We start from the raw sequence: 57,671 nt of genomic DNA on the forward strand, positions 1-57,671 counted from the left end.
GCCGTACGTGACGCCGGTGCTGGCGGACTGGAACGCGGCGAACAGCGAGCCGTGCGGGCCGAGGAGCGTGGCGAGCAGGGCGCTGAGCCCGGCGGCGAGCACGTACGCGCCCCAGCCGGAGAGGAACTGGCTGCCCGAGGACGCCACCCGGTCGACCTGCGGGCCGGGCAGCAGGTAGAGCAGCGCAGCGGCCAGCACGATCAGCAGGATCGCGCGCAGGTTGGTGGCGAACACGCCCTCGTCGGCGTGCCACCGCCAGGACGGCCAGGCCAGCAGCCGCAGGAACCAGCCCCCCGCCCCGGTCGGGTCGGTGGCGCGCTGCGCCCAGTCCACGTACATCGGACTGCCGCCGACGGCGACCAGCAGGAACGCGGCGAGGGTGCCGGTGCCGGCGGCCGTGCCGTACCGGGAGACGGCGCGGGGGCGGTTGCTCAGAGCCATGCGGCGGTCAGTTCCCGGCCGGTCGCGCCGGGCAAACCTGCGCAACCGTCCGGCCGTCGCCGGCCGGCGGGTCGTCATCGACGTCAGTGCTTCATCAGGTAGTCGATGAAGGCGGCGCGCAGCAACGGCGCGGACTCCTCGTAGCCGTGCCCGGTCAGCTCGCGCCAGAGCGCGTTCGCCTCGTCGATGGTCGGGCCGATCGAGTTCGGCGCGCCGTCCAGCGCGGCGGCCTCGTCGGCGTTGGGCAGGTGCCGCAGGACCGACCAGAAGAAGCCCACGTCGCGACGCTCGCGGGCCAGGTTGAACGCCTGCTCGCGCAACTCCTCGGTGGAGAGCTTGTCGAGCTCGTCGAAGGTGCGGCCGCCGGGGGCAGGAGTCTCGCTCATGCCGCCGAGCCTAACCGGCGAGATCAGCTCCGGCGCGCCGGACGCACGGCCGCGGTCGGGTCAGCGTTCGTCGGCGTCCCAGCGCCGGGGCTCGCTCTCCCAGCGCGGGGCCTCCCAGGCCTCCACCGGGGTGTCGTTCTGGCGTACCGGCAGCACCGACGGCCAGGTGTCGGCCGGCTCGGGCGCCGGGGTCATCCCCCAACCGCCGCTCGTCGCGCCGTCCCGCAGCGGGCGGACCGGAACCGGTCCCACAGTCGCCGGCGGCGCCGGGCGGGGCCGGCCGAACGTCTCCACCAGCCGGGTGACGAGCAGCCCCGCGCCGAGCGTGGCGCCGCCCAGCGCCCACCGGCCGACCGACCAGCCCTGCGGCACGGTCCAGGCCAGGAACACCACCACCAGGCATACCGCGAGCAGGGTGCCGAAGATGCCGCCGCGACGGCCGTACGCGCTGGTGCCGCCGAGCATCACCGTTCCGACCGCCAGCACGGTCCAGTCCAGGCCGGTGCCGGGCGCGACGGCGCCGTCCCCGTTCGCGGCGATCAGCACGCCGCCGAGCGCCGCCAGCACGGTGGACGCGACCAGCGCCAGCGCGGTCACCGTGGCGGCCACCGCGCCGCGCCGCCGGGCCGGGTCGGCGACCGGCCGGAACCGGCCGATCAGCCGGCGCACCGGCATCATCGCGGCGAACAGGCCACCGAGGACGGCCACCGCGGCGAAGCCCACGAAGAGGTACAGCGCGTTGCGGCGCGGGTCGTAGTCACTCTGCACCGCGACCGGCACGCTCCGGCGCTCCAGATAGACGATCACGCCGGCCGCCCCGGCCAGGCTCGCCGCCCAGCCGGGCACGTGCAGCACCACCACGGCCAGCGCGAGCGCCAGCCCGGCCGCCGCCGCCACCGCGAGCGCCGGCAGCAGCGCCTCCCGCATGCCGCGGTCACCCTGCTCGGCGAAGTGCAGCGCGGCGGCCAGCGCGACCGGGCCGACCGCCAGGTTCACCGCGCCGGCCCGCAGGCTCAGGCCCGCGGCCAGGGTGAGCAGGCCGAGCGCGGCCACGTCGACGAGCAGCGTCTTCAGGGAGCCGCCGCGCAACGCGTCCGCGTTCTCCCGCCAGAGCAGCCAGGTCACCGCCACCAGCGCGGCGAGCAGCACGAACTCCCAGAGCACGTGCACCGCGATGCGGTCCCGGCCGGGCTCGCCGTGCGCCGGGTCGTCGAAGACGTTCTCCAGTACGGCGGCGGGCACGCCGGACGATGTCTCCGGCGGCGCTGTCCGACCCGCGTCGTCGTACGCCATAGACCCGCGCCTCCCAGGTGGCCGCGTCCGGCCCACGGGCGGGCGGACCGTGGCGGCCGTCGCTCTCCGGTCGCCAGGGACGGTACCGCCGGGCCGGGGTGTGGGGAACCCCGGATCAGAGACGCCCGCGCGGCGTCTCGCGGTCGCCCGGCTCGCGGTCCTCGTCGTCCTCCTGCTCCGGCACCCGGCAGGAGCGTTCCAGCCAGAGCGCGGCGGCGACGAGCGCGAGCGACGCGATCAGACCGCCGAGCGCGGCGGGCCGATCGCCCTGGGCGGCATTGGTCCGTTCCACGAAGAGCCAGCCGGTCAGGCCGGCGTAGAAGCCGGCGAAGATGGCACCGGCCAGCGCGGACGCCTTGGCCAGCACCACGAACCGGGCGACCAGCAGCGGGTTCACCGGCTCGCGGCCGGGCCGCCGCTCGATCCGGCTGCGGGTGTTCACCGCCGCGTAGCCCTCCAACACGGCCAGGCCGGCCAGCGTGATCACCGGCAGCCAGGGCAGGTCGGGCGCGAAGTCGTAGTAGAAGCCGCTGATCAGCAGCCAGGCCACCGCGGCGGCGGCCAGGCCGGCCACCACGAGCGTGGAGGCCCGGGTCGGCCCCATCCGGAAGCGGTCGGGCCCCTGCGGGGAGCGGTCGGTGCTCACCGCGCCTCCTCAGCTCGCCACTGCCGGGCCACGCTCCTGCGGGTCATGTGTCCGACTCTAGCGTCAGATCGGGTCGTGGGCTCAGTTCCAGGGCGTCACCGGCCAGCGGCTCGGCGTTGAGCAGATCGGTCAGCCAGCCGTGCCCGGGCAGCCGGCCGTGCGGCTCGACGTCGATCCACGGGCGCAGCACGAACGCGCGCAGGTGGGCCCGGGGATGCGGCACCGTCAGCTCGGGGTCGTCGCGGAGCACCGGCTGGCCGGCGTCGTCCCAGACCGCGATCACGTCCACGTCGAGCGTGCGCGGCCCGTACCGCCGCTCCGGGTCGCGGGCCCGCCCGGCCGCCGCCTCCGCGGCCCGGGCGCGGGCCAGCCAGTCCTCCGGCGTCGCCGCCGGGTCCGCGACCATCACCACCGCGTTCAGGTACGCGGGCTGGTCCGCGTCCCCCCACGGTGGAGTCTCGTAGACACCGGAGACCAGCAGGACCCGGTCGCCGAGCGCGGCCACCGCGCCGCGCAGGTGGCCGAGGCGGTCGCCCAGGTTGCTGCCGATCGACAGCACGGCCCGGGTCACCGGGTACGCCTCATCGTGACGGCGACGTCCCGGAACGCGTGCGGGATCGGTGCCTCCGGCTTGTGCACGGTCACCGTCGCCGCGGCGACCAGCGGCTCGGCCAGGCAGACCGCGAGCAGCCGGTCGGCGAGTGTCTCGATGAGGTTCACCGGTTCGCCGGTGATCACCGCGACCAGCCGTTCGGCGAGTTCCCCGTAGTGCACGGTGTCGGTCACCTCGTCGGAGCGGGCGGCCGGGCCCAGGTCCAGTTCGAGCACCGCGTCGACCACGAACTCCTGCCCCTGGGCGCGCTCGAAGTCGTAGACGCCGTGCCGGCCGTGCGCGCGCAGGCCGGTCAGCTCGATCCGGTCGGTCACCTGTCGCCTCCACTCGCGCCGGTGGCCGCTTCCGCCTGACGGCTGCGGGTGACCGCTTCGGTCGGCGACGCGGTCGCGGGCCGCCTGCCGGTCGCGGTGGCGAGACGGGGGCTGCCGGTGGCCTGCCAGACGGCGAGCGCGTCGGCGGTGCCGCGGACGTCGTGCACGCGTACCCCCCAGGCGCCGGCCGCGACGGCGAGCACGCTCGTCGCGACGGTCGCGGCCTCCCGCCCGGCGGTGGGCCGCGGCTCGCCCGCCGCGTCGGCGAGCAACCGGCCCAGGTAGGACTTGCGGCTGGCCCCGAAGAGCACCGGAAAGCCCAGGTCGACCAGCTCGGGCAGGCGGGCGCTGAGCGCCCAGTTGTGCGCGGCGGTCTTCGCGAAGCCCAGACCCGGGTCGACGACGATCCGGTCGGCGGCCACCCCGGCGGCGAGCGCGGCGTCGACCCGCCGGCTCAGCTCGTCCCGGACCTCGGTCACCACGTCGGTGTACGTGGCCAGCTCGCGCATCTCCCGCGAGTGTCCCCGCCAGTGCATGAGCACCCACGGACAGCCGGCGTCGCGGACCACCCGGGCCATGTCCGGGTCGGCGAGGCCGCCGGAGACGTCGTTCACCAGGTACGCGCCGGCGGCGAGGACCGCCTCGGCGACCCGGGCCCGGCTGGTGTCGATGCTGACGACGATGCCGGCGGCGCTCAGCTCACGGACCACCGGCAGCACCCGGGCGGTCTCCGTCTCCGCGTCGACCCGCTCGGCGCCGGGCCGGGTGGACTCGCCGCCCACGTCGATCAGGTCGGCGCCGTCGGCGCGAAGTCGCACCCCGTGTGCGACTGCCGCGTCCAGATCGGCGTATCTGCCGCCGTCGGAGAAGGAGTCGGGCGTGACGTTGAGGACGCCCATCACCACCGGGGTCTCCGCCCGTACCAGATCGGTCACGGAGCCGACAGTACCGCTCGTGGGCGGGGCTTCCGGCGACCGGGCGAGCCGCCGACGCAGCAGCCCTGACATGCGGATTGGAACAGGTGTGCGATCGGTCTTCCGGGCGATTCACGGTCGACTCTTCGCGGCTTGTCGCAAAGGTGGCCGGGCCGTACGCTTTGGAATTGCCCAGCATCGAGATGGCGAAGCCTGGAGGGAGGGCCGAAGCGGGAAGAATCCGCCCAAAACTCACCACCCAGCGTGGTGGGTCACGGACACAGCGTTGACCACTTCCGTGTCCGCCGAGCACCATCCCGCCAGGCTTGCCTACTTGCACCAACGCGGCACCGCCGGCCGCGACCTTGGGGAGGTTTCCAGTGATCGCCATCGAGCTCATGGCAGCGGCGTTGAGCGCCGTCGACCACGCGCTCCACACCCTGGCGTCGACTCCACTCGCCGAGCCGGCTCCGAAGGGCATCGACACCGACAACGTCGTCACCTTCTTCGCCAGCAAGATCGCACCGATCCTGCTCGCCGTCCTCGGGGTGATCTTCATCGGCCGGGCCAGCCGGGGTGAGATCTCCAAGGTGCTGACCAGCTCGGCCATCGCCATCATCGGCCTGGCCTTCATCGCCGGCGCCGCCACACTCTTCTTCGTCGGCGACTACCTGATCAACCTGATCTTCGAGTAGGACGCTGGGCGACGATGCGGCTGCGCACCGACGACGACATCTACCGGGCACGCCTCGTCTACCTGGGGCCGCCCGGGTACACCCTTCCCGTTCACCTGCCGTACGCCCAGTACGGCCTGTTCATGCTGCTCGTACCCCTCTACATGTTCATCCACTGGCTGTTCACGCTCCAGGTCGAGCTCTTCCCCGCCTGGGAGATCTCGCTGGCGATCGTGACGACCTCGTTCATCTTCCGGTACGTCGACCCGGACCGGCCCGCGCGCATGGTGATCCGGACCGCGCTGACCGACTGGCGACGCACCCGGGAACCGGCCACCGAGCAGCGGGATCCGCGGCTCGTCGCGAGCCGGATCAGGATCCGGGAGGAACTGGCATGACCGGGCGTACGACAACCGTGCAGACGAACGACGCGGGTGAGGCGGTCGCATGAGTCGCTCTTCCACGCCGGGTTCCCCGGCCGGGCGTCCGGCCGGGCCGAATGGTAACCGTCAGCGATCGTTCGACTACCCACCGGACGAGGATCTGGACGAGGTCGTCCTGGACGGCGCGCTCGTCACCAGCCCGGGACACAGCCGGGTCGGTGTCTTCCAACCGCCGCGACCGATCACGCCCCGCGAGCCGGTACGCCCCGACGGCGACATCGACTCGCCCTTCCTCGACCTCTTCGGCGGCGCGCAGCCCCGGGTCCGGCGACCCGCCCCCACCCCGCCCCCGCCGGTCGAGCCGGTGGTGGCGCCGCCCCGCCGCGGCGTCGGCCGTGAGCCCCTGCCGATCCCGCACCAGCACGCCGCGCCGGTCGAGCCCGCGCCGCGGGCCGAGCCGGAACCCCCGGCCCGCGAGCAGACCCCTGGGGTACGCGCGGTCGGACGCCCCCGGCCCGAGCCCGCACGCGCCGCACCGCTGCCGGTCGAGCCGGCCCTGCCCGACCCGCCGGCCGCGCTCGCCTCGCCCCCGCCGTCCCGGAGCCGGGTGCCGCAGCAGGCCGGTGACCGGCTGCCCGCGCTCCGGCCCCCGGCCGAGCCGGAGCCGGCACTCCCACCGCCCCCGCAGATCGCCGCGCCCGGACCCGCGCCCGCCGAGTACCGGGAACCGGATCTCGCTCCGGCGGAACCGCTCGCGACCGGCGCCGCGCCGTCGCGGGAGGTCGGCCGTCCGGCGCACCGCGAGGTCGCGCCGCCCCGGCAGCGCACGCCGGAACGCCGCAACCGGCCGACCAAGCCGGTCCGGGTCCGCGCCCCGAAGATCAAGTTCGGTGACCGGGACCCGTCGGTCGAGCTGGCCATCACCGAGATCGCCGGCCACCTCACCTTCACCCCCAACACCGTCACCGCCTGGTACTGGCTGCCCGAGGTGCGGTGGGCGTTCCGGCCCGACGCCGAACGCGAGGCACTGCTCTCGGCGATCTCCGAGCAGTACGCCGGACTCGCCGGGTTCCGGCTGCACCTGCGCCGCACCACCCGGCCCTTCCCGGCCGACGAGTGGGCCCGCACCATCGACGCGCACACCGCCGCCCCGCTGCCCGACGTACCGGGCACCACCGGCTGGGCCGACCACCTGGTCGCCGCCCAGCGGCACCTGATGGCGGTCAACCACGCCGAGGGCCAGACCTACCTCGGCGTCACGTTCGCCCGCCGGTCGCTCGGCGACTCGCTCACCGAACGACTGCTCCGCACGTTCGGCCGGGGCACCGCCGACGGCGAGCGGCGCCGGCTGAGCCGTACCGTCGAGCAGTTCGACGAGGTCCTCGGCGCGTTCGGCATGCGCGGGCGGCGGGTCACCGCGCCCGAACTGGAATGGCTGCTCTACCGGTCGGTGGCGCTGTGCATGGCGCCGCCCGGCGTCCTGTCCCCGATCACCAACGGCCGGTGGGAACGCGGCGACCTGCTGGCCCTCACCGAGCAGGTGGAGCGCTACCGCACCCCGTACGGCTCGACGGTGAAGCTGGTCAACCGGATGACCGGCGAGGAACGCCACGTCGCGGTGCTCGCGGTCGGCCGGATGGAGCCGCTGGAGATCCCCGAGCGGCACGAGCCCTGGCTGCACTTCCACGAGCGGCTGCCCTGGCCGATGGAGCTGTCCACCCGGGTCGACATCCTCGGCCCCAACGACTCGTTCCGGAACCTCGAACACCGGCTGCGGATGATCCGCTCCCAGCAGCTCGACTACGCCGAGCACGGCATCGACGCGCCGCCCGAGCTGGAACGCCTGGCCAAGCGCGCGCTGGTGATCGGCGACGAGATGACCACCGGCCTGCCCGTCGACTCGGCCCGGGCACACGGCTGGCACCGCATCGCCGTCGGCGGCCGGACCCGGGAGGAGTGCCTGGAGCGGGCCCGGCGGCTCATCCAGCTCTACTCCCGTGAGCTGCGGATCTCGCTCCAGCACCCGAAGAACCAGGACTGGCTGGCCCGCGAGTTCATCCCCGGCGAGCCGATCGCCAACACCGGCTACGTCCGGCGGATGCCGGTCAACCTGCTCGCCGCCGCGCTGCCGCAGGCAGCGTCCACAGTCGGCGACCGGCGCGGCGACCTGATCGGGCGTACCGCCGGCACCTGCCGCCGTCCGGTCTTCCTCGACCTGCACTTCCCGATGGAGGTACGCGAACGCTCCGGCCTCGCCGTCTTCGTCGCCGAACCCGGTGGTGGCAAGTCGACGCTGCTCGGCGCGCTCGGCTACCTGGCAGCGCGCCGTGGCGCGCAGGTGACGCTGCTCGACCCGTCCGGCCCGCTGGCCCGGCTCTGCGCCATGCCCGAACTCGCCCCGTACTCCCGGGTTCTCAACCTGACCGGCTCGGAGCAGGGCACGCTGGCGCCGTACGCGCTGATCCCGACGCCGCTGCGCACCGAGTTCGGCGCCGGGGCGGCCGGTGACCGCGAGTTCGAGATCGCCGTGTCGAACGCCCGCGCCGAGCGCCGGATGCTCGTGCAGGACATCTGCATGATGCTGGTGCCGCCGCAGGTGGCCCGGGAGGCATCCACCGCCACGCTGTTCCGGCACGCCGTACGCCAGGTGCCCGCCGAGGAGACCTCCACGCTCGACGACGTGGTGACCTGCCTGCAAGGGCTCGACGACGACGCCGGCCGCGAGCTGGCCCACCTGCTGCTCGACACCGCCGAGATGCCGCTGGCCATGCTCTTCTTCGGCCGGCCACCGGAAGGGCTGCTCGGCGCCGACGCCGCGCTCACCGTCATCACCATGGCCGGCCTGCGGCTCCCCGACCTCAAGATCGAACGGGAGTACTGGTCGGCCGAGGAGGCGCTCGCGCTGCCGATGCTGCACACCGCGCACCGGCTGGCCGTACGCCGCTGCTACGGCGGCTCGATGTCCTCCCGGAAACTGGTCGGCCTCGACGAGGCCCACTTCATGGAGGGCTGGCGCTCCGGCCGGTCGTTCCTGGTCCGGCTCGCCCGCGACTCCCGCAAGTGGAACCTCGCCGCGCTCGTCGCCTCGCAGAACCCGAAGGACATCCTCGGCCTCGACGTGCAGAACCTCGTCTCCACCGTCTTCGTCGGCCGGATCGCCGAGGACAGCGAGATCGCCTCCGAGGCGCTGCGCCTGCTGCGGGTGCCCGTCGACGACGGTTACGAGGCCACACTCGCCTCGCTCTCCCAGGCCGACAGCGGATCGGCCAACCGGCTCGGCTTCCGCGAGTTCGTCATGCGCGACGTCGACGGGCGCGTGCAGAAGGTCCGGGTCGACGTGTCGTACGTCGACGGGCTGCTGGAGCACCTGGACACCACCCCCGCCGCGGTCGCCCAGGCCGCCGGGATACTGCCGACCGTCCTGGCTGACCTGGAGGCGTGACATGGCGAGGGCACGGATCGCGGCGCTCCTCCTCGCGCTCGGCGTACTCGCCGGGGCCACGATCTCCTGGCCGGTGATCGGTGCGGCCACACCCGCGTACGCCGCCGCGCCGGTCACCCAGGCGCGGGCCGAGTTGTGCAGCACCAAGGAGTGGCAGGCCGACTTCCGCGCCTGCGTGGGCCGCCTCAAGGCGGTCAGCGAGGACCAGGTCGAGTGCCGCAACGCGCCGGTGCCCGCCGCGCCGGACTCGGGCCTGGCCGGCTGGTTCGCGTCCCGGCCCGACTCGGCGAAGGAGCCCGGCCCGAAGGGCCTCTACAGCGACTACGGGTACGCCGGCTACAGCTACAACACGTACGACGTCGACGGGGGCTGCGCCTCCTCGGTTCTGCATCCGGACTACCGCTTCACCACGATGGTCGCCAACGGCGAGTTCATGTTCGCCAACGCGGTGATCGGCGCGTCCAACGCGCTGCGGGAGCGCGCCTGGGATCCGCGCACCATGTGGAGCTGGGCCGACCCGCTGGTGGAGCAGGCCACGAAGGCCGTCTACCAGAAGGTGTTCAGCGTCTTCGGCATCATCACGGTCTGCGTGGTCGGCCTCTACCTGCTCTGGCGGTCCCGCCAGTCGGACATGAGCAACGCGATGACCACTGCGGGCTGGGCGCTGCTGGTGATGGTGGCGGTGACCGCGCTGGCCGCCTGGCCGGTCAAGTCCGCGAACATCGCCGACAGCACGCTGATCACCACACTGGGCGTGGTGCACGACGCGGTCGGCCCGTCCGCCAAGACCGTTCCGCCGGACAAGTGCGCGCTGCCGAACCCGAGCGCCTGCGTCGACAAGCGTCCACCCGCCGTGCGCGCCAGCGACACGGCGACCGAGACGATGCTCTACCGGAACTGGCTGCGCGGTGTGCTCGGCTCGGCGGACAGCGAGACCGCCAAGAAGTACGGCCAGGCGCTATACGACGCGAAGGCGCTGACCTGGGATGAGGCGGAGTCAATCCGCTCCAACCCGGCCACCCGCGACGTTGTCATCAAGGCCAAGCAGCAGCAGTGGGCGAAGGTCGCCGAGCAGATCAAGACCGAGGACCCGGAGGCGTACGAGTACCTCAAGGGCACCAAGGACATGGACCGGATCGGTGCCGGGTTCATCGCGGTGCTGGCCTCGGTGCTGTTCGCCATGTTCGACCTCACCGCGTCGCTGCTGGTGCTGCTCGGCTTCCTGATCTTCCGCTGGGCGGTGATCGCCGCGCCGATCCTCGGCACGGTCGGCCTGATGCGCCCGGCCAGCGCCGGCCTCCGGCGGCTGGCGAACGCGGTGGTCGCCGCCGTCTTCAACATCGCTATCTTCGGCACCGGCGCGGCCATCTACCTCTTCGCCGTCGACCTGATCATGAACACCGCCACGCTGCCCGGCTGGCTCCAGGTGGTCCTGGTCTGGCTCTGCGGCGTGGTCGGCTGGCTGCTCCTGCGGCCGTACCGCCGCATCACCCAGCTCGGCGGCAAGGACAGCAGCGAGGCGGTCAGCTCGGCCGGCTCCTGGCACCGCCGGTTCTTCCGGGACATGCGGATCGCCGCCCGGCTGGACGTGGCCGAGCCCGGCGGCACCAACGAGCCGACCATCGGCAGACGCCGTACCGTCACCGCCGATCAGCGCAGCCTCCGGCCGGAGGCCCGCCACGAGGATCCGGCGCACAGCGCCACACCGGCCGAACGGGAGCGACCGGACGGACGGGAACGGCCGGAGGGGGCGCCCGCGAGCGGACGGCCGGGCGGGAGTCCGGCCGGTGCGCCCCGACCCCGGCGCGCGCCGTCGACCTGGACCGAGCCGGACGTGCCGGAGGAGGTCCCCTCCTACGCCGTCTACCGGCCGGACTCGGCGGGCCGCGGCACCGCCCCGGCCCGGCCGGCGCCGCGCATCCGCTCCGAGGCCCGGTGAGTCCGGTGCGGCGCGCGCTGGAGTTCCTCTTCACCCGGGTCCTCCGGTCGAGGCTCGGCATCGCCCTGGTGATCGCCGTGCTGGTCTTCGGTGTGATCGGCGCGGCCCGCCTGGTCGGCGGGCCCGGCGATTCGGGGCTCGGCCTGACCAGCCGGCCCAGCCAGCCGATCAGCACCGCGGACCCGGAGGCCGGTGACGACGGCGTGCTGGCCAGCCCGCCGACCGCTGTCGCCCCGAAGACCCGGCCGGGCGAGGCCACGCCGGAGCAGGTCGCCGGGCGGTTCACCACCGCGTGGCTGAGCGGCCCGGGCAGCACCGGCGACGCCTGGCAGGCCCGGCTCCGACCGCTCGCCACCCCCGCGCTGGCGGAGAAGATGACAGACGCCGACCCGGAGACAGTGCCGGCGCGGAAGACGACAGGCGCACCTACTCTCCGGCCCCGGACCGAGTCGTTCGTGGAGGCGCTCGTTCCGCTGGACAACGGCACGCTCCGGCTCGAACTCGTCGCGCCGGACGGCCCCTGGCTGGTGGACGCCGTCGACTGGGAGCGGTCGTGACCGCCGGCCCGGCCGTCGCCGGACAGGTCCGCCGGAAGTTGCGGGTCGGCGTGCTCGCCACCGCTGTCACGGCGGCACTCGCCCTGCTCTGCTGCGTTGGCGGCGCCGGAGCCTTCTTCCTCACCGAACTGGGCGGCGACGGGGACGACCCGAAGCTCGCCGCCCTGAGCTGCGACCCGACCTACCAGGTGAACCTGACCGGGGACATGCCGCGCTTCGCCGAGTACGGCGAGCGTCAGCTGCGCAACGCCGCGGTCATCATCAAGGTCGGCCAGGACATGAAGCTCCCCGCGCGCGGCTGGGTGATCGCGCTGGCCACCGCGATGCAGGAATCAGCGCTGCGCAACCTCGCCAACAGCACGGTGCCGGCATCGCTGGCGCTGCCGCACGAAGGGGTCGGCGCCGACCACGACTCGCTCGGCCTGTTCCAGCAGCGGCCCGGATGGGGCAGCGTCGAGCAGCGGATGACGCCCTCGTACGCGGCCCGCAAGTTCTACCAGAAGATGGAGAAGGTGCCGAACTGGCAGCAGCGCCCGCTCACCGTCGTGGCCCAGCAGGTCCAGGTGAGCGCCTACCCCGACGCGTACGCCAAACACGAGGAACTGGCCGGACGCATCGTCGACGCGCTGGCCGGCGGCGCCGCCCGGACCGTGGAGATCGCCGGCAAGGCCGTGTGCGACGCGGCGGCCGGAGACCGGATCGCCGCCTCCGGCTGGACCGCGCCGCTGCCCGGCGGCGTGGTCTCCGGCTTCCGGACCACCGCCCGTCCCAGCCACCACGGCGTGGACCTGGCTGCCTCGAAGGGCACGCCGATCCACGCCGCCTCGGCGGGCCGGGTGCTGGTGGCCCGTTGCGATCCCGACAGCGCCGGGCGGAAGGACTGCGACCGGGACGGCTGGCCGAACAAGGGCGGATGCGGATGGTTCGTGGACATCCTGCACGCCGGCGGATTCATCACCCGCTACTGCCACATGGTCGAGCGACCCCGCGTGGTGCCGGGTCAGTCGGTCGCGGCGGGCGAGGTCATCGGGCTCTCCGGCAGCAGCGGCAACTCGTCCGGCCCGCACCTGCACTTCGAGGTGCACCGCAATGGCGACCGGTCCAGCAACGGCGCGGAGAACCCGGTGCCCTTCATGCGCAAGCGGGGCGCGCCCCTCGGCGAGACCGGGTGAGGCCGGGCGGATGAGCAACCCCCTGCCCGACCCGTTCGCCGACCGGCCGGACTGGGCACCACTGCCGCCCCGGCCGGTCGAGACGGTGCCCGCCACGAGCGGAACCGAGCTGCGCGGCCGGCGGGTACTCGTCGGCCTTCCCGGCCTCGGCTGGCGCGGGGACCTGCGGGCTGACGAGCGCGTCGTGCAGGGCAGCCGCACCTACGTACCTGTGATCCCGGAACACGAGTGGTACCGGGCCGAATCCGAGCAGGTGGAGGTGTTCGCCCCGCTGGTGCCCGTGGAACGGGTCTGGGTGGAGACGATCGGCGAGCGACCCCCGCCGACCTCACCAGCCCCCTCGGGAATCCGGCTGGTCTCGCTGGACGCCCCGAACCGCCGGCCGCCCACCCCGGTGTTCGAGGCCGACGCGGTGACCGGCCGGCGCGTGGTGCACGTGGACAACGGCGTGGAACGGCGTGACCTGCGCGCCGTCACCGAGACCTACTCCGGGGCGGACGGCGACATCTGCGTGCGGGTCACGCCGGAACTGGAGTGGTACCGGTGGGCCTGGCGCGGTCAGGCACCGACCACGTTGGAGGTGCCGGTGCACCTGCTATGGCTGGAGTAGCCGGAAGTCAGTCGGCACGCTGCGCAGAGCAGACGCCCCAGCCATCGTCGCGCCGCGTCTCGAACCGCCACTTCTGCCGCTCACTCTGCGAAATGCCCTCGACTGAGGCGGAGATGATCAGCTCGACCTCGACCATGGCGACCTCGCCGGACTCCTGGATAGCCAGCGGGCCCCAGCTCACCGAGATCGTCGTGTTGAAGCGCTGTTCCCGGGATACGAGGTCGTCGCGAAGCGCTCGTAGTCCATCCAGCCCGGTCTGCCTTGCGCAGGTGAACTCTTGTGCCTTTGTGTCGTTCCGGTCATCCAGAAATGCCTGAATATAGTTGGCCACGACCACGTCGGGGGCGCTTCGGTCCGGCGCTGTCGCGCGGTCGTACAGCACGAATCCGGCCACCGCTCCACCCGTGCACAGCAGCGCCAGCACCCCCGCGACGACGCCGACGACCGTCCGCAGCGACCGCTTGGGGCGTACCGGCGCGGGAGCGGGCGCGGGAGGCGCCAACTGCTCCGGCGGGGTCCGCTGCGCCGGTACTCGGGACACCTGGGAACCGGCGGGGGGCTGCACTGATTCCACCTCCTGAGGCTATCGGCTGCGCGTCGCGTACCCAATGCCTGGAACCGGCGGATCGTGGCGAACCGCCGGGCGGAGGCCGCCCGGCGGCGGGGTGAGGCTGCTCACCGCCGACCAGCTCACCGCGCCGACCGACATCCCGGTGGACGGCCCCCGGCTGGGTTACCGTCACACCTCGGGGAGGACATGTCGGCCTCGGGAAGAGAGGTGGACGCGGTGGCGACTCCGAAGGCGCGCGCCGGCCGGGCCGCCGCGCTGCACCGCCGGGCCGAGGCCGCCGCGACGGCGGCGGCGGGCATCCTCGACGAGATCCGGCCCGCGCCGGCCGACCATCACCGGCAGTACGAGCTGGCCGAGCGCCTGCGGGCGGCTGCTGAACTGGCCGCGCCGGGCTGGGCCGGCGGTCCGTTGGAGACGCTGTGCGCGGCGACGCCACCCGGTGACGGCCCGCCGCCACTGGTCCGGATGGGCACCGCCGCGCCGCTCGACGACGCCCGGTTCCCCGCGCTCGCGCCCCTGTTCGGCAGTGGTCACGTGAGCCTCGACGCCGACGCCTCGGATCCTCGGGTGGCGGGGCTGCTCCGCGCGCTGCTGCTGCGCGTGTTCGCGGCGACGCCGGCGGGAGCGCTGCTGGCTCGCGCGGTGGACGGCAGTTCCGGTGAGACCTTCGCCGGGTACGCGCCGCTCGCCGACGCCGGCCTGCTGCCCCCGCCCGCCACCGACCTCGCGGGGATGCGCGCGGTGCTGGCCGAGGCGGAGCAGTGGGTGGCCGCCGGCACGGCCCGGCAGCGGGCGCACGACCGGACGCTGCTGCTCGTGGTGGCCGCGCTGCCGGAGGGTACTACCACTGCCGACCTGGACCGGCTCGCCGGCCTGGCCGAGGGCGGGCCCCGGGCCGGGCTGCATCTGGTGGTCGCCGGCTGGCCGGACGGCGGTCCGCTGCCGCGCGCCACGGCGACCACGGTCCGCACCGCGTACGCGCTCGTCGGCGACCCGCCCGGCGCCGGGTTCAGCAGTCCCGGCGCGGAGCCGCCGGGCGGGCTGAACTCGCCGGTGTTCCTGGACGACGACCCGCCCGCCGAACTGGTCGCCGCTGTGTGCGCGCGGCTGGTCCGGCAGATCGAGGACGGCTCCCGCCTCTCGCTGGGTGACCTGCTCCCGGCGGACGGTTTCTGGACGGACGGCTCGGCGGACGGGTTGAGCACCACCGTGGGTGACGCCGCCGGGCGCCCGGTCAGCCTCGGCTTCACCGAGCTGACCCCGCACTGGCTGGTCAGTGGCCGGGGCCAGGCCGGCCGGTCGGCGTTCCTGACCGACGCGCTGTTCGGGCTCGCCGCCCGGTACGGCCCGGACGAGCTGGCGCTCTACCTGGCCGACCTGGCCGACGGCGAGTCCTTCGTGGAGTTCCTGCAGACCGAGCGGGACCGTTCCTGGGTGCCGCAGGTGCGCGCCGCCGGGATGGCGGCCGACCGGGAGTACGTGGCCGACCTGTTCGGCGAGCTGGAGGCGGAGTTGCGCCGCCGCGAGGAGGCGTCCCGGCGGGCCGGCGGGCAGCGCTACGCCGAGCTGCGGCAGCACCAGCCGTTGCCCCGGATCGTCTGCGTGATCGACAACTTCCCGCTGGTGCTGCGCGAGCGGGACCGGCTCGCCGCCGACCTGCTGGCCCGGCTGGACGCGCTGGCCCGCGCCGGCCGGTCGTACGGCATCCACCTGGTCCTCGCGGGCGAGGGTGACCTGGGCATCGGCGGCCCGCGGGATCCGCTGCTCGGCCAGTTCCCGGTGCGGGTGGCACTGCCCGGCGGCTCGGCTGTGCTGGAGCCGGCGAACGACTCGGCGGCCGGGCTGCCGGTGGGCAGCGCGGTGGTGAACACGGCGGGCGGTCTGGGCGGTCCGCGCGGCGCGACCCGCGGGCATGAGCGGATGATCCGCTTCCCGGACCCGTACGAGGATCCGGAGGTCCTGGCCGGCCTGCGGCGACGCCTCTGGGAGGCGCGGGGCGAGTCGGCGACGCCGCCGGTGGTGTTCGCCGGGTACGCCCGCCCGCTGCTCGCCAACGACCCGCGGCACCGGGCCGCGCTGGCCGGCCGGGCCCACGCTCCCGCCGCCCTGCTGGGCCGGGCGGTGGACGTGCGGCGCTCCACAGTGACGGTGCCGCTCGGGCCGGGCGCCGGGCGCAACCTGGCCGTCCTGGGCCGGGACGAGGAGGCCGAGCGGCTGCTGGTGACGGCGGTCCGCAGCGCGGCGGCGGCGCATCCGGGCGCGGCCCGGTTCGTGCTGGCGCCGCTGGCGAACGGGTCGGCCGAGCCGGCCGGGGTGCTGGCCGCCGAACTGGCCGGGCGGCATCGGGTGGAGACCGTCGACGCGGCCGGGCTGCGGACCGCGATGGCGTCGGACGAGCCCGGCTACCTGGTGGTGTTCGGGGTGGACGTGCCGGACGCCACCGAGTTGCCGCCGGAGTTGCTGCGGTCGCTGCTGCTGGAGGGCCCGCCGGCCGGGCGGCACCTGCTCGGCTGGTGGCGGACGCCGGCGCCGCTGGCCGGGCTGCTCGGCCCGGAGGGCGAGTTGGACAAGCTCACCGCCGTGGCGGTCACCGACGTGCCGGGCGGGCGGCTGGAGCAGCTCTTCGACCGTCCGGTCTGGTGGCGGCCCCGGCCGGGCCGCGCGATGCTCTGGGACGGCCCGGACGAGCAGGGCACCGTTTTCGTGCCGTTCGGCGCCGGGGAGGGGCCGGCATGAGCGAGACCGGCACGACCGTGCCCGGGCCCCGCAACGGCGGACCGACAACCGTGGCGGAACCCGCCGAGTCGGCCTGGACGGAGTACGTCGCGGCCGCACGGGCGCTCGACGGCGTACGCCGGGCGGCGGCCACCGCCGCCGGGGAGCAGGCGCGGTCGGTGGCGGCGGCCCGCGAGGAGCTGACAGCGGTACGCGAACGGCTGGCGTCGCAGCAGTCCCGGCTGCGTGAGCTGGGCGTACCGGCGTTGTCGCTGGTACCGACGCCGCCGGAGGTGACCGAGGCGGCCCGGTCGATGGCGGGTGGGCCGTCGGCGGTGCTGGCGGCGTTGCGCGCCGCCGGGGACTGGGCGGACGCGGCGGACGACACGCTCGCCGCGCGGGGCCTGCCCCGGCTGGCGCGGTGGCCGTCCCGGCCGCGCAACCTGCTGGTGTACGGGCCGCTGGCGCTCGTGGTGCCGCTGCTGCAACTCGTGCTGTACGCGGTGGCCGGGCCGGGGGCGGTGACGGTGCTGGCGCTGCTGGTGGGGCTGCCGCTGCCGGCTGTCGCGTTCATGCTGGGGTGGCTCGCTGTGGGGCGGCTCTTCCGTCCGCGTCCGACCGACCGGGTGGACCGCACTCCCCGGTTCGGGGCTCTGGTCTGCCTGATCCCGGCGGTGCTCACCGCCGCCGGCCTGCTGCTGGCCATGCTGCCGAGCTGACGACGGCCGCGTCTCCCGGGCGGGAGTACGCGGCCGTCGGTGTCGGTCGAGGGTCAGCGGGCCATGATCAGTGCCATCGCCTCGGCCCGCGACTTCGCGTCGTTCTGCAGGCCGCCGCGCACCGCGGACGTGATCGTCTTCGCGCCGGACTTCTGGATGCCGCGCATCGCCATGCACATGTGCTCGCACTCCAGCACCACGATCACGCCGCGCGGGGCGAGGCTGGACATCAGCAGGTCGGCGATCTGCGAGGTGAGCCGCTCCTGCACCTGCGGCCGCCGGGCGAACACCTCGACCAGCCGGGCCAGCTTGGACAGGCCGGTGATGCGGCCGTCCGGGCCGGGGATGTAGCCGATGTGCGCGCTGCCCCGGAACGGCAGCAGGTGGTGTTCGCAGAGGCTCATCACGTCGATGTCCCGGACGAGCACCAGTTCCTCGTGGTTGGCCTCGAACGTGGTGCGCAGCACCTGCGCCGGGTCGACCCGCAGGCCGGCGAAGAGCTCGGCGTACGCGCGGGCGACCCGGGCCGGGGTCTGCTGCAGGCCGTCGCGGTCCGGGTCCTCGCCGACCGCGATGAGGATCTCGCGCACCGCCTTCTCGATCCGGGCGAGGTCGACGCTGTCCTCCACCGGACCACCTGTCAGCTTGCCGCTGATCAGGCGCGCGGCCACGTAGTCGAGCGCGTCGTCGCCGTCGGGCTCGGTCGCGGAGACGGCCGACTCCCTGTGCGGGGAGCCGGCCGTCGTCGGATCGCTGTTCAGTGCGTACCGTCCGAGTTGTTGCTGGAACCACCGATCGAGCTGGAACCACCGATCGAGGCGGCCGCGTCGGCGCGGGCCTGCGTCGCCAGCGCCTCCTTCTCGGCCGGGGTGAGCACCGGCGGCTCGGTGGAGGGCTGACGCTTGCCGAAGCCGTGGTACGGGGCCATCGGCGGGCGCTTGACCACCCGGGCGCAGATGCGGGCCATGTCGGCGGTGGAGAGGGTCTCCTTCTCCATCAGCTCCAGGACCATGTTGTCCAGGACGTCCCGGTATTCCACCAGGATCTCCCAGGCCTCGTCGTGGGCCAGCTCGATCAGCGCGCGCATCTCGCCGTCGATCTCGGCGGCCACCGCGTCGGAGTAGTCCCGCTCGTGGCCCATGTTGCGGCCGAGGAACGGCTCGTCGCCGCTGGTGCCGTACTTGATCGCACCGAGCTTGGAGCTCATGCCGTACTGCGTGATCATCGCGCGGGCCAGCTGGGTGGCCTTCTCGATGTCGTTGCCGGCGCCGGTGGTCGGCTCGTGGAAGACCAGCTCCTCCGCCGCCCGGCCACCGAGCGCGTACGCCAGGGTGTCGATCATCTCGGCCCGGGTCTGGGTGTACTTGTCCTCCGTCGGGAGCACGAGCGTGTGACCCAGCGAGCGACCCCGGGACAGGATGGTCACCTTGTGCACCGGCGCGGCGTGCGGCAGCGCCCAGGCGACCAGCGCGTGCCCACCCTCGTGGTACGCGGTGATCTTCTTCTCCTGGTCGCTCATCACCCGGGTCCGGCGCTGCGGGCCGGCGATCACCCGGTCGATCGACTCCTCCAGGGAGTCGTTGGTGATCGCCCGCTGCTCCTTACGGGCGGTGAGCAGCGCGGCCTCGTTGATCACGTTGGCCAGGTCGGCGCCGCTGAAGCCCGGGGTACGCCGGGCGACCGCGTCGAGGTCGACGTCGGGCGTGAACGGCTTGCCCTTGGCGTGCACCCGCAGGATGGCCTTGCGGCCCTCCATGTCGGGGGCGTCGACCGGGATCTGCCTGTCGAACCGGCCCGGGCGCAGCAGCGCCGGGTCGAGGATGTCCGGTCGGTTGGTGGCGGCGATCAGGATCACGCCGCCCTTGGTGTCGAAGCCGTCCATCTCGACCAGAAGCTGGTTGAGCGTCTGCTCCCGCTCGTCGTGGCCGCCGCCCATGCCGGCGCCACGGTGGCGGCCGACCGCGTCGATCTCGTCGACGAAGACGATCGCCGGGGCGTTCGACTTGGCCTGCTCGAACAGGTCGCGGACACGGCTGGCGCCGACGCCGACGAACATCTCGACGAAGTCGGAGCCGGAGATGGAGTAGAAGGGCACCCCGGCCTCGCCGGCGACCGCGCGGGCCAGCAGCGTCTTGCCGGTTCCGGGCGGGCCGAACAGCAGCACGCCCTTCGGGATCTTGGCGCCGAGGGCCTGGTACTTCGCCGGGTTCTGCAGGAAGTCCTTGATCTCGTGCAGTTCCTCGACGGCCTCCTCGGCCCCGGCCACGTCCGCGAAGGTGGTCTTCGGCGTGTCCTTGGTGATCATCTTCGCCTTGGACTTGCCGAAGTTGAGCACCCGCGAGCCGCCACCCTGCATCTGCGACATGAAGAACAGCAGCAGGAGCACGAGAAGCGCGATGGGAAGCAGGTTGACCAGCAGGCTGACCCAGATGCTGTCCGACGACACCTTGGTGTCGACCGGGCCGGTGATCCGGTCCGCCGCCTCGGCCTCGCGGACCTGGTTCCAGACCTGGCCGCCGACCTCGTACGGGAACTGCGCCTCGATCTTGTCGGTGGTGGTGTCGTCGCCGAACTTGGCCTTGTCCTTCAGGTCGAGCTGGAGCGTCTGCTCCTTGTCCTGGAAGACGACCTTCTCGATGCCGCCCTTGTTGAGCTGGTCGAGCGCGACGGACGTGTCCACCCGGTGGTAGCTGGGACCAGCGGTGAACAGTTGACTGAGCACAACGGCGCCGAGGATGACCAGGATGATCCAGACCACCGGTCGGCGGAAGAAACGCGTACGTTCCATGCTGTTGTCGGGTGCCGAGGCGCCCGCATCCTCCTGATCGACGTCCTGACCGTCTGAATGGTGTCGCCGCCTTGAGCGGCGGCCGGGGCCGCCGTGCGGGCCGGCCCGACCCCCGGGGCACGCAAACTGCCGCACCACGGTCATTCGACGGTACACCGTACGCGCGACGAGCGAGCTTGCGAGCCCGTCACTTACGCGCAGGGCGAACCCGGGTTTGGGCCGGCGTGGCGGGGAGCTCCGCACCCGGCCCACCCATACCGCACGGTCAGCGGTTCGAGGGGTCGGGCGTGGAGGGTGCCTCCACGTCACCGGCCCCTACCGTAGACCGGAAGGCTGAGAGCCCGCTGAATGTCCGCTGACGAAGGGCTCGGCGGAACTCACGCCCGGGCGTACACCTCGGGCTTGAGCACCCCGACGTAGGGCACCTCGCGGTAGCGCTCGCCGAAGTCGAGGCCGTAGCCCACGACGAACTCGGTGGGGATGTCGAATCCGACGTACTTGACCGGAACCTGCACCTTGACCGCGTCCGGCTTGCGGAACAGCGCGACCACCTCGACGCTGGCCGCGGAGCGCGACTCCAGGTAGCGCAGCAGCCAGGACAGGGTCAAACCGGAGTCGACGATGTCCTCGACCACCACCACGTGCCGGCCGGCGATGTCCCGGTCCAGGTCCTTGAGGATGCGGACCACGCCGGACGAGGTGGTGCCCTGGCCGTAGGAGGAGACGGCCATGAACTCCAGCTCGGCGGGCGGGCCCTGGCGGCCCAGCGCGCGGGCGAAGTCGGCCATGAACATGACCGCGCCCTTGAGCACGCAGACGAGCAGGAGGCCGTCCTCGACGTGCGCGTAGTCCGCCGAGACCTGCTTGGCCAGCTCCGCGGTCTTGTCGCGGATCTGGGCCTCCGAGATGATCACGTGGTCGATGTCGGCGTCGTACCAGGAGCCGTCAGCCATGCTCCTAGCCTGCCGTACGCCCCACGGCGGCCGTCGGCGGGGCCGCTCCTTTTGGCGCGGTCCCGCCGGGGATTTTCGGCGCGATCTGGATTAATCACCTCAGCAGGTACGGGAGCGCCAGCGCTGCCCGTCATCGCTCGGCTTCCAGTCGGCCGAGTCGCGGGTGTCGGCGGTGAGCCCGAAGGCGCTGGCCCCGATGAGGAGAAGCAGGAAGAGCAGGAACAACAGAACGGTCATGGCGGCGCTCGCTTTCGCATGGTTGAGACGGTTTTCGCCGCCGGTGCGCACCGGACACCATTGATTCTGCGAGCCACCGACCGATACGGACAGTGGCAGGAATGTCATTGGGCATCGATTTACTGCCACCGGTCGGGTTACCCTCGTCACATGCTCCGCTCGGTCGCCGTCATCGTCATGGACCAGGTCGCCGCGTTCGAGCTCGGCGTGCTCGCCGAGGTCTTCGGCACCGACCGCACCGCCGACGGCTTCCCCAGCTACCGGTTCGATGTCTGCACCGCCGACGGCGGCCCGGTCCGCAGCCGCTCCGGATTCCTGCTCGCCCCCACCGCCGACCTCACAGTGGTCGAGGACGCCGACCTGGTGGCGGTGCCCGCGCACGCCGACGGCGCCCCGGTGCCCGAACCGGTGCTCGCCGCGCTGCGCCGCGCCGCCGACCGCGGAGCCTGGCTGCTCAGCGTCTGCGCCGGCGCGTTCGTCCTCGGCGAAGCCGGCGTGCTCGACGGGCGTGCCTGCACCACCCACTGGCGCTACACCGACGAGCTCCAGCGACGCTTCCCGGCCGCCCAGGTGCAGTGCGACTCGCTCTACGTGCAGGACGACCGGCTGCTCACCAGCGCCGGCACCGCCGCCGGCATCGATGCCTGCCTGCACCTGGTACGCCAGGAGCACGGCTCCGCCGTGGCGACCCGGCTGGCCCGCCGGATGGTCGTCCCACCGCACCGCGACGGCGGCCAGTCCCAGTACGTCGAGGCGCCCATCCCGAAGGCCCCCGAGGCGCCCACCCTGGAACCGGTGCTGGAGTGGCTGATGGGGCACCTCCGCCACCCGGTGACAGTGGACGAGCTGGCCGCGCGCGCCGGCATGGCCCCGCGCACGTTCGCCCGCCGGTTCCGCGCCGAGACCGGCACCACCCCGCACGACTGGCTGACCAACCAGCGGGTGCTGCTGGCCCGGCACCTGCTGGAGGACACCACGCTGAGCGTGGAAGGCGTCGCCGAGCAGGCCGGCTTCGGCGACGCGGCGGCGCTGCGGCACCACTTCACCCGCCGCGTCGGCACCACCCCGCTCGCCTACCGCACCACCTTCCGCGAACGCACCACCGCCTGACGTTCCCCGCTCCACCCGGCCCACCCCGGCCCACCCCGGCGATCATGAAGTTGACCGTGGATTTCGTCCGTTTCCTCCCCGTCAACCTCATGATCACCGCCCCCGGGTGGGCCCGCTTCCCGCGCCGCACCCGTGATCAAGGAGTTTGCGGGCTGCCGGAGGCGTGAAGTGGACACAAAGTCCTTGATCACCGCCAGGCGAGGCGAGGCGGGAGGGGCGAGACGCCGCGGGGCGCCAGGCCGCCGGAGTGGCGGCGCGAACCCGGCTGGATCACCGGTCAGGGCAGGAGGTGACCGGCCTGGCGGCGTACCTGGTGGCCGCCGGGCAGGTGCACCGGGCCCTGGCCGCGCCAATCGGTGACCAGGGCGTCCAGCGCTGCCACGTGACTGTGGGACAGCGCGGCCGGCGCGGCGCCCAGCTCGCGGGCCCAGGTGTGCAGCACCCGGGTACGCACTGCGGCCGGCAACCCGGCCAGCCCGTCGACGGAGAGCGCACGGCCGTCGGCCCGGACGTCGGCCAGCGCGGCGTCCGCGAGCGCGTCGAGCGCGGCGTTGTCCGCGGCGAGCAGGCGGGCGGTACGGGCCAGGTTCGCCACCACCCCCGGCCCGAGCGCGTCGACGAGTGCCGGTAGCGCGTCGGACCGGACCCGGGCCCGGGCGTACGCGGGGTCGGCGTTGTGCGGGTCCGCCCACGGGTCGAGCCCGAGCGCGGCGCAGGCGTCCCGGGTGTCGACACGTGGGATGTCGAGCAGTGGGCGCAGCAGGGATACCCCGTCGAGATCACGACTTTCCGGCATCCCGGACAGCCCTCGTGGCCCGGCGCCCCGGGCCAGCGCGAGCAGGACCGTCTCGGCCTGGTCGTCCCGGGTGTGCCCGAGCAGCACCCCGGCCGCGTGGTGCCGGTGGGCCGCCGCGACCAACGCCTCGTACCGGGCCTCGCGGGCGGCCGCCTCGGGGCCGCCGGGCCGGCCGTCCACCCGTACCGGAAGCACCTCGACCGGGTCGAGCCCGGCCGAGCGGGCCCAGGCGGCGACCGCCTCGGCCCGCTCGGCGGAGCCGGGCTGCAAGCCGTGATCGACTGTCACCAGGCCCGCCGGGCGGCCGAGGCGGGGAGCCACGAACGCGGTGGCGGCGGCGAGCGCGAGCGAGTCGGCGCCGCCGGAGCACGCCACCAGCACCGGTCCGGCGCCGGGCAGGCCGGTCAGCGTCCGGCGTACGGCGAGCCGCACGGCGGCGACGGCGGGAGCGGGCGACGGAGAGCGGCGCGATCGCGCGCCGGAATCAGCCCGGCCGGGGCGATCCACCGAGCCAGCCGGATCCGCCGAGCCGGCGGGACCGCCCGGCACGACCGAGCCAGCCGAACTCAGCGCACCGACCGAACTGGGCGAACCACCCGGGCCGGGCGGGTCAGCCGAGGGGCGGGGTGGCACCGGCGGGCCCGTGTACGCGGTTCACCCAGGCGTCCGGGTCGCCCAGCTCGTCCAGGCGCGGCAGCGTCAGCGGCGACGAGAAGATCTTGTTGAAGCCCGGCATCCCCACCCGGTCGACCACGCCGTGCACGAACTTGCGACCCTCGGCGTACTGGCGCATCTTGACCTCGATGCCGAGCAGCCGCCGGATCGCCTTCTCCAGCGGGTTGCCGGACTCGCGGCGGCGGTTGAACGCCGCCCGGATCGACTCGACGCTGGGGATGACCTGCGGGCCGACGCCGTCCATCACGAACTCGGCGTGCCCCTCCAGCAGCGTCATCAGCGCGGTCAGCCGGTCCAGCACGGCGCGCTGGGCCGGGGTCTGCACGATGTCCAGCACGCTGGCCCGGCTCTCCGGGTCCTTGACCGCGTCGGAGAGCGTGGCCACGCCGCGGCGGAGCCGTTCCAGCAGGTGCTCGCCGCCCTGGGAGGCGTCCACGAACGCCTGCACCTCGCCGAGGAAGTACGCGCGCATCCACGGCACGGCGGTGAACTGGGTGCGGTGGGTGACCTCGTGCAGGCACACCCAGAGCCGGAAGTCGCGCGAGTTCGCGCCGAGCTTCCGCTCCACCTCGAGGATGTTCGGGGCCACCAGCAGCAGCTGGCCGGGGTCACCGGCGAACACCTCGTACTGGCCGAGCACGCGGCCGCTGAGGTACGCCAGCACGGTGCCGGCCTGCACACCCGTCACGCGGGAGCCGATCGCCTCGGTGAGCGCGCCCGGCCGCTTGTCGCCGGAGAGGCGCTCCACGAGCGGGGACACCACCTCACGCAGCCCGGCGATGTTCGCCGCGGCCCAGTCCCGGCGGTCGACCACGCGTACCGGCGGGTGGGCGACCTGCGGACGCAGGCCGGTGTAGTCGGCGACGTGCCCGGCCGCCTCCTCGGTCAGCCGGCGCAGGTCGCCGACCACGTCGGTGGCCTCGGCGTACGACACCCGGGGGCCCGACTTGCTCAGCGCCCCCGCTGTCGCGGCGGCCAGATCCCAGTCCACGAACTGCGCCATGAACCCACCGTACCCGCGCCGGAACACCCCCACCCGGGCTCGCGCCCGCCGATCGACGCCCGTCGGTCAGCGGCAGCCGCACCCGGCCAGCGCGGAGGTGATCCGGTCCAGGGCCGCCCGGGTCTCGTCCAGCGAGCCCTGCGTCCGGTCGGTGAGCACGGCGAACGTGAGCAGCCGGCCGTCGGCGGTGGTGACCGTGCCGGCGATGGCGTTGACCCCGCTGAGCGTGCCGGTCTTGGCGCGCACCACGCCCGCGCCGGCGCTCGTCGCCGCCGCGCGGTAGCGCTCGTCGAGCGTGCCGGACCAGCCACCGACCGGCAGGCCGCCGAAGATCGCGGCGAGTTCGGGGTGGCTGCCGTTGCCGGCGAGCGTGATCAGGTCGGTGAGCAGCGAGGGGCTGATCCGGTTGGTGCGGGACAGCCCGCTGCCGTCGGCCAGGCTGATCTCGCCGGCCGGCAGGCCCAGCTCGCCGAGCACCTGGCCGGTGGCCGCGGCGCCGCCGGCGAACGAGCCGGGTTTGCCCTTGGCGAGCGCCACCTGGCGGGCCATCGCCTCGGCGATCACGTTGTCGCTGTCGCTGATCATGATGTCGACCAGCCGGATCATCGGCAGGGACTCGACGGTGCCCAGTTCGGCGCCGGGGGCCGTACCGGTGGCGCCGGACGCGGCCGGCGCGGTGCCCCGGGTCACCTGGGCCGCGCCGCCGGTGAGCCCGAGCAGCTTGGCGAACTGCCGGCCGGCGGTCAGGTCGGGCTGGGGCACCCGTTCGGCGGCGTGGTTGGTCTGCTCGGCGGTGCGGCGCGCCTCCGCCGGGTTCTTCCGGGCGCCGTCGGTCATCAGCGCGGTGATCGCCGCGCCGAACCCGCCGGTGGGGATGTCGGAGTCCCAGCCGGGTTCGAAGACCGGGCCGGTGAACAGCGACGAGTCGACGATCACCTTGGTCGGCGCGGTGCCGCCGAGCGCGTTGCGCACCTGGGCGGCGAGGTCGTCCAGCCGGGCCGCGCCCGGGTAGAAGCCGTCCTTGTCCACGGCGAGCGTGGGGTCACCGCCGCCGACCAGGACCACCTCGCCCGGGTTCGGGCCGGCCACCGCCCTCGTCGGGATCCGGTAGGCCGGGCCGCGCGCCGCGAGCACCGCCACGCCGGTCGCCAGCTTGGTCACCGAGGCGGGCACCGTCGGGGTGTCCTGGCCGCTGCCGTAGAGCGCCTGGCCGGTGCTCACGTCGGCCACCGACAGGTGCACCCGGTCGCCGAGCGCGGCGGCGCGCACCAGCGGGTCCAGGGCGGCGCGGATTCCGGCCTCGGTGGGCAGCGGGGCGTTGCCGTCCGGCCCGGCCAGCACGGCCGGCGGGGTGGGCTCGGGCGGCGCGGCGACCGCCGTACCCGAAGAACTGTCGTCGCCCAGCCAGCCCGCGACCGGACCGGGCCGGAACACGGCCAGCCCGGCGACCGCCAGGGCCAGCACGAGTACGCACGCGAGCGCCGCGACCAGCCGGGAGCGGCGACGCGGCGCGGCCGGAGGCGGGGAGGGCGGGGGCGGCGCGGCGCCGGTCGGCGGGACCGGCGGGCTCACCGGGATCGGACCCGGAGCCGGACGGTGGGGGACGTTCGCACCCGGGACGGACACCCGGCCGGTGGCGCCACCGGAACCGGAACCCCCGGAAGCGGACCCGTCAACCCTCTCGGGGCGGTAGTGTGAATCTTCCCTCCCCACGGCCCCCTCCTCCCCGCTCGAAATCGCCTTGGGCGACACTACTTCGGTCCGAACACTATGCGGCGGCCGAGGCCGACGGGGGGCGTTCCCCCGCGCCGGGGGCGAACCGCTGGTTCCGTTAGCCAGCGTGGGCAAACGAGGGAGCGTGGGAGATGGATTTCGACGTCACGGTTGAGATCCCCAAGGGTCACCGCAACAAGTACGAGGTAGACCACGCGACCGGCCGCATCCGGCTGGACCGTACCCTCTTCACCTCCACGCAGTACCCGGCCGACTACGGCTTCATCGAGGGCACCCTCGGCGAGGACGGCGACCCGCTGGACGCGCTGGTGCTGGTGCCCGAGCCGACCTTCCCCGGCTGCCTGATCCGCTGCCGGACCATCGGCATGTTCCGGATGACGGACGAGAAGGGCGGCGACGACAAGGTCCTCTGCGTGCCCTACGAGGACCCGCGCCAGGAGCACCTGCGCGACATCCACCACCTGGGCGAGTTCGACCGGCTGGAGATCCAGCACTTCTTCGAGGTCTACAAGGACCTGGAGCCGGGCAAGTCGGTCGAGGGCGCGACCTGGGTCGGCCGGGTCGAGGCCGAGGCGGAGATCGCCGCCTCGTACCGGCGGGCCAAGGAGGCCGAGGAGCGCGGCGAGACGCTGCACTGACGCTCACGCTTTCGCCGGAGGCCCGGGTCGCGCTTCGCGACCCGGGCCTCCGCGTGTTCAGGCGAGCAGGTCGCGGGCCCGGTCGTAGAGGCCCAGCACCGCGCAGGCCACCGGCACGACCGCGACTACCAGCGCGGTGTCGGTCAGGTCGGCCAGCCGGCCGAGGTACGGGGAGACAGGTCGCCGGGCGTACGTGGCGCCCGCGGTGACCGCGACCAGGGCCAGCGCCAGCCCGCCCACGGCCAGCGCGAACCGGCCGGCCGGACCGGCGCGTTCGGCCAGCACCGCGCCGAGCAGGGCGTACCCGGCCAGCCCGGCGACGACGGCGGGCACCCGGTGGCGGACCGCCACGAACAGCCGGGAGCGCAGCAGCAGCACCCCGCAGGCGACGGCGGCGAGCAGCAGCCCGGCGGTCCGGCCGGTGGCGACGAGCACCGCGACCGCGCCGACCGCGAGCAGCGCGTGGCCGAGCAGCATCCCGGTCAGCACCTCCTCGGCGCGGGCCACCGCCGCGTGCACCCGGCCCCGGTCCGGCAGGTCCCGGGTGCCGGCCGGGCTGGGCAGGGTGAGCGGCGGCAACGGCAGCTTGCCGACCCGGATGGCCAGCAACGGCAGCCCGCCGAGCGCGAACACCAGCACGGCGAGCAGGACGGCCGCGGCGCCGGCCGGGTCGAGCAGCAGCCCGCCGAACGCGGACGCCACGCCGGTCACGCCCGCCGTCACCCCGGCCACGAAGACCCGGGACCGGCTGGCCACGCCGAGCAGCCCGAGCACCGCCACCAGCAGCAGCGCCACCGAGCCGACGAGCAGTTCCGGAGCGCCCACCCAGCGCAGGCCGGGAATCGGGCCGACCGGATCGCCGGAGGCGACGGCGAGCGCGCCGGCCGTCGCCGCCCAGGGCAGCGCGTACCCGCCGAGGGTGGCGCCGACGGCGCCGTCGCCGTACGCCCGGGAGGCCGCGGTGGCGGTGAGCACCAGGATCAGGGCGAGCGCGGCGGCCACCGGCCAGCCGCGCTCACCGGGACCGGCCGCGACCACGGCGACCAGCCCGACGGCCAGGGGTACGGCGGCGCCGCCGAGCGCGGCGGCCCTTGTGGCGCGGCCCGACCAGGCGGCGCCCCGGCGCCGGGCCCCGTCGACTATCGCCTCGACCACGTCGTCGTACTCCAGCTCGGGCCACTCGGCACGGGCCGGCACCAGGTGCAGCACCTCGCCGTCGCGGACGCCCTGCGGCAGGAGAGCCTGCGCGGTGGCGAGCACCCCGCCGTCGGTGCGGCGCAGCACCCAGCCGCCGTGCCGTTCCCCGTCGTCGGCCAGGCCTTCCCCGGCGTGCCGGAGCACCTCGGGCAGCAGCTCGGCCAGGGGGACCTGCTCCGGTAGGGCCACGTCGACCCGCCGCCGGGGCGCGCTGATGGTGACCCGGGCGAGCCCGCTTGTCATCGAGGCACCTCCATATCGAGCGGGAACAGTGGGCTGACGGACGAGAGGACTTTACCTACGATGAGCCAGGCTCGGGTTACCCAGAGCCACTTCCGGGGAGGGTGAGTGTCCACTGTCGTCATCAAGCGGCCGCCACGCCGCCCGGCGCCGGAGATCCCGGTCGGCGAGCTGCCGGTCGAGGCCCCGCCGGAGATCCCGGTGGCGACCGGCGGGCGCTGGCAGCAGGCGCTGATGGTGCTGCCGATGCTCGGCGGGACGGTGGCCATGGCGATGATGTTCGGCCGGGGCGGCGGTGCCTACTCGTACGTGGTGGGCGGCATGTTCGGCCTCTCCTCGCTGGCGATGCTGGTGACCACCTGGGGCAGCGCCGGGCCGAAGAAGTCCGAGCTGATGGCCGCCCGCCGGGAGTACCTGCGGCATCTGGCCACGCTGCGCCGCCGCGTACGGGAGACCGCCGGCGCGCAGCGGGCCGGCCTGTCCTACCGCCATCCCGATCCGGGGCGACTCTGGTCGACTGTCGACAGCCACCGGGTCTGGGAACGGCGGCCCGGCGACGGGGACTTCGCCGTGGTCCGGGTCGGTGTCGGGCCGCAGACGCTGGCCACCCCGCTGGTTCCGCCGGTCACCCGCCCGCTGGAGGAGCTGGAGCCGATGACGGCCGGGGCGCTGCGGCGCTTCCTGGACGCGTACTCGGTGGTGCCGGACCTGCCGGTGGCGCTGTCGCTGCGCAGTTTCGCCCGGGTCTTCGTGCGCGGGCCGGCCGGCCCGGTACGCGGCGCCGGATCGCCCGCCGCGCAGGCGCTGGCCCGGGCGGTGCTCACCCAGCTCGCCGTCTTCCACGCGCCGGACGAGCTGCTGATCGCGGTCTGCTCCGGGCCGGAACGCCGGGCCGCCTGGGAGTGGGTCAAGTGGCTGCCGCACGCCCACCACCCGAGCCGTACCGACGCGCTCGGCCCGGTGCGGCTGGTCACCAGTTCCGCCGCCGACCTGGAACGGCTGCTGCACGACGTGCTCGGCGCCCGGTCGCGGTTCAGTCCGCACGGCGTGGCAACGGACGGGCCGCACGTCGTGGTGGTGCTCGACGGCGGCGACCTGACCGGGGCCACCGACCTGGCCGGCGACGGCGGCATCGACGCGGTCACCGTGCTCGACCTGGACACCCCGCCGCCCCGGCTGCTCGACCGGTACGCCCTCCTGCTCGACCTGGTCGACGGCCGGCTGCACTCGCACTCCGCCGAGGGGCACGCCGAGGTGGGCGCCGCCGACGCGCTGGCGACCGCCGACGCCGAGGCGGTGGCCCGGCGGCTCGCGCCGCTGCGGCTCGCCGGCACGGTACGCGGGCCGGACGCGCCGCCCGGCGCCGAACCCGGCCTGCCCGAGCTGCTCGGGCTCGGTGACCCGGACGGCTTCACCGCAGAGCAGGGCTGGGCGCCCCGGGCCGCGCGGGACCGGCTGCGGGTGCCGATCGGGGTTGGCGCGGACGGCGGCGCGATCGACCTCGACCTGAAGGAGTCGGCGCAGGACGGCATGGGCCCGCACGGCCTGCTGATCGGCGCGACCGGCTCCGGCAAGTCGGAGCTGCTGCGCACGCTCGTGCTCGGGCTGGCCGCCACGCACAGCTCGGAGCAGCTCAACTTCGTCCTCGTCGACTTCAAGGGCGGCGCCACGTTCGCGCCGTTCGAGCGGCTGCCGCACACCGCCGCCGTGATCACCAACCTGGCTGACGCGCTGCCACTGGTGGACCGGATGGTGGACGCGATAAACGGTGAGCTGATGCGCCGGCAGGAACTGCTGCGCCGGGCGGGCAACTTCGCGAGCGTGCGCGACTACGAGCGCGCCCGGGCGGCCGGCTCGCCGCTGGCGCCGCTGCCGTCACTGCTGCTGATCTGCGACGAGTTCTCCGAGCTGCTGTCCGCCAAGCCCGACTTCATCGACCTGTTCGTGCAGATCGGCCGCCTGGGCCGGTCGCTCGGGGTGCACCTGCTGCTGGCCAGCCAGCGGCTGGAGGAGGGGCGGTTGCGCGGGCTGGACACGCACCTGTCGTACCGGATCGGGTTGCGGACGTTCTCGGCGCTGGAGTCGCGGACGGTGCTGGGCGTGCCGGACGCGCACGAACTGCCGCGCAGCCCGGGGCACGGCTACCTGCGTTCCGGCACCGACCCGCTGGTGCGGTTCAAGGCCGCGTACGTCTCCGGCGCGGTCCACCGGCGCGGCGGGCCGGCGGGCGCGCCCGACGCCGGTGAGTCGCGGGTGCTCGCCTTCTCCACCCATCTGGTGCCGGTGCCCGAGCCGGCCACGCCCGCCGCCCTCCCCGCCGAGGACGACAGCGGCGAGACGCTGCTGGACCTGCTGGTGGACCGGCTGTCCGGGCAGGGCCCGCCGGCGCACCAGGTGTGGCTGCCGCCGCTGGACGCCTCGCCCGCCCTGGACGAGCTGCTCGGCCCGGTCGGCGCCGACCCGGTACGCGGGCTCACCGTCGCCAACCCGGAGCTGCACGGGGCGCTGCAGGTGCCGGTGGCGGTGGTGGACAAGCCGTTCGAGCAGCGGCGTGACCTGCTCTGGCTGGCGCTGGACGGCGCGGCCGGGCACGTCGCGGTGGTCGGCACCACCCGCAGCGGCCGGTCCAGCCTGCTGCGCACCCTGGTCTGCGCGCTGGCGCTCACCCACACCCCGGCCGAGGTGCAGGTCTACTGCCTCGACTTCGGCAGCGGCACGCTGGGCACGTTGCGCGACCTGCCACACGTGGGCGGTGTCACCGGGCGCTCCGACGGCACCGCGGTGCGCCGTACCGTCGGCGAGGTCGCCGGCCTGCTCGCGGAGCGGGAGCGGCGCTTCGCCGAGGCGGGCGTGGAGTCGATGGCCGCGTGGCGACAGCGCCGGGCGGCGGGCGCGACCGACGCCTTCGGCGACGTGTTCCTGGTGGTGGACGGCTGGAACACCCTGCGCGGCGAGTACGAGGACCTGGAACCGCTGGTCACCGAACTGGCCACCCGCGGCCTGGCGTACGGGGTGCACGTGGTGGCGACCGCGCTGCGCTGGTCGGACTTCCGCCCGGCGATCCGCGACCTGTTCGGCTCCCGGCTGGAGCTGCGCCTGGGCGACCCGGCCGACTCGGTGGTGGTCAAGCGGGCGCTGGCGGCGACGGTGCCGGAGGAGCGGCCGGGGCGGGGCATCACCGCCGGCGGGTTGCACTTCCTCACCGCCGTGCCCCGGGTCGACGCGCTCGGCGGCGAGACCGCCGACCTGGTGAAGGCGGTCGCCGGGGCGTGGACCGGTCCGCCCGCGCCCCGGGTGCGGCTGCTGCCGCCGGTGCTGCCCTACGCCGAGCTGGACCAGAGCGCGACAACCGGGCTGGCGTTCCCGATCGGCGTGGCGGAGGCGGACCTCGCCCCGGTGGTGCTGGACTTCGCCACCGAGCCGAACTTCATGGTCTTCGGCGACGCCGAGTGCGGCAAGTCGTCGTTCCTGCGCGCGCTCGCCACGTCGATCGTCAACCGGTTCACCCCGGAGCAGGCCCGGGTGATGCTCGTGGACTACCGGCGCAGCCTGATGGGCGTGATCGACACTCCACACCTGATCGGGTACGGCACGGCGGCGCCGCACACCGCCGAGCTGATCGAGTCGGCCGCCGGCTACCTCGCGGGGCGGCAGCCCGGACCGGAGGTGACCCCGGCTCAACTGCGCAGCCGGTCCTGGTGGCAGGGGCCGGAGCTGTTCGTGTTGGTGGACGACTACGACCTGGTGGCCGGCGGCCCGACGAACCCGCTGCGCGCGCTGGAGGAGCACCTGCCGCACGCCCGGGACGTCGGGCTGCATCTGGTGCTGGCGCGGCGGACCGGCGGGGCGGGACGGACCGCGTACGAGCCGATCGTGCAGCGACTGCGGGAGTTGTCCACGGCCGGGCTGGTGATGTCGGGCGGCCCGGAGGAGGGCGCGCTCGTCGGTCAGGTGAAGGCCGGGCCGCTGCCGCCGGGCCGGGCCCGTCTGGTCACCCGTCGTGAGGGGGTGCGCCTGGTGCAGTTGGCGCATCTTCCGCCCGGGTGATCCGAAGTGCCGAGTTGGCCCGTGACGGCCGGGACAACCGGTAATCTCCGAGCGGCATGTGTCTGACGCGACGGAACGGCTGGGGAATGTGACCAGGGATCGGCAGGGCCTGCCCGGTGGGCCGCCCCGGCGCGCGTTGCTGGCCGTCGCGTCGGCGCTGGTCGTCGTCGCCGGTCCGCTGACGCCGCCGGCACAGGCCGCGCCGTCCGTCCCGGTCGCCGCCTCTCAGCGGCAGTTGGCGGCTCCCGACCGGGTGCTCCGCGGCGACCACGTCCGCGACGAGCAGTGGCAGTTGGAGAAGCTGCGGGCGAAGACCGCCTGGCGCACCTCGACCGGGCGCGGCGTGGTGGTCGCGGTGATCGATTCCGGTGTGGACGGATCGCATCCCGACCTGGCCGGCCAGGTCCTGCCCGGCCTCGACCTGGTGACTCCGGACGGCTCGGACGGGCCTGATCCGGTGGGGCACGGCACCACCGTGGCCGGGCTGATCGCCGGGCGGGCCGACGACGACCGGGGCGTGGTGGGGCTGGCGCCGGACGCCAAGATCCTCCCGGTCCGGGTGCTCGACGCCGAGAACCGCTACGACGACGCGCTCATCATCGCCAAGGCGGTGCGCTGGGCGGTGGACAACGGCGCCGGAGTGGTCAACCTGTCGCTGGGCGGCAGCAGCGACAGCGCGGCCCTGGCCGCAGCGCTCGACTACGCCTTCGCCCGGGACGTGGTGGTGGTCGCCTGCACCGGCAACCTGGCCACCTCGACGACCACCAAGGTCTGGTATCCGGCCCGGGAGCCCGGCGTGCTGGCCGTCGCCGGGCTGGAACGCTCCGGCGAGAACCTCTGGTCCGGCTCGATCACCGGCCACGAGACGGTCCTCAGCGCACCCGCCACCGCGCTCTACGGCGCGCGGCCGGAGGGGGGCTACTGGCGGGTGCAGGGGACGAGCTTCGCCGCGCCGCTGGTGGCCGCGACCGCCGCGCTGGTCCGCTCGCGGTATCCGAAGATGTCCGCCGGGGACGTGGTCAACCGGCTGATCAGCACGGCCCGGGACCTCGGCCCGACCGGACGCGACGACCGGTTCGGCTACGGCCTGGTGGACCCGGTGGCGGCGCTGACCGCCGACGTGCCGTCGGTGGGTCACAACCCGCTGGACGACAACGACTCTCCCGGCGTGGTGGGCTTCGGGCCGGCCCCGGAGGACGGGCGCGACACCCGGGCCGCGGCGGCGGGCCGCGGCGGCGACCCGCTGGGGCGCAGGCCGGAGGGCTGGTCGGCGCTGCCGGCGGGGCAGACCGTCGTGGGCGCCCCGGAGCGGCTCTGGAGCGGCCTGGCGCTGTTCGTGGCGTTGATCACCGGCAGCGCGCTGATGGTGCGCCGGTTCCGGCAGATCCGTCGCTGACCGACGCGGTGGTCTGACCGCGCCCGTTCCTGGGTAGGGAAGCCCCCATGGACACCACCGGGGCGACTGTCACGCGCCGCCGGTCGTGGCGGAGCCGCCGCCTCGACCGGGACCACTCACTGGGTCTGCGGCTCTCCCTGGCCACCGCCGCCGCGTTCCTGGTGCTGATCCCGTTCGCCCTGCTCGCGCTGCTGGTGCTCGGCGCCTGGTCGCCGCTGCTCCGGCTGGACGCCTCGATCACCGACGCGTTCCACGGGTACGCGCAGGACCATCCCGCCTGGGTCGCGGTGATGACGGTCTGGACGCATGTCTTCGGGCCCGGCCCGCTGCGGGTGGCCGCGGCAGCGGTGGCGGTGTGGCTGTTCCGGCGCGGCGCGTCCCGGCTCGCGGCCTGGGTGGTCGTCACCATGATCGCCGGTGGGCTGCTCGGCGCGCTGCTCAAGCTCCTGGTCGGGCGGGACCGGCCGGACCTGCTCGAACCGGTGGCCCGGGCGGCCGGTTACTCGTTCCCGTCCGGTCACGCGCTCAACGCGGCGCTGGCGGCCGGGGTGCTGTTGCTGGTGTTCCTGCCGTTCGCCCGGGACAGCCGCGCCGGCCGGATCATGCTGTGGGCCGCCGCGCTGCTGGTGACTGTGGTGACCGGGCTCAGCCGGATCGCGCTGGGCGTGCACTGGACCAGCGACGTGGTGGGTGGCTGGGTGCTCGGGGCGGCGGTGGTGGCCGCGACCTCGGCCGCGTTCGCCACCTGGCGCAGCGGATCCGGGCGCCCGTCCGCCCGTCCGCTCCGCGAGGGCGTCGAGCCGGAGCTGGCCGATCAGCGGCCGGAGGGCGGCCGGGCGTAGCCGGAGCCGCCACGGGGTACAGGCGAGCCCATGTCCGATGTCGTGATCCGAGTCACCCGGCGTGTCCTGCTGCCGCTGGCCCTGCTCTTCGCGCTGATGGTGGGTCTGGGCCTGCTGGTGACCCGGGTGCTGGCGCGTACCTGGCCGTTCACCGTGGAGGACACGGTCAACCGGGAGCTGGCCGGCGATCGCACGCCGGGCTGGAACGACGTCTCGCTGGTGTTCAGCACGCTCGCCAGCACCCAGATGATCGTCGTGGTCACGGTGCTGGCGGCGCTGGTGCTGCGGCTGGTGCTGCACCGCTGGCGGGAGCCGCTGTTCCTCTGCGCGGCGGTGACCGCGCAGGCACTGATCTTCCTGTTCACCACGATGGTGATCGACCGGAACCGTCCGGCCGTCGAGCACATGGACGCCTCCCCGCCGACTTCGAGCTTCCCGTCCGGGCACACGTCGGCGGCCACCGCGCTCTACGTGGGTCTCGCGGTGCTGCTGGCGCTGCGGGCGCGCAGCACCCCCGTGAAGGTGGGCTGGTGGGCGCTGCTGGTGCTGGTGCCGGTGGGCGTGGCGCTCACCCGGATGTACCGGGGCATGCATCACCCCAGCGACGTGGTCGCCTCGTTCCTCAACGGCGGCGCCTGCGTGGCGATCATGGCGCGGGCGGTGCTCGACCGCACGCTCACCTGGGGTCGCGCCCGGCTGCCGCTGTCCCGCTCCGGCGACGAGGCGACACCGGCGGGAGCGCCGGCGGGCGGCTGAGCGCCGCCGGCCGGCTCAGGTGCACTCGCCGGTGGCCACTCCCCGGGTACGCTCCGCGCCCGCCAGCGCCACCGGCCGCGCCTCGGCCGCTGTCACCGCGAAACCGGTGTTCGGGTCGTCCGCCGCCGCCGCGAAGATCACGCCGAGCACCAGCCCGTTCGAGGAGACCAGCGGGCCACCGGAGTTGCCGCTGCGGACCAGCGCCCGGATCGTGTAGATCTCCCGGGTGACGTCCCCGGCCGAGTAGATGTCCGGACCGGTGATCCGGTCGACGTCCCGGATCCGGGCCGGGCGGGCGTCGTACGGGCCGTCGAGCGGGAAGCCGAGCACGATCGCGTCCGCGCCGGTGGCGGCCTGACCGGCGGCGAAGCGCAGCGACGGGCCGGGCAGCCCGGGAACGTAGAGCACGGCGAGGTCCCGGTCCGGGTCGTAGACGACGACCTCGCCGTCGTACCGCTCGCCGCGCAGCTCCACCGCAACCGAGCGGGTGCCGGCGACCACGTGCGCGTTCGTCATCACCCGGTCGTCGGCGTACACGAAGCCGGAGCCCTCGATGCGGCGCGAGCAACTCGGCGCGGAGCCCAGCACCTTCACCACCGACCGCCTGCTGTTCTGCACCACCTGCGAGTTGGCCAGCGCCGGGTCGGGCGGGGCGACCTGCCGAGCCCGGGTCGGCGCGAGATCGCCGAACACGTCCGGGAAGCCGTTGGTGTCGACGGTGTCACGCAGCGCGGTGGACAGGTCCTGCGCCTTGTCCGGCAGCACCTGGTCGACGACTGTGAGCAGCGCGCTGTTACGGACCGAGGAGGCCAGCCACGGCACCGAGGAGGAGCCGAGCGGCACGGCGACCAGCCAGGCCACCAGCATGACCGCGATGACCGAGATGAACGCGCCGCCGACGTCGTCGACCTTCCGCCCGGCCGGCCCGGTGATGGCCGCCCGCAGGTTGGAGCCGAGCCAGCCGGCCAGCGCCTGCCCGAGCACCGCGAGCCCGAAGATCGCCACCAGGGAGACCAGCACGCGGGTGCCGCTCGCCGTGAACTGCTGGGCGATCAGCGGCCCGACCTGGAGGCCGAGCAGCGCGCCCAGGAAGAAGCCGGAGAACGACAGGGCCCCGATGACGAAACCCTGACGGTATCCGCTGATCGCGAACACGAGCATGAGCAGGAGAAGGACGAGATCCACGGCGGACACGCCCCAAGGGTACGGGCACCGGGCCCGTGCTCGGCTCAGCGCTCGCGGAACGTGACCCGAGGATGCGTACCGGTGATCAACGCACGGGTGTCTCGTCGGCCGGTTCGGTGCCCGCCGACGGCGCGGGTGTGGCGTCGACCGGCGGCAGCTCCACCACCCGTGAGCGCGGCCAGGGCCGGGACCAGCCGCCCATCTCCAGCAACCGGTCGATCACGCCGGCGGTGAAGCCCCAGACCAGCATGCCGCGCACCGAGAACGCCGGGCCGGTCCAGCCGCTCGGATGACGGACCCGCATCCGGTTCTCCGGGTCGACCAGCTCGGTGACCGGCAGCCGGGCCACGTGCGCGACCTCGGCCGGCTCGCGCGGGTGCACCGGGTGCGGGTCGTGCCACCAGGCGAGCACCGGCGTGACCACGAAGTCGCTGACCGGGATCCAGAGCCGGGGCAGCTCGGCCAGCACGGTGACGCTGCCGGGGTCGAGCCCGACCTCCTCGTTCGCCTCGCGCAGCGCGGTGGCGCGGGCGTCGGCGTCCTCCGGGTCGGCGGCGCCGCCGGGAAACGCCGGCTGACCGGCGTGGTTGCGCAGCGTCGCGGCGCGCTGGAGGACCAGCACGTCCGGCCCGGCGCCGGGCTCCTCACCGAGCAGCACCAGCACGGCGCTCTCCCGGCCACCGCGCTCCGGCGTGACGATGCGGGTGAAGTCTTCCGCGCGCGCGGTGCCGAGCCGGCCCAGCAGCGGGTCGAACCACCCCGGCGGCCGTCGGGTCATACCTTCACCCCGAGGTGGCGCTGGAGCAGCGCGGCGAGGCGGGCGTCGTCGAGCGCGCCGGTGGCGTCGGTGTGCCGGATCCGCCCGTCGGCGTCGACGAGCACTGTGAGCGGGAACGCGTTGCGTTCCAGCGCGCGCTGGAACGCGTCGCCCTGGTCGAGCAGCATCGGGAAGCCGACGCCGTAGTCCTCGCCGATGGACTGCGCGCCGCCGCGGCTGTCCCGGCTGTTCACGCCGATGACCTGGAACCGGCCGTCGGCCCGCTCGCTGAGCCGCTGGAACGCGGGCAGCTCCTTGCGGCACGGCGGGCACCAGGACGCCCACACGTTGATCACCGCCGGGCCCTTGACGTCGCGCAGGTTCACCGGCGCGCCGCCGGTGAAGCAGTTGAGCGTCAGGTCGGGGAGCTGGTCCCCGGCCTTACCGGCGGGCGTCGGAGCCGCGGCGGCGGGCACGACGGTCAGCGGAGCACAGTCGGCGAACGGCGAGGGGCGCTCGGCCCGGGTCGCCGGCGCCGGACGTTCCGGCTCGTCGGCCGTGGCGGTGCAGCCCGCCACCGCGAGCAGCAGCGGGACGAGCAGGTACGCGAGACGGCGCATCACGGCACGTCCGCCGCGGCGGCCTGCTGCGGCACCAGGTCGGGGTCGAGGCCGACGGCCACCGCCAGGTCACGGGCCCGGGGGCCCTTGAGCAGCTTGGCCGCGGCGGCCGGCTCGGTCGGCCCGGTGCCGTACGCGGGACACAGCTTCGCCAGCGTGCACGCGCCGCAGGCGGGCTTGCGGGCGTGGCAGACCCGGCGGCCGTGGAAGATCACCCGGTGCGACAGCATCGTCCAGTCGCGCTTCGGGTAGAGCGCGCCGATCGCGTGCTCGATCTTCACCGGGTCGGTCTCGGTGGTGAGCGCCCACCGCTGCACGAGCCGCTGGAAGTGCGTGTCGACGGTGATGCCGGGGACGCCGAAGGCGTTGCCGAGGATGACGTTGGCGGTCTTGCGGCCGATCCCCGGCAGCGTGACCAGGTCGTCGAGCCGCCCGGGCACCTCGCCGTCGTACCGCTCGCAGAGCGCCCGCCCGAGGTTGATCAGGGAGCTGGTCTTGTTGCGGTAGAACCCGGTGGGCCGGATCAGCTCCTCCAGCTCGGCGCGGTCCGCCCCGGCGTAGTCGGCGGCGGTGCGGTAGCGGGCGAACAGCTTCGGCGTGACCTCGTTGACCTTCTTGTCGGTGCACTGGGCGGACAGGATCGTCGCGACTGCCAGCTCCAGCGCGTTGGAGTGGTCGAGTTCACAGTGCGCGTCGGGGTGCGTCTCGGTCAGCACGCGGCCGATGCGCCGGGCGCGGCGCGTACGGCCGAGGTCGGTCTCGGGGGAGCGCGTGGTCACGTCGGCCAGCCTACGTCGCGGGGCCGACGCTCCGGCGGCTCGGCGCGGTGGTCGTGCGCTCAGCCACCCGCGGGCGCGGTGATCCTCCCGGTCGCGTCGAGCTTCGCGCCGGTGTCCGGGAAGTCGGCCCCGTTCAGCTCGCGGACCAGCCCGAGGCCACGGTTCTGCCGGTCGACCGACGGGCGTCCCACTCCGTTCATCACGGTGGAGGTGAACGTGCCGCCGACGAACTTCCCCTCGGCGGTGAGCGACACCTTGAGCACGCCGCCCCAGCCGAGTCGCCCGGAGCTGTTCAGCGACTTCCCGCCGCCGGCGAAGTTGCCCAGGCTGTACGCGATCAGCCGCCCCTTGTAGAACTCCATCCCGCGAAGCACGTGCGGACCGTGGCCGATGACCAGGTCCGCCCCGGCGTCGATGACGGTGCGGGAGAAGCGGATCGGGTCGCCACGGTTCTCGCCGAAGAACATCTCGGTGCCCGGCTTCACCCGGGTCTTGTCCGACCCCTCGGCGCCCATGTGCACCTGCACCACGACGATCTGGGCCGCCTCCTTGGCCATCTCGATCACCTGCTTGGCGGCGTTCAGGTCGACCAGGCTGTTGGACCAGGGGTACGACGAGAAGCCCACCACGGCGACCTTGACGCCCTTGACGTCCACCACGGTGATCTCACCGGGCGCGCCGGTGTGCTTGAGCCCGTGCGCCTCCAGCGCCGACTGGGTGTTCTCGTAGCCCTGCCGGCCGTAGTCGTAGCCGTGGTTGTTGGCCTGGTTGAGCAGCTGGAACCCGGCCGAGCGCAGGTGCGCGGCGTAGCCGGGCGGCGCCCGGAACTGGTAGCAGTTCTTCGGCTGCGGGCCGCACTTGCCGGCGCCGGTGTCGTCGGTGAGCGGCTCCTCCAGGTTGCCCATCACCAGGTCACCCTTGAGCGCCGACTTCACGTCGTCGAAGAAGCCCTTGCCACCGTTGGGCGGCAGCCGGTCCGGGGCGTTGCCCATGATCACGTCGCCGGTCGCGGTGAGCGAGATCGACGGCTCGTCGGGGGCGTTCGGCGCCGCGGGCTGGTCACCGGTGGCGGGTCCGGCCGCGCCGGTCGACCCGCCGCCCTGACCGGCCTGCCACCTCGCGTCGCCGCCCGATCCGCCGGCGTCACCGGCGCAGCCGGCGGCGAACAGGACGGCGGCGAGCGCGGCGAGCGCGGCCAGACGGGTCCGGATCGCGCCTCGACGAGGTCCGGGGAGGGCTGGGCGCGGCGCGGCGACGGCGGCGCGGCGGGCACGGGGCACAGAACGGGCGGGAGCGTACATCGTCGGCGACGCTACCGTCCCCGGAACGCCGCGACGAGGGCCGATCGGTCGGAAAACCCGGCGTGTCGCATGTGAGGGACGCACGTCAACCCGCCCGCCGGTCGGACCAGGGCACCACGGTCCCGGCGCCGCCCGAGCGGACGGCGGCGTGCACGGCCCGGGCCAGTGGCGCGCCCCAGGCCGACCGGGGCCCGCCGTACGGGGCCGGATCGCCGTCGGCCGGGCAGAGCACAGTCACCGCGTCGGTGGGGGTGCCGGTGGCGGGCAGTCCGAGTTCCCAGATCGCCTGCGCCTTCGCCTCGGTGGCGGTGGCCACCGCGTTGACGAGTGCCGCGTCGCCGAGCCGCTGCGGCACGTACGCGACGATGTTGACCGTGCCGACGCGCTGCGCGGGCTCGGGCACGGCGGGCCGCGCCGGCTCGGGCGCGGCGGCCCAGACCGGCGTGCCCAGGCCGACGGTCGCCCAGACCCGGACGCCGCCGTCGGCGTGGCTGACCACCTCGGTCACGTCCACGCCGGTCAGCAGCCCGACGCCGGGTCCGCCCAGGCCGAGGCCGTGCGCCAGTTCGGCCAGGTGCGCGGCGGGGTCGTCCCGGTCGTACGACATCGGCACCGTCGCGTTCAGCACCCACCCGCGGACGCCGATCCCGCCGCCCAGCGGAGCGGAGCCGACCGCCAGCAGCGGCGTCTCGGCCCGCCAGACCAGCAGGGGGATGTCCCACCCGGCTTCGGACCTGGTGGTCAGGAACGGCTCACACAGCACGCCGGTCACCCTACGATCACAGGAGGGAACGGGTGGCGCCGGCCCGGACCGGAGGCGGGATCTTAGCTGCTCACCGGGTCGGGCGGGTTACGCCCAACGATCAAGATTCCAGGGGTGCACCTCTGATTCCTACTCATGTGCGCCTAGACTGGCGGCGCGCGAGGGATCAGCGGACGGCGGACCCGGCCGACGGACGGCACGCGCAGGCGGAGGTGCGCGATGGACGAGGTACTGGCCCGCAGCGGGATCTTCCAGGGTGTCGACCCGGAGGCTGCCGAGGCGCTCGCCAAGGAGATGGAGACGATCGAGGTCCGCAAGGGCGAAATCGTCTTCAACGAGGGCGAACCCGGCGACAGTCTCTACATCCTCCTGTCCGGCAAGATCAAGGTGGGTCGCCGCGCGGCGGACGGCCGGCAGAACCTGATCGCCGTGATGGGCCCGTCGGACATGGTCGGTGAGCTGTCGCTCTTCGACCCCGGTCCGCGTACGGCGACCGCCACCGCGGTCACCGACACCCGGCTCGTACGCCTGCGTAAGCAGGCCCTGCGGCCGTGGCTGAACAACCGGCCCGAGATCGCCGAGCAGCTGCTGCGGGTGCTGGCCCGCCGGCTGCGCCGGACCAACGACTCGCTCGCCGACCTGATCTTCACGGACGTGCCGGGCCGGGTCGCCAAGAACCTGCTCCAGATGGCCGGCCGCTTCGGCACCCGCGACGGCGGCGTGCTGCGCGTGACGCACGACCTCACCCAGGAGGAGATCGCCCAGCTCGTCGGCGCCTCCCGGGAGACCGTCAACAAGGCGCTCGCCGACTTCGCCTCGCGCGGCTGGCTGCGACTGGACGGCAAGAGCATCATCATCCTCGACCCGGAGCGCCTGGCCCGCCGCGCGCGGGTCTGACCTCCGTACCGGCTTCTCCGGCCCGGCCCGCCATCGCGCGGAGCCGGGCCGGTGCCGTCTTGAGCGCATCGGGCCGGTGCCGCGTCTGAGCGGGCCGGTGCCGTCTCTGCCCGCCGCAGAATCGCTTGGTCCTGCCGGGCCGGTGTCGCCAGGCTGGGGCGATGCCCGATCGTGTCGCCGTTCTCTCCGACATCCACGGTGTGCTGCCCGCGCTGGAAGCAGTGCTGGCCGAGCCGGACGTGGCCGCCGCCGACCTGATCGTCCTCACCGGCGACCTGGCGGCCGGTCCGCAGCCGGTCGAGGTGCTGGACCGGTTGGCCGCGCTCGGTGACCGGGCCTGCTGGGTCGGCGGGAACGCCGACCGGGAGCTGGTGCAGGCGCGTGCCGGGGCGGCGTCCCCGATCGAGGTGTCGAACTGGGCCGCGGGGCAGCTCCGCGACGACCAGGTGGCCCGGCTGGCCGCGCTGCCGCCGTCCGTCACGCTGCCGGTCACCGGTCTGGGCGACGTGCTGTTCTGCCACGCCACCCCGCGCGACGACGAGGAGGTCGTGCTCGTCGACTCGCGGCTGGACCGCTGGGCGGAGGTCTTCGCCGGCCTGCCGCCCGAGGTCGGCACCGTGGTCTGCGGGCACACGCACATGCCGTTCACCCGGCTGGTCGACCGCCGCCTGGTGGTGAACCCGGGCAGCGTCGGCATGCCGTACGGGGGCGCGGGCGCCTGGTGGGCGCTGCTCGGTCCGGGCGTGCAACTGCGCCGTACGCGCTTCGACGTGGACGCCGCATGTGCCCGGATCGCCACCGAGTCCGCCTTTCCGGACGCGGCGGCCTGGGCCGACGAGTACGTCCGCTCCCGCCACTCCGACGCCGACGCGCTCACCGTCTTCGCTCCGCGCGACGGCCGCTGAGGCGTTAAAAAGGGGCCCTTCCGCTACCGCAGGCGTTAACAAGGGCCCCCTCCTTTCAAAAAAGTCAGGCTTGACTGTTTGTTTTGGGGGCGGCAGGCTGATGGCGTGTCCACCGCACCGAGCCGAGTTCCGCAGCAGGAGCGCAGCCGCGCCACCCAGGCCCGGCTGCTGGAGGCGACAGTCGACTGCCTGGTGGAGCACGGCTGGTCCGGCACCACCACGACTGTGGTGGCGGCCCGCGCCGGGGTCTCCCGGGGCGCCCAGCTGCACCACTACCCCACCAAGGCCGCGCTGGTCACCGCCGCCGTCGCGCACCTGACCGAGCGCCGGGCGGCCGAGCTGCGCGCCGAGGCGGCGGCCCTGCCGGTCGGCCCGCAGCGGCTCGACGGCGTGGTCGACCTGCTCGCCGCCTCCTTCACCGGCCCGCTGTTCGCGGCCGCGCTGGAGCTGTGGGTGGCCGCGCGTACCGACGCCGAGCTGCGCGCCGCGCTGGTGCCGCTGGAGGCGCGGATCGGCCGCGAGATGCACCGGCTCACCGTCGAGCTGCTCGGCGTGGACGAGCGCAAGCCGGGCGTACGCGAGTCGGTGCAGGCCACGCTCGACCTGCTCCGCGGCCTCGGCGTGGCCAACCTGCTCAGCGACGACTCGCCCCGCCGCGCCGCCCTGCTGCACACCTGGAAACGCCAGCTCGCCGCGCTGCTCACCCCCGAGAGCGAGCGGCACTGATCCCCTGACCCACCCCCGCCCGGAGGCACAATGGTCGACCTGACAGCCCTGCTCGCGGATCTGGCCGCCGAGTCCGAACAACTCGACGCGCTCGTCGCGGACCTGCCGCCGGACGGATGGGAGCGGCCGACACCGGCCCCGGGCTGGACCGTCGCACACCAGATCGCACACCTGGCCTGGACCGACCACGTCGCCTACCTGGCGGCCACCGACGAGTCCGCGTTCTTCGCCTCGGTGATGGCCGCGCCGGACCCGTCGCGCCTGGTCGAGGACGGCGCCGAGTCCTTCCTCGCGCCCCCGCCTGCGCTGCTGGCCCGCTGGCGTTCCGGCCGGTCGGCGCTCGCCGGCGCGCTCACCGCCGTCCCGGCCGGGCAGAAGATCCCCTGGTACGGCACCAGCATGTCGCCCACCTCGATGGTGACGGCCCGGCTGATGGAGACGTGGGCGCACGGCGAGGACGTGGCAGACGCGCTGGGCGTCAGCCGTACCCCGACGCAGCGCCTGCGCCACATCGCGCACCTCGGCTTCCGTACCCTCGGGCACGGCTTCGCCGCCCACGGCCGTGCGGTGCCCACGGCGCCGGTGCGGGTGGAGCTGACCGCGCCCGCGGGCGGTGACGTGTGGGAGTTCGGGCCGGCCGACGCGGCCGACCGGGTGACCGGCCCGGCGCTCGACTTCTGCCTGCTCGTCACGCAGCGCCGGCACCGCGCCGACCTGGCCCTGACCGCCACCGGGCCGGTGGCCGACGAGTGGCTGGACGTGGCCCAGGCGTTCGCCGGCCCGCCCGGTGACAAGCGGGAACCGGCGAGCGGAGTTCCCTCATGAGCGTGCTGCGGATCGGGAACGCGTCGGGCTTCTACGGCGACCGTTTCGCCGCCTGGCGGGAGATGCTCGACGGCGGCGAGCTGGACGTGCTGACCGGTGACTACCTGGCCGAGCTGACCATGCTCATCCTCGGCCGGGACCGGATGCGCGACCCGTCGCTGGGCTACGCGAAGACGTTCCTGCGTCAGGCGGAGGGCGTGCTCGGCACCGCGCTGGAGCGCGGCGTCACGCTGGTCACAAACGCGGGCGGCCTCAACCCGGCGGGGCTGGCCGACGCGATCCGGTCGCTCGGCGACCGGCTCGGCCTCCAGGTGCGGGTCGGGTACGTCGAGGGCGACGCGATCCAGCGGCCGGACGCGCTGACCGCCAACGCGTACCTGGGCGCGTTCGGGATCGCGGCCTGCCTGGACGCGGGCGCGGACGTGGTGGTCACCGGTCGGGTCACCGACGCCTCGCTGGCGGTCGGCCCGGCGATCGCCCGCTTCGGGTGGACCCGCGACGACCTCGACGCGCTGGCCGGGGCCACGGTGGCCGGGCACCTGATCGAGTGCGGCGCGCAGGTCACCGGCGGCAACTTCAGCTTCTTCACCGAACTTCCGGACGGCGGGCACCGGCCCGGATTCCCGATCGCCGAGCTGCACGCGGACGGCTCGTCGGTGCTCACCAAGCACGCGGGCACCGGCGGCGCGGTGACGGTCGAGACGGTCACCGCCCAGCTGCTGTACGAGGTGGGCGGCCCGGACTACCTCGGGCCGGACGTGGTGACCCGGCTCGACACGGTACGGCTGGAGCAGGAGGGCCCGGACCGGGTCCGGGTGTCCGGGGTGCGCGGCACGCCGCCGCCGGACACGCTCAAGGTGGGCGTCAACAACCTGGGCGGCTTCCGCAACTCGATGACGTTCGTGCTGTGCGGGCTGGACATCCCGGCCAAGGCGGCACTGGTCCGCGCCCAGATCGAGGAGTCGGTCGGCACGGAAGGGCTGGAGTTCACGCTGGCCCGTACCGACCACCCGGACACCGGCGACACCGAGGCGGCGAGCGCGCTGCTGCACGTACATCTGCGCGACGGCGACAAGTCGCGGGCCGGGCGGGCGTTCTCGGCGGCGGCGGTGGAGCTGGCGCTGGCCTCCTATCCGGGTTGCACGCTCACCACGCTGCCCGGTGACGCGACGCCGTACGGGGTGTTCACCGCCGACGCGATCGCGCAGGACGCGGTCGAGCACGTGGCGGTGCTGCCCTCCGGCGAGCGGGTGCCGATCCCGCCGCCGACGGTGACGAGCGGTTTGGAAGGGACCCTTGTACAACACGAGGCGTTAACAGGGGGCCCTTCCTTGCACGCCACCCGGCGGGGGCCGCTCGGTGAGCTGGTCGGCGCGCGCTCGGGCGACAAGGGCGGCGACGCCAACCTGGGCGTCTGGGCGCGTACCGACGCGACCTGGCCGTGGCTGCGCGACTGGCTGACCGTGGAACGGCTGGCCGAGCTGCTGCCGGAGACGGCGTCGCTCACCGTCGAGCGGTACGAGCTGCCGAACCTGCGCGCCGTCAACTTCGTGATCCGCGGGCTGCTCGGGCAGGGCGTGGCCGCGTCCACCCGGTTCGACCCCCAGGCCAAGGCGCTCGGCGAGCTGCTGCGCTCGCGAGTGGTCGACCTTCCGACGGAGGCTCCGGCATGACCATCGTGGACACGCCGGAACGTCGGCAACTGCGCGAGCTGACCCGCTCGTTCGTGGTCCGGGAGGTGCTGCCGCACCTGTCCGACTGGGAGCGGGCCGGCGAACTGCCCCGGTCGCTGCACGAGACCGCCGCGAAGGTCGGCCTGCTCGGCATCGGCTTCCCGGAGTCGGTCGGCGGCAGCGGCGGCGACCTGCTCGACTCGATGGTGGTCACCGAGGAGATCATCCGCTCGGGCGGGTCGTCGGGGCTGATCGCCGCGCTGTTCACGCACGGCATCGCGCTGCCGCACATGGTTCAGGCTCAGGACGAGACGCTGATCGAGAAGTACGTCCGGCCGACGCTCGCCGGGACGATGATCGGCGCGTTGGCGATCACCGAGCCGGACGGCGGCTCGGACGTGGCGGGCATCCGCACCTGCGCCGTACGCGACGGCGACCACTACGTCGTGAACGGCGCCAAGACGTACATCACCAGCGGGGTCCGGGCCGACTTCGTCACCACTGCGGTCTGCACCGACTTTCCCGGGTCGGGCTCGCTCAGCCTGCTCGTGATCGACAAGGGCACGCCGGGGTTCACAGTGGGCCGGCGGCTGGAGAAGCTGGGCTGGCACTGCTCCGACACGGCCGAACTGTCCTTCGTCGACGTCCGGGTGCCGGTGCGCAACCGGGTCGGCCCGGAGGACACCGGCTTCCTCGCCATCATGCAGCAGTTCGCCGCCGAGCGGCTGTCGCTCGCCACGCAGGCGTACGCGACCGCGCAGCGCTGCGTGGACCTGACGGTGCGGTGGTGCCGGGACCGTCAGACGTTCGGCCGGCCGCTCGTTTCGCGGCAGGTGGTGCGGCACCGGCTGGCCGAGATGCACTCCCGCACCGAGGCGGCCCGGGCGTACGTGCACGAGGTCGCCGAGCGGGTCGCCGCCGGGCAGCCGGTGGTGACCGAGGTGGCGATCGCGAAGAACGTGGCGGTGTCCGCGTGCGACTTCGTCGTCGACGCGGCGCTGCAACTGCACGGCGGTTTCGGCTACATGCGTGACGCCGAGGTGGAGCGGCACTACCGCGACGCCCGGCTGCTCGGCATCGGCGGCGGCGCCACCGAGATCATGAACGAGATCATCGCGAAGGGCATGGGCCTGTGAGCACGACAGTTCTGCAGAGCACGATCGACCCGTCCGCGCCCGCCTTCACCGCCAACCGGGAGGCGCTGCTGGAACGCCTCGCCGAACTGGAGGCGGCGCTCGACCAGGCGCGGGGCGGTGGCGGCGAGAAGTACGTGACCCGCCATCACGGTCGCGGCAAGCTGCTCCCGCGGGAGCGGATCGAGCTGCTGCTCGACCCGGACAGCCCGTTCCTGGAGCTGTCGTCGGTGGCCGCGTTCGGCACCGACTTCCCGGTCGGCGCCAGCACCGTGACCGGCATCGGCGTGGTCGAGGGCGTCGAGTGCCTGATCGTGGCGAACGACCCGACGGTACGCGGGGGCGCGATCAACCCGTGGTCGCTGGCGAAGACCCGGCGGGCGGGTGAGATCGCGGCGGCGAACCGGCTGCCGATGGTGAACCTGGTCGAGTCGGCCGGGGCGGACCTGCCCACCCAGGCGGAGATCTTCATTCCGGGCGGCCGGGTGTTCCGGGACCTGACCCGGCTGTCGGCGCAGCGGATCCCGACAGTGAGCGTGGTCTTCGGCAACGCCACCGCCGGTGGCGCGTACGTGCCCGGCATGTCGGACTTCACCATCATGATCCGGGACCGCTCGCAGGTCTACCTGGCCGGGCCGCCGCTGGTGAAGATGGCCACCGGCGAGGTCACCGACGACGAGTCGCTGGGCGGCGCGGCGATGCACGCCACCACGTCCGGCCTGGCCGACTTCCTCGCCGAGGACGAACGCGACGGGATCCGGCTGGCCCGGCAGTGCGTCCGCCGGCTCAACTGGCGCAAGCAGGGCCCGCCGCCCCGCAACCCGCACCCGCTGCCACCCCGGTACGACCCGGAGGAGCTGCTCGGCATCGCCAGCGCCGACCTGAAGGTGCCGTTCGACCCGCGGGAGGTGCTGGCCCGGGTACTCGACGACAGCGCGTTCGACGAGTTCAAGCCCGGCTACGGCACCGCGCTGGTGACCGGATGGGGTGAGCTGCACGGCTACCCGGTCGGTGTGCTGGCGAACGCCCGGGGCGTGCTGTTCAGCGAGGAGGCGCAGAAGGCGGCGCAGTTCATCCAGCTCGCCAACGCGGCGGACACACCGCTGGTGTTCCTGCAGAACACCACCGGCTACATGGTCGGCACCGAGTACGAGCAGCGCGGCATCATCAAGCACGGCGCCCTGATGATCAACGCGGTGTCGAACTCGAAGGTGCCGCACCTGACGGTCAACCTGGGCGCCTCCTACGGCGCCGGCAACTACGGCATGTGCGGCCGGGCGTACGAGCCGCGGTTCCTGTTCACCTGGCCGAACGCGAAGTCGGCGGTGATGGGCCCGGCGCAGCTCGCCGGGGTGCTGTCCATCGTGGCCCGGCAGGCCGCCGCCGCCCGGGGCCGCGAGTACGACGAGGACACCGACGCCGCCATGCGGATGATGGTCGAGCAGCAGATCGAGTCGCAGTCCGGCGCGCTGTTCCTGTCCGGGCGGCTCTACGACGACGGGGTGATCGACCCTCGGGACACCCGTACCGTCCTCGGGCTGTGCCTGTCGGCGATCCACAACGGACCGGTGAAGGGCGCCGACGGTTTCGGCGTCTTCCGGATGTAGGGGGCGTGCTCACAATGATCACCAAGCTTCTGGTCGCGAACCGGGGCGAGATCGCCCGCCGGGTCTTCGCCACCTGCCGCGCCCTCGGCGTGGCCACCGTCGCCGTGCACTCCGACGCGGACGCCGACGCGCCGTTCGTCGCCGACGCCGACCAGGCGGTACGGCTGCCGGGGAATACGCCGGCCGAGACGTACCTGCGCATCGACGCCATCCTCGACGCGGCCCGCCGGTCCGGCGCGGACGCCGTCCACCCCGGTTACGGCTTCCTGGCCGAGAACGCCGAGTTCGCGGCGGCGGTGACCGACGCGGGTCTGACCTGGGTCGGGCCGTCCGCGAAGGCGATCGCGGCGATGGGCGACAAGATGGCCGCCAAGGCGCTGCTCGCCGACGCGGGCGTGCCGATGCTGCCCACCTGGACCGACCCGGCCGAGGTCACCGCCTTCCCGGTGCTGGTCAAGGCCGCCGCGGGTGGCGGCGGCCGGGGCATGCGGATCGTCCACGACGCGGCCGGGCTGGCCGAGGCCGTCGCGGGCGCGCGCCGCGAGGCGGCGGCGGCGTTCGGCGACGGCACGGTCTTCATCGAGCGGTACGTGGAACGCGGCCGCCACGTCGAGGTGCAGATCTTCGGCGACACCCACGGCACCGTCGTGGCCCTCGGGGTACGCGACTGCTCGGTCCAGCGCCGCCACCAGAAGATCGTCGAGGAGGCGCCCGGCGTGCTGCCCGACGACGTGCGCGCGGCGCTGCACGAGGCGGCGGTGGCCGCCGGGCGGGCCGTCGACTACGTCGGCGCGGGAACAGTGGAGTTCCTGCTCGCGCCGGACGGGCAGGTGCACTTCCTGGAGATGAACACCCGCCTCCAGGTGGAACACCCGGTCACCGAGCTGACCACCGGGCTGGACCTGGTACGGCTGCAACTGCTCGTCGCCGAGGGCGAGCCGCTGCCGGTCACCACCACGCCGCCGGCCGACGGCCACGCCATCGAGGTACGGCTGTGCGCCGAGGACCCGGCCCAGGGCTTCCGTCCGGCCACCGGCACGCTGCACCGGTTCGCGATCCCCGGGGTCGCCGCCGAGTTCGGTCCGGCCCGGGGGCTGCGCCTGGACTCGGGCGTGGTGGACGGCTCGACGGTGAGCGTGCACTACGACTCGATGCTGGCGAAGCTCGTCGCCTGGGCGCCCACCCGCACCGAGGCGGCCCGCGCCCTGGCCGGCGCGCTGGCCCGCGCCGAGCTGCATGGCGTGGCCACCAACCGGGACCTGCTGGTACGCGTGCTGCGCAGCCCGGAGTTCGCCGCCGTGGACGTCGACACCGGCTTCCTGGACCGGCACCCGGAGGTGTTCGAGCCGCTGCTGCCGGCCGAGCAGCTTCCGGTGGTGGCGCTGGCCGCCGCGCTGGCCGCTGCCGCCGCACGCCGGGCCGCCGCCCCGGTGCTGGCCGGGCTGCCGTCGGGTTGGCGCAACGTGCCGTCCTTCCCGCAGGTCACCCGGTTCACCGGCCCGGGCGACGAGGAGATCGAGGTCCACTACCGCCTGGACCGCACCGGCGCCCTCGCCGAGTGGGGAAGGAAGGGCCCCCTCTTAACGGATCCGGTAGAGGAAGGGTCCCCTGTTAACACCGAGCTGCCGGTGGTCGAGCTGGTGACGGCCGCCCCGGACCGGGTGGTGCTCGACGTCGACGGGGTTCGCCGGGCCTTCCGCGTACACCGGGTGGGGTCGTCGGTCTTCGTGGACGGCCCGGACGGGGCGGCGAGCCTCACCGAGCTGCCCCGCCTGCCCCTGCCCACCGCGGAGCTGGCGGCCGGGTCGCTGCTCGCGCCGCTGCCCGGGGCGGTCACCCGGGTGCACGTCGAGGTCGGTCAGCGCGTCGCCGCCGGTGACCTGCTGCTGACGCTCGAAGCGATGAAGCTCGAACATCCCGTGCTCGCCCCCGCCGACGGCGTGGTGACGGAACTGCCGGTGCCCGCCGGCGGCCAGGTCGAGACGGGTGCCGTACTGGCCGTCGTGGACCCCGAGGAGGACCCCCAGTGAACTTCGACCTCACCCCCGAACAGGACCAGCTCCGCGATGCGGTACGGGAGCTGGGACGCAAGTACGGCCATTCCTACTTCGTGTCGAAGGCCAAGGCCGGCGAGCACACCACCGAGCTGTGGCACGAGGCCGGCCGGCTGGGCTACCTGGGCGTCAACATCCCCACCGAGTACGGCGGCGGGGGCGGCGGCATCACCGACCTGGCGCTGGTGTGCGAGGAGTTGGCCGCGACCGGCTGCCCGCTGCTGCTCCTGGTGGTCTCCCCCGCCATCGCCGCCACGATCATCAGCAAGCACGGCACGGAGGAGCAGCGCAAGAAGCACCTTCCCGGGCTCGCCGACGGCTCCGAGAAGATCGTCTTCGCGATCACCGAGCCGGACGCCGGTTCGAACTTCCACCGGCTCTCCACAGTGGCCCGGCGCGACGGCGACGACTGGCTGCTCAGCGGCCGGAAGATCTACATCTCCGGCGTGGACGAGGCCGGGCACGTCCTCGTGGTCGCTCGCACCGAGGACGCGTCCACCGGGAAGTTGAAGCCGGCGCTGTTCATCGTGCCGACCGACGCGCCGGGCCTGGAGAAGTCCAAGCTGGACATGGAGATCCTGTCGCCGGAGAACCAGTTCCTGCTCTTCCTCGACGACGTCCGGCTGCCCGCCGACGCGCTCGTCGGCGAGTCGCTCGACGCCGGGCTGCCGGCGCTGTTCGCCGGGCTCAACCCGGAGCGCATCACGGTGGCCGCGATGGGTGCCGGCACCGGCCGGTACGCGATCGACAGGGCGAGCGACTACACCGCCACCCGCAAGGTGTGGGGCGGGAACTCGATCGGCTCGCACCAGGGCGTGGCGCACCCGCTCGCGCACGCGGCGGTCCAGGTCGAGCTGGCCCGTCTGATGATCTACAAGGCGGCGACGCTGTACGACGCGGGTCGCGACCTGGAAGCGGGCATCTCCGGCAACATGGCCAAGTACGCGGCCGGTGAGGCCGCCGCGCTCGCCGTCGACACCGCCGTCCAGGCGCTCGGCGGAGCCGGCATGACCACCGAGTACGGCGTGTCGACGCTGCTCGGCGCGGTACGCGCGGGCCGGATCGCCCCGGTCAGCCGCGAGATGATCCTCAACTTCGTCGCCCAGCACGTCCTCGGCCAGGACAAGTCCTACTGACCGAGGTGGGCCCGGGGTACGGCGGGTGCCCGATCACCTGCCGTACCCCGGGGGTCCGTCACTGGGCGGTGTGGTCGAGGAGACCTCGGCCTCGCCACTCCCGGATCGACGCTCACGGTAGCGGCTTCCCAACCCGGAGCGATACGGCAGCCGGCCAACAGATGTAACGATTTTTGCTCGATCGACGCTTCTGCCGCTCCGAAGTGGAGCGTGACTGACGGGAAGCCGTCTCGGCCCGCCGGTTGACAGGTTGCCGCGCTGGGCCATGCTTGTCGGGTGAGATCGTTCCCGAAGCCCGATGCGCGGGCGAAGGCCGTCGTCGCGTCCCTGGCGACGGTTGCGGCGGTGGTGGCCCTCGCGGTGTGGCGCCCGCCCGGCATCCTGTCGGTCGTGCTGGCCCTGGTCTGCGTCGTGCTGGGCATGATCGCCGGGGTGACGATCACCGCGGCCCGCCAGCCCGTCAGCGGTGGTGGGCACACCCCGTCGCCCGAGACCTGGCTGCCCGAGGCCGGGTACGGAGTGGACGCCGACACGCTCGAGGCGATCGACCCCCGGGCGGTACGGAACCTGCGCGCCCCCGGCGGCCATCCGGTCGACGCGGACACGCTCGAGACGCTGGACCCGCGGGCGGTACGCGGCCTGCGGACGCAGACCGCGGTGGACGCCGACACGCTGGAGACGCTCGACCCGAGGTCGGTGCGGCAGAGCCGAGGGCTCAGCGGCCGGTGAGCGTGGGCCCGGCGAGCGCGTTCACTCCCCGCCCGGCCAGGCACCGGTAGGTGCGGTCGGCGTCGGTCTCCGGCGGCAGCACCTCGAGGTTCCATCCGTTCGCCGGGTCCGCGCCACTGACCACCCGGAACGTGTCGGGGTTGCACACCTTGCCGACGGCCGGGTCGGCGACCACCGCGTCGTGCTTGGCGCCGGCGAGACCGGCCGGCAGGTCACCCGCGGCGTACGTCTCCCAGGTGTGCTGGCCGTCGCAGGGCACCCGGCTCGCCTCGGCCCGGTCGCGGCGCAGCCGTACCGGACCGAAGCACTCCAGCTCGGAAGCGCACCGTGCGCCGGCCGGCAGCCGCACGTCGGCGGACGCGCAGCCGGGCACCGGCCCCCCGGCCACGCCGCTCGTCACCGGGGTCGGCGGAGCGGCGGGCGTGTGACCGGCGGCCAGCCAGCCGCCACCGGCCGACGCCGCCAGCGCGAGCACCCCGGCGCCGCCGAGGAACCAGCGCTTGGGCCAGCGGCGGGCCCGCGACGCCACGGTCGGGTGGTCGTCGTCGGCGGGCGGGCGCGGGTTCGGGCCGCCGCTACGGCGGTAGCGCTCGGCGCCGTCGTAGAGCGCGCCGCCGGCCGGGGCGCCGTCCAGCGGCAGCCCGGCGAGCAGGCCGCGCAACTCGACCGCGGAGGGACGCGCACCCGGGTCGTTCGACATCCCCAGCCGGAGTACGTCGATCAGCTCGCCGGGCACCCCGGGCAGCCCGGGGATGGGCTGCTGGAACATCTCCAGCACGGTCACCAGACTCGGGTTGCGTTCCGAGTGCCAGCGCGGCGGCCGGCCGTACATCACCGCGTAGAGGGTGGCGCACAGCGAGTAGACGTCGACGGCCGGGCTGGGCGGGCTGTGGTTGAACGTCTCGGGCGGCGCGTACGCCGGGGTGAGCGCCTCCAGCATGACCGAGGAGTCACGGAACTCGGCGAGCACCGCCAGGCCGAAGTCGGCGAGCACCGCCGAGTTGAACTCGGAGTGCAGGATGTTTGCCGGCTTGACGTCCCGGTGCAGCACGCCCGCCGCGTGCGAGTGGGCCAGCGCGTCGGCGATCTTCACGCCGAGGTCGCGGGTCTCCTCCGGGCCCAGCGGCGAGGTGCGCATCCGCTCCGCGTACGAGCCGTCGCACAGTTCCATGATCAGGTAGGGGTGCTGGTCGACGGTGACCCCGACGTCGAAGAGGTCGACCACGTGGGGGTGCGACGACATCCGCCCGGCGGCGCGGGCCTCGCGCAGGAAGCGGGCCTGGTCGCGTTCGCTGTCCAGCGTCCGGTTCTCGATCTTGACCGCCACCTCGCGCCCCACCGAGATCTGGGTGGCCCGGTAGATGGTGGCGTAGCCGCCCCGGGCGAACACCTGCAGATCGGTCAGACCGGGCACGATTGGCAGCCGCACGGCGCCGGGCGGGGTCTCGGTCACGGTTCGAAAATACCCAACTGGTCCGGCCGCTCAGCGGGCCGCATCGGTGGCCGGCACCGGATCCGGCGCGGAGTCGTCAGTGGCGGTGCCCGCCCGGCGCGCGTCCCACCACAGGCCGACGGCTGTCGCGACCGCGCCCAGCCCTTCCCACGCGGCGACCGCGAAGAACCGGTCCGGCGCGACGTCGGACAGCACCGCGATGGTGAAGACGGTGAACGTGACCAGGCGGAACCAGACAGTGAAGCGGTAGAACGGCCGCCACTCGGTGGCGACGGCGAGCAGGTAGTAGACCCCCATGTTGAACGAGGCCATCGACGACGCGGTGAGGAACGTGCCGGTGTAGTCGCCCGGGGCGCGTTCGGCCGGCACCTCGAAGCCGAGCAGACGAAGCTGAGTCTCCGGCCAGATCAGGCCGAGCGCGCCGAGGAGCAGCGCGAGGAGCCCGAAGACCGCGATCGTCCAGCCGGCGCCCGAGCGCGGCAGCCTCATCGTCCCTCCCCAGCGTGGTCCGCCGGTGACGCAGGCGCGCACCGGGAGGCGGCAGTCGATCCACGACTGTCGCCGCCCACGCTAACCGGCTCCACCGACGAACACATCCCCGGAACCGTCAGAACACGGGCGATCAGCCGCCGGAGAGGCGGACCCGCAACGCGTCGGCGACCATCCGCTCACTGCGCTGTTCGGTGGCGTACGCGAGGCGTACCGCCTCCTCCGCGTTGGTCAGCGCCTCGGCCCGGCGGCCGCACGCGTCGAGCGCCTCGGCCAGCACCAGCCGCGCCACCACCTGGCTGCGCACGTCCTCGGCCGGCGCCGTGATCGACCGCTGCGCCCAGTCGAGCGCCTGTTCGCGCTGGCCGTGGGCGAGCAGCGCGGCGGCGTACCGGGCCATCGTCTGCCGCCGGGAGAACAGCAGCGAGGGCGCGTTCGCCGCGCCGGTGGCGACCGGGGCCAGCAGCCCCACGGCGGTGCCCGGGTCACCGGCCGCGAGGCGGGCCATGGCGAGCAGCACCCGGGGCGCGACCTGGGCCGGGGCCTGCGGGTTGTGCGGCTCCACCCGGGTCAGCACCGACCGTGCCTCCCGCTCGGCGGTCTCGTGGTCGCCCATGTCCAGCGCCACGAAGCCGCGCAGCGTCCCGGCCATGCCGGTCAGCAGCGGGTGGGTGGTGCGGTCGGCGTACTCGAGCGCGTCGGTGAACAGGTCGGCGGCGTGTTCCGGCTCGCCCAGCCCGCGCGCCACCACCCCGCGCACCACGAGCGCGAAGCCCTGTCCCCAGTCGTCGCCCACCTCGGCGAAGTCCCGGTACGCGCGCCGCGCCGCCCGGTCCGCCTCGGCCAGGTCGCCCAGCTCGGCGGTGGCGTACGCCTCAACCGCGCGCAGCGTGCCGACCGCCCACGCCTCGCCGACCCGCTCCCCGAACGGCAGGAACACCCGCGCCATCCGGCACGCCTCCCGCAGCCGTCCGGCGAGCAGCCGGGCGAACGCGGTGGTGCCGCGCAGCCAGGCCCGCCCGTACGGGTCCTTCAGCTCGGCGAAGAGCCGGGCGGCCCGCCCGAGCACCGCGTCGGTGCCGGCGAAGTCGCCCCGGGTGGTGGTCACCCAGGCCAGGTTCTGCAACGACCAGGCCTGCCCGCGCGGATCCCGGGCGGCCAGGCTGACCTGATAGGACGCGGCCAGCCGGCTGCTCGCCTGCCCGAGCCGGCCGGCGATGAAGTCGGCCATGCCGAGCCGCCGCATCGCCGACGCCCGCATGGTGGGCAGGTCGGCGTCGGTGGCCACCTGCAACGCCTCCTGCCAGCTGCGCTCGGCCCGCTCGGCGTCACCCAGCGTCTGCTGGGCCTGCCCGGCCAGCAGCAGCGCGGCGGTCCGGGTGGCCGGGTCACCGGTGTTCGCGGCGATCTTCTCGGCGAACGCGAGCGCGTCGGCCGGGCGGCCGATCTGGAGCAGCGCCCGGGCGTGCGTCACCCGGTCGGCCGGCGGTACGCCGTCGCGGGCCAGCTCGGCCGCGCGTTCGGCGTACTCGACCGCGAGAGCCGGCTCCCCCGACCGCAGTGACCGGCGGGCGGCCCGGCCCAGCGCGGCCACGCCCAGCGGGGTGACCGCCCGGGCCGGCGCGTCCGGGCGCAGCTTGACCGCGTCGGCGAGCGCTGTGGCCCGCTCGACGTGCTCGGCGACGAAGTCGTCCCGGGCGGCCTCGGTGAAGGCGCCCGCCGGGGCGCCGCCCGTCCCGTCCACGCTCTCCGGCGCGGCCCAGCGGGCCAGCGCCGCGTGCCGTTCGGCCAGCTCGGCCTTGCTCACCCCGGCGTACGCGGCCTCCCGCATGAGCGGGGTGGCGAAGGCGAACCCGGTGCGGGTGCGGTGCAGCATGCGGCGTTGCAGCAGCTCCTCCACGGCCCGGTCCAGCTCGACGGCGGCCACCGCGGCGGGCCGGCCGTCCTGCCCGAGCCGCTGCTCGCGCAGCGCCTCCAGCGCGCCGGCGGGCACTGTGTCGCCCACCACCGCGGCGTCGCGCAGCGCCGAGCGGGCATCCGGCGGCAGCGCGTCGATACGCGCCGCGAGCACCGCGGCCAGGTCCCGGGAGAGCAGCCGGCTGCCGAGCGAGCCGGGCGCGAGACGCCAGCCGACGTCCGCGCCGCGGCCGGGCCCGGCGGTCAGCGCGCCGCGCTCCATCAGCAGCGTCACGAGTTCGGCCAGGTAGAACGGGTTGCCCTGGGCGGTGGCGAGCAGCCGGTCCGTGTCGGCCTGGGGCATGCGGCCACCGGCGAGGTAGCTGGTGAGCAGCCGGGAGGCGTCCGCGCCGCGCAGCGGCGGCAGCGCGTGCACCTCGGCGTCCGCGACCCGGGTCAGCGCGCCGGCGGTCCGTACCAGCTCGGGACGGCCGAGCAGCAGCACGAGCACCGGCCCGCTGAGCCGGTTGAGGGTCAGCGCCAACGCCTTGAGCGTCTCGGCCGTGGCGTCGTGCAGGTCGTCCACCACGATCACCAGCGGCGCCTCCACGGCGAGCGCGGTGAGCAGGTCCGCGACAGCGGTCGGCACGGCTTCGTCGTCCGGTGGCGGCCCGGCCGCGTTCCACTCACCGTTCTCCGTGGCGGGCGGCAGTTCAGCGTACCCGAGCAGGGCCAGGAGCTGGTCCACGGCGATCGGTGGCGGGTCGCCGGGGAGCCGGGACAGGCGCTGGCCGAGGCGGCGCAGCCGCTCCTCGACGGCCGGGCGGGTGACGGCGGTGGCCGCGTCGCCGGGCAGGCCGACGGCGGCGCGGACCAGGTCGGCCAGCGGGGCCAGGCGGCGGCGCTCGCCGAACGCGGCGCACCGCACCGACAGCACCCGGG

General features: G+C 74.2%; 50 protein-coding genes (2 of these 50 cut by a window edge). 25 read left to right on the plus strand and 25 right to left on the minus strand.

The genetic code is table 11. The annotated features are described in order from the left end of the window. The 7 genes from DQE82_RS21295 to folP form a co-directional block, all read right to left on the minus strand. Positions 1-441, minus strand: the 5' portion of a protein-coding gene (locus DQE82_RS21295) for a hypothetical protein (protein WP_064446780.1). The gene continues 51 nt to the left of window position 1, outside the view; 441 of the gene's 492 nt are visible here — the first part of the coding sequence; the start codon lies at positions 439-441; the stop codon falls past the left edge of the window. Positions 442-524: 83 nt separating this feature from the next. Then, on the minus strand, positions 525-827 hold the full coding sequence (locus DQE82_RS21300; RefSeq protein WP_030502043.1) for a hypothetical protein: 303 nt from the start codon (positions 825-827) through the stop codon (positions 525-527). A gap of 60 nt (positions 828-887) precedes the next feature. Next, a complete protein-coding gene (locus DQE82_RS21305; RefSeq protein ID WP_113973580.1) occupies positions 888-2,120 on the minus strand; it encodes an ABC transporter permease in 1,233 nt (410 codons plus the stop codon). Positions 2,121-2,235: 115 nt separating this feature from the next. Next, entirely contained in the window at positions 2,236-2,724 is a 489-nt protein-coding gene (locus DQE82_RS21310) for a DUF3180 domain-containing protein (protein WP_104114026.1), read from the minus strand. Between the two features lie 85 nt (positions 2,725-2,809). Further along, complete coding sequence (gene folK, locus DQE82_RS21315; protein ID WP_043327898.1) at positions 2,810-3,337, minus strand: 2-amino-4-hydroxy-6-hydroxymethyldihydropteridine diphosphokinase; 528 nt, start codon at positions 3,335-3,337, stop codon at positions 2,810-2,812. Then, on the minus strand, positions 3,334-3,693 hold the full coding sequence (gene folB, locus DQE82_RS21320; RefSeq protein ID WP_043327897.1) for a dihydroneopterin aldolase: 360 nt from the start codon (positions 3,691-3,693) through the stop codon (positions 3,334-3,336). The genes folK and folB overlap by 4 nt, the downstream gene beginning before the upstream one ends. Then, complete coding sequence (gene folP, locus DQE82_RS21325) at positions 3,690-4,628, minus strand: dihydropteroate synthase (RefSeq protein ID WP_233514731.1); 939 nt, start codon at positions 4,626-4,628, stop codon at positions 3,690-3,692. Before folP ends, folB begins: the two co-directional genes overlap by 4 nt. 359 nt (positions 4,629-4,987) lie before the next feature. On the opposite strand from folP, the gene DQE82_RS21330 reads away from it, so the two are divergent. Genes DQE82_RS21330 through DQE82_RS21360 form a run of 7 tightly spaced genes read left to right on the plus strand, consistent with a single transcriptional unit; the run spans position 4,988 to position 13,384 of the window. Beyond that, entirely contained in the window at positions 4,988-5,302 is a 315-nt protein-coding gene (locus DQE82_RS21330) for a hypothetical protein (protein ID WP_113973582.1), read from the plus strand. Positions 5,303-5,316: 14 nt separating this feature from the next. Beyond that, positions 5,317-5,679 (plus strand): hypothetical protein, encoded by a 363-nt coding sequence (locus DQE82_RS21335; RefSeq protein ID WP_013288977.1) that lies wholly within the window; start codon positions 5,317-5,319, stop codon positions 5,677-5,679. 49 nt (positions 5,680-5,728) lie between these two features. Continuing rightward, positions 5,729-9,106: an ATP-binding protein gene (locus DQE82_RS21340; protein WP_113973583.1), complete on the plus strand. Its 3,378-nt coding sequence runs from the start codon at positions 5,729-5,731 to the stop codon at positions 9,104-9,106. 1 nt (position 9,107) lies between these two features. Continuing rightward, positions 9,108-11,045: an MFS transporter gene (locus DQE82_RS21345; protein ID WP_113973584.1), complete on the plus strand. Its 1,938-nt coding sequence runs from the start codon at positions 9,108-9,110 to the stop codon at positions 11,043-11,045. After that, positions 11,042-11,602 carry a hypothetical protein gene (locus DQE82_RS21350; RefSeq protein ID WP_113973585.1) on the plus strand — a complete coding sequence of 187 codons (561 nt, stop codon included), beginning with the start codon at positions 11,042-11,044 and terminating at the stop codon, positions 11,600-11,602. The genes DQE82_RS21345 and DQE82_RS21350 overlap by 4 nt, the downstream gene beginning before the upstream one ends. Continuing rightward, positions 11,599-12,774, plus strand: a complete 1,176-nt coding sequence (locus tag DQE82_RS21355) for a M23 family metallopeptidase (RefSeq protein ID WP_113973586.1) — start codon at positions 11,599-11,601, stop codon at positions 12,772-12,774. Before DQE82_RS21350 ends, DQE82_RS21355 begins: the two co-directional genes overlap by 4 nt. A 10-nt stretch (positions 12,775-12,784) precedes the next feature. Further along, positions 12,785-13,384, plus strand: coding sequence for a hypothetical protein (locus DQE82_RS21360; RefSeq protein WP_113973587.1), 600 nt, complete (start codon positions 12,785-12,787; stop codon positions 13,382-13,384). Positions 13,385-13,391: 7 nt separating this feature from the next. Here DQE82_RS21360 and DQE82_RS21365 read toward each other — a convergent pair whose 3' ends face one another. Beyond that, positions 13,392-13,949 (minus strand): hypothetical protein, encoded by a 558-nt coding sequence (locus DQE82_RS21365; RefSeq protein ID WP_113973588.1) that lies wholly within the window; start codon positions 13,947-13,949, stop codon positions 13,392-13,394. Positions 13,950-14,162: 213 nt separating this feature from the next. Between DQE82_RS21365 and DQE82_RS21370 the strand changes: the two genes are divergently transcribed. Next, positions 14,163-16,691, plus strand: a complete 2,529-nt coding sequence (locus DQE82_RS21370; RefSeq protein WP_199496062.1) for an FtsK/SpoIIIE domain-containing protein — start codon at positions 14,163-14,165, stop codon at positions 16,689-16,691. Continuing rightward, positions 16,688-17,389 carry a hypothetical protein gene (locus tag DQE82_RS21375; protein WP_043327887.1) on the plus strand — a complete coding sequence of 234 codons (702 nt, stop codon included), beginning with the start codon at positions 16,688-16,690 and terminating at the stop codon, positions 17,387-17,389. Before DQE82_RS21370 ends, DQE82_RS21375 begins: the two co-directional genes overlap by 4 nt. A gap of 53 nt (positions 17,390-17,442) precedes the next feature. Here the strand turns inward: DQE82_RS21375 and folE are convergent, their stop codons facing one another. The 4 genes from folE to DQE82_RS30855 all read right to left on the minus strand — a co-directional run bounded on the left by folE (position 17,443) and on the right by DQE82_RS30855 (position 21,367). Then, on the minus strand, positions 17,443-18,060 hold the full coding sequence (gene folE / locus DQE82_RS21380) for a GTP cyclohydrolase I FolE (protein ID WP_013288986.1): 618 nt from the start codon (positions 18,058-18,060) through the stop codon (positions 17,443-17,445). An 86-nt stretch (positions 18,061-18,146) separates the two neighbouring features. After that, positions 18,147-20,177, minus strand: a complete 2,031-nt coding sequence (gene ftsH / locus DQE82_RS21385; protein WP_043327886.1) for an ATP-dependent zinc metalloprotease FtsH — start codon at positions 20,175-20,177, stop codon at positions 18,147-18,149. Positions 20,178-20,554: 377 nt separating this feature from the next. Then, the gene (hpt, locus tag DQE82_RS21390; RefSeq protein ID WP_013288988.1) at positions 20,555-21,130 is read right to left on the minus strand and encodes a hypoxanthine phosphoribosyltransferase; all 576 of its coding nucleotides are present in this window, start codon (positions 21,128-21,130) and stop codon (positions 20,555-20,557) included. Between the two features lie 99 nt (positions 21,131-21,229). Beyond that, on the minus strand, positions 21,230-21,367 hold the full coding sequence (locus DQE82_RS30855; RefSeq protein ID WP_166457512.1) for a hypothetical protein: 138 nt from the start codon (positions 21,365-21,367) through the stop codon (positions 21,230-21,232). Between the two features lie 150 nt (positions 21,368-21,517). On the opposite strand from DQE82_RS30855, the gene DQE82_RS21395 reads away from it, so the two are divergent. Next, entirely contained in the window at positions 21,518-22,477 is a 960-nt protein-coding gene (locus DQE82_RS21395; RefSeq protein WP_064446790.1) for a GlxA family transcriptional regulator, read from the plus strand. A gap of 277 nt (positions 22,478-22,754) precedes the next feature. On the opposite strand, the gene tilS is transcribed toward DQE82_RS21395, so the two are convergent. The 3 genes from tilS to dacB all read right to left on the minus strand — a co-directional run bounded on the left by tilS (position 22,755) and on the right by dacB (position 26,523). Continuing rightward, entirely contained in the window at positions 22,755-23,705 is a 951-nt protein-coding gene (tilS, locus tag DQE82_RS21400) for a tRNA lysidine(34) synthetase TilS (RefSeq protein WP_113973590.1), read from the minus strand. 178 nt (positions 23,706-23,883) lie between these two features. Next, positions 23,884-24,951, minus strand: coding sequence for a zinc-dependent metalloprotease (locus tag DQE82_RS21405; protein ID WP_043330860.1), 1,068 nt, complete (start codon positions 24,949-24,951; stop codon positions 23,884-23,886). A 66-nt stretch (positions 24,952-25,017) separates the two neighbouring features. Next, a complete protein-coding gene (dacB, locus tag DQE82_RS21410; RefSeq protein ID WP_370446802.1) occupies positions 25,018-26,523 on the minus strand; it encodes a D-alanyl-D-alanine carboxypeptidase/D-alanyl-D-alanine-endopeptidase in 1,506 nt (501 codons plus the stop codon). Between the two features lie 293 nt (positions 26,524-26,816). Here dacB and DQE82_RS21415 point away from each other — a divergent pair, with 293 nt between their 5' ends. Further along, positions 26,817-27,323 (plus strand): inorganic diphosphatase, encoded by a 507-nt coding sequence (locus DQE82_RS21415; protein WP_013288994.1) that lies wholly within the window; start codon positions 26,817-26,819, stop codon positions 27,321-27,323. A gap of 57 nt (positions 27,324-27,380) precedes the next feature. Here the strand turns inward: DQE82_RS21415 and eccD are convergent, their stop codons facing one another. Next, positions 27,381-28,763: a type VII secretion integral membrane protein EccD gene (gene eccD / locus DQE82_RS21420; RefSeq protein ID WP_113973592.1), complete on the minus strand. Its 1,383-nt coding sequence runs from the start codon at positions 28,761-28,763 to the stop codon at positions 27,381-27,383. A gap of 105 nt (positions 28,764-28,868) precedes the next feature. Here eccD and eccCa point away from each other — a divergent pair, with 105 nt between their 5' ends. The 4 genes from eccCa (at position 28,869) to DQE82_RS21440 (ending at position 35,801) form a co-directional block, all read left to right on the plus strand. After that, a complete protein-coding gene (eccCa, locus tag DQE82_RS21425) occupies positions 28,869-32,807 on the plus strand; it encodes a type VII secretion protein EccCa (protein ID WP_113973593.1) in 3,939 nt (1,312 codons plus the stop codon). A 109-nt stretch (positions 32,808-32,916) separates the two neighbouring features. Then, positions 32,917-34,203 carry a type VII secretion-associated serine protease mycosin gene (gene mycP / locus DQE82_RS21430; RefSeq protein ID WP_370446805.1) on the plus strand — a complete coding sequence of 429 codons (1,287 nt, stop codon included), beginning with the start codon at positions 32,917-32,919 and terminating at the stop codon, positions 34,201-34,203. Positions 34,204-34,250: 47 nt separating this feature from the next. Continuing rightward, positions 34,251-35,045, plus strand: a complete 795-nt coding sequence (locus DQE82_RS21435; RefSeq protein ID WP_064446795.1) for a phosphatase PAP2 family protein — start codon at positions 34,251-34,253, stop codon at positions 35,043-35,045. Between the two features lie 30 nt (positions 35,046-35,075). Continuing rightward, positions 35,076-35,801: a phosphatase PAP2 family protein gene (locus tag DQE82_RS21440; protein ID WP_043327877.1), complete on the plus strand. Its 726-nt coding sequence runs from the start codon at positions 35,076-35,078 to the stop codon at positions 35,799-35,801. A gap of 15 nt (positions 35,802-35,816) precedes the next feature. Here the strand turns inward: DQE82_RS21440 and DQE82_RS21445 are convergent, their stop codons facing one another. From DQE82_RS21445 to DQE82_RS21470, 6 genes are all read right to left on the minus strand, one after another. Beyond that, a complete protein-coding gene (locus DQE82_RS21445) occupies positions 35,817-36,995 on the minus strand; it encodes a MarP family serine protease (protein WP_043327876.1) in 1,179 nt (392 codons plus the stop codon). Between the two features lie 76 nt (positions 36,996-37,071). Beyond that, the gene (locus tag DQE82_RS21450; protein ID WP_043327875.1) at positions 37,072-37,764 is read right to left on the minus strand and encodes a CoA pyrophosphatase; all 693 of its coding nucleotides are present in this window, start codon (positions 37,762-37,764) and stop codon (positions 37,072-37,074) included. Next, a complete protein-coding gene (locus tag DQE82_RS21455) occupies positions 37,761-38,363 on the minus strand; it encodes a TlpA disulfide reductase family protein (protein ID WP_043327874.1) in 603 nt (200 codons plus the stop codon). Before DQE82_RS21455 ends, DQE82_RS21450 begins: the two co-directional genes overlap by 4 nt. Beyond that, positions 38,363-39,142, minus strand: coding sequence for an endonuclease III (gene nth, locus DQE82_RS21460; RefSeq protein ID WP_064446796.1), 780 nt, complete (start codon positions 39,140-39,142; stop codon positions 38,363-38,365). Before nth ends, DQE82_RS21455 begins: the two co-directional genes overlap by 1 nt. Before the next feature lie 59 nt (positions 39,143-39,201). Then, positions 39,202-40,443, minus strand: a complete 1,242-nt coding sequence (locus DQE82_RS21465; protein ID WP_233514732.1) for a CapA family protein — start codon at positions 40,441-40,443, stop codon at positions 39,202-39,204. Positions 40,444-40,528: 85 nt separating this feature from the next. Then, entirely contained in the window at positions 40,529-41,206 is a 678-nt protein-coding gene (locus tag DQE82_RS21470) for an adenosylcobinamide amidohydrolase (protein ID WP_113973638.1), read from the minus strand. 219 nt (positions 41,207-41,425) lie between these two features. Here DQE82_RS21470 and DQE82_RS21475 point away from each other — a divergent pair, with 219 nt between their 5' ends. The 10 genes from DQE82_RS21475 (at position 41,426) to DQE82_RS21520 (ending at position 52,891) form a co-directional block, all read left to right on the plus strand. Continuing rightward, positions 41,426-42,103, plus strand: a complete 678-nt coding sequence (locus DQE82_RS21475; protein ID WP_007466162.1) for a Crp/Fnr family transcriptional regulator — start codon at positions 41,426-41,428, stop codon at positions 42,101-42,103. Positions 42,104-42,264: 161 nt separating this feature from the next. After that, positions 42,265-43,008 (plus strand): metallophosphoesterase, encoded by a 744-nt coding sequence (locus DQE82_RS21480; protein WP_113973594.1) that lies wholly within the window; start codon positions 42,265-42,267, stop codon positions 43,006-43,008. A 105-nt stretch (positions 43,009-43,113) separates the two neighbouring features. After that, positions 43,114-43,734, plus strand: a complete 621-nt coding sequence (locus DQE82_RS21485) for a TetR/AcrR family transcriptional regulator (RefSeq protein ID WP_043327870.1) — start codon at positions 43,114-43,116, stop codon at positions 43,732-43,734. A 30-nt stretch (positions 43,735-43,764) separates the two neighbouring features. Beyond that, positions 43,765-44,559 (plus strand): TIGR03084 family metal-binding protein, encoded by a 795-nt coding sequence (locus DQE82_RS21490; protein ID WP_064446797.1) that lies wholly within the window; start codon positions 43,765-43,767, stop codon positions 44,557-44,559. Next, positions 44,556-46,232, plus strand: a complete 1,677-nt coding sequence (locus DQE82_RS21495; RefSeq protein WP_113973595.1) for an acyclic terpene utilization AtuA family protein — start codon at positions 44,556-44,558, stop codon at positions 46,230-46,232. Before DQE82_RS21490 ends, DQE82_RS21495 begins: the two co-directional genes overlap by 4 nt. Next, complete coding sequence (locus tag DQE82_RS21500) at positions 46,229-47,368, plus strand: acyl-CoA dehydrogenase family protein (RefSeq protein ID WP_069088222.1); 1,140 nt, start codon at positions 46,229-46,231, stop codon at positions 47,366-47,368. The genes DQE82_RS21495 and DQE82_RS21500 overlap by 4 nt, the downstream gene beginning before the upstream one ends. Next, entirely contained in the window at positions 47,365-48,972 is a 1,608-nt protein-coding gene (locus DQE82_RS21505; protein WP_069088221.1) for an acyl-CoA carboxylase subunit beta, read from the plus strand. The genes DQE82_RS21500 and DQE82_RS21505 overlap by 4 nt, the downstream gene beginning before the upstream one ends. A 14-nt stretch (positions 48,973-48,986) precedes the next feature. Continuing rightward, positions 48,987-51,002, plus strand: coding sequence for a biotin carboxylase N-terminal domain-containing protein (locus DQE82_RS21510; RefSeq protein WP_113973596.1), 2,016 nt, complete (start codon positions 48,987-48,989; stop codon positions 51,000-51,002). Continuing rightward, positions 50,999-52,162 (plus strand): acyl-CoA dehydrogenase family protein, encoded by a 1,164-nt coding sequence (locus DQE82_RS21515; protein ID WP_043327864.1) that lies wholly within the window; start codon positions 50,999-51,001, stop codon positions 52,160-52,162. Before DQE82_RS21510 ends, DQE82_RS21515 begins: the two co-directional genes overlap by 4 nt. Positions 52,163-52,438: 276 nt before the next feature. After that, complete coding sequence (locus tag DQE82_RS21520) at positions 52,439-52,891, plus strand: hypothetical protein (protein ID WP_043327863.1); 453 nt, start codon at positions 52,439-52,441, stop codon at positions 52,889-52,891. On the opposite strand, the gene DQE82_RS21525 is transcribed toward DQE82_RS21520, so the two are convergent. The 3 genes from DQE82_RS21525 to DQE82_RS21535 all read right to left on the minus strand — a co-directional run. Next, entirely contained in the window at positions 52,878-54,344 is a 1,467-nt protein-coding gene (locus DQE82_RS21525; protein ID WP_064446801.1) for a serine/threonine-protein kinase, read from the minus strand. The genes DQE82_RS21520 and DQE82_RS21525 overlap by 14 nt on opposite strands. A gap of 30 nt (positions 54,345-54,374) precedes the next feature. Beyond that, on the minus strand, positions 54,375-54,833 hold the full coding sequence (locus DQE82_RS21530) for a hypothetical protein (RefSeq protein WP_043327862.1): 459 nt from the start codon (positions 54,831-54,833) through the stop codon (positions 54,375-54,377). Positions 54,834-54,966: 133 nt separating this feature from the next. After that, positions 54,967-57,671 carry the 3' portion of an adenylate/guanylate cyclase domain-containing protein gene (locus tag DQE82_RS21535; RefSeq protein ID WP_064446802.1) on the minus strand. 877 nt of this gene lie beyond the right edge of the window, so 2,705 of the gene's 3,582 nt are visible here — the last part of the coding sequence; its start codon lies beyond the right edge, outside the window; its stop codon occupies positions 54,967-54,969.

This window comes from Micromonospora sp. LHW51205 (assembly GCF_003315815.1).
In the GTDB taxonomy this organism is placed as follows: domain Bacteria; phylum Actinomycetota; class Actinomycetes; order Mycobacteriales; family Micromonosporaceae; genus Micromonospora; species Micromonospora chalcea.

Coding starts and splice junctions, on each gene's coding strand:
- DQE82_RS21440 (WP_043327877.1), top strand. CDS start 35,076: ATGTCCGATGTCGTGATCCGAGTCACCCGGCGTGTCCTGCTGCCGCTG.
- DQE82_RS21450 (WP_043327875.1), bottom strand. CDS start 37,764: ATGACCCGACGGCCGCCGGGGTGGTTCGACCCGCTGCTGGGCCGGCTC.
- DQE82_RS21490 (WP_064446797.1), top strand. CDS start 43,765: ATGGTCGACCTGACAGCCCTGCTCGCGGATCTGGCCGCCGAGTCCGAA.
- DQE82_RS21310 (WP_104114026.1), bottom strand. CDS start 2,724: ATGGGGCCGACCCGGGCCTCCACGCTCGTGGTGGCCGGCCTGGCCGCC.
- DQE82_RS30855 (WP_166457512.1), bottom strand. CDS start 21,367: ATGACCGTTCTGTTGTTCCTGCTCTTCCTGCTTCTCCTCATCGGGGCC.
- DQE82_RS21500 (WP_069088222.1), top strand. CDS start 46,229: ATGACCATCGTGGACACGCCGGAACGTCGGCAACTGCGCGAGCTGACC.
- ftsH (WP_043327886.1), bottom strand. CDS start 20,177: ATGGAACGTACGCGTTTCTTCCGCCGACCGGTGGTCTGGATCATCCTG.
- DQE82_RS21455 (WP_043327874.1), bottom strand. CDS start 38,363: ATGCGCCGTCTCGCGTACCTGCTCGTCCCGCTGCTGCTCGCGGTGGCG.
- DQE82_RS21415 (WP_013288994.1), top strand. CDS start 26,817: ATGGATTTCGACGTCACGGTTGAGATCCCCAAGGGTCACCGCAACAAG.
- hpt (WP_013288988.1), bottom strand. CDS start 21,130: ATGGCTGACGGCTCCTGGTACGACGCCGACATCGACCACGTGATCATC.
- DQE82_RS21335 (WP_013288977.1), top strand. CDS start 5,317: ATGCGGCTGCGCACCGACGACGACATCTACCGGGCACGCCTCGTCTAC.
- DQE82_RS21305 (WP_113973580.1), bottom strand. CDS start 2,120: ATGGCGTACGACGACGCGGGTCGGACAGCGCCGCCGGAGACATCGTCC.
- DQE82_RS21510 (WP_113973596.1), top strand. CDS start 48,987: ATGATCACCAAGCTTCTGGTCGCGAACCGGGGCGAGATCGCCCGCCGG.
- DQE82_RS21340 (WP_113973583.1), top strand. CDS start 5,729: ATGAGTCGCTCTTCCACGCCGGGTTCCCCGGCCGGGCGTCCGGCCGGG.
- DQE82_RS21475 (WP_007466162.1), top strand. CDS start 41,426: ATGGACGAGGTACTGGCCCGCAGCGGGATCTTCCAGGGTGTCGACCCG.
- DQE82_RS21530 (WP_043327862.1), bottom strand. CDS start 54,833: ATGAGGCTGCCGCGCTCGGGCGCCGGCTGGACGATCGCGGTCTTCGGG.
- DQE82_RS21465 (WP_233514732.1), bottom strand. CDS start 40,443: ATGTACGCTCCCGCCCGTTCTGTGCCCCGTGCCCGCCGCGCCGCCGTC.
- DQE82_RS21435 (WP_064446795.1), top strand. CDS start 34,251: ATGGACACCACCGGGGCGACTGTCACGCGCCGCCGGTCGTGGCGGAGC.
- DQE82_RS21360 (WP_113973587.1), top strand. CDS start 12,785: ATGAGCAACCCCCTGCCCGACCCGTTCGCCGACCGGCCGGACTGGGCA.
- DQE82_RS21405 (WP_043330860.1), bottom strand. CDS start 24,951: ATGGCGCAGTTCGTGGACTGGGATCTGGCCGCCGCGACAGCGGGGGCG.
- DQE82_RS21300 (WP_030502043.1), bottom strand. CDS start 827: ATGAGCGAGACTCCTGCCCCCGGCGGCCGCACCTTCGACGAGCTCGAC.
- DQE82_RS21345 (WP_113973584.1), top strand. CDS start 9,108: ATGGCGAGGGCACGGATCGCGGCGCTCCTCCTCGCGCTCGGCGTACTC.
- eccD (WP_113973592.1), bottom strand. CDS start 28,763: ATGACAAGCGGGCTCGCCCGGGTCACCATCAGCGCGCCCCGGCGGCGG.
- DQE82_RS21395 (WP_064446790.1), top strand. CDS start 21,518: ATGCTCCGCTCGGTCGCCGTCATCGTCATGGACCAGGTCGCCGCGTTC.
- DQE82_RS21375 (WP_043327887.1), top strand. CDS start 16,688: ATGAGCGAGACCGGCACGACCGTGCCCGGGCCCCGCAACGGCGGACCG.
- DQE82_RS21480 (WP_113973594.1), top strand. CDS start 42,265: ATGCCCGATCGTGTCGCCGTTCTCTCCGACATCCACGGTGTGCTGCCC.
- DQE82_RS21495 (WP_113973595.1), top strand. CDS start 44,556: ATGAGCGTGCTGCGGATCGGGAACGCGTCGGGCTTCTACGGCGACCGT.